This is a genomic window from Clostridia bacterium (assembly GCA_017410375.1).
In the GTDB taxonomy this organism is placed as follows: Bacteria; Bacillota; Clostridia; order RGIG6154; family RGIG6154; genus RGIG6154.
The window spans coordinates 1-47,275 of sequence record JAFQQW010000042.1; the positions used below are offsets into that span (position 1 = coordinate 1).

Consider the following 47,275-nt stretch of genomic DNA (forward strand, 5'->3'; position numbering starts at 1 on the left):
ATTATACTATATTTTAGCTGTGTAGTCCAGGAATTTCAGTACAAGCCATTGTAAAATTTAATATAATTTTTCATATCGAGTATTGCTCCTCTATGTATTTAAGGAATTTATTTTTCTTGATAAGTCGTTTGGATCCAATCCATAATACAAAATCGCAATCCTCGTTATCGGTGAGGTCGCGTAATTTCTGCTGTCCGATACTAAAATACGCTGCAGCTTCCTCTAAGGTTAAGTTCGCCTTTTCCCAAAAAGGAATTTCTTTCATATTACGCACCCACCTTTCCGATTCTTGCAAATCTCATGTGAGTTCTCCTTTCGATTTACTAAGTCATATATTTAATACTCAAATCACCGAAAGTTTGAGTTTCTCCTTTCTTTTAGATTTTTGACCGCCGTTCGTTAAAGATAATCGGTGAATGTGTAAGTATTATCAAGTTAAGTTTGTTTTACATCAAAATGGAAGCAGCACCTTCCCACAGGAGTTTCACCTCAGCCCATTCTGATGGCCTGCCGTCCAATTCAGTGACGAGTTCAAGACGGGAGTATCATTATCAGCAATAATGGTCTTCGCATAACGGTTTGCAAATCCGCCTTATTGCATGAAGTTTATCGCTCGCTTCTACGGAGTAGAGAAGGTCTTCGCGCCTTTGCAAAACTGCTCGCATTATTACTTGTGTGTTTTGATGTTGTTATTCAATTTTCAAGGTTCAACTTATATATTTTAGCTAGGATTTTCTTCTTGGGCTATCATTATAGCGCGTGAACCTAGGGGCCTGTCAAGGCCTTTTTGCTCGCGTCACGAAATTTTAACAAAAGTGCAGCAAACGCGCAATAATTAAAAAATCGGTAGACAATCTTTTACTTTTTGTAACCGCTATACATGTCGCACTTTCACCTATAAAAAGAGCAGGTGGGGTAATTACCCTACCTGCGATAGTTTTGTGCCACAAAGGGCTTATACAGCCGTCACATTCGCTCTTAAAATCGATTGTAGTTATCAGTCTTCATCGTATATGTCACTATCATTCTCGAAACATGCTATCACGAATCTTGCTCCGAGTTTGAATCCCTTAATAAATGTTTGACACTCTGTAGTCTGTATCATCTCATCATAGCAAGCCTTAAATTTGTCAAACACCTCTTTTTCTTGTTCGTTTAAGTTTTCAAGCAACTTTTCTTCATTCTTGACAAGCAACCTAAATGTCTTATCAAATTTCCTTTGCCTTTGAAATGGTCGCTCCATCGGGTTTATGTTTCCGTACCAGAATTCTTCAAGTATATGCATTATTTTCCCTCCTTATGCAAAGAGAGCGACTCAAGTTCCGGTATATCCGAAATCGAGTCACCCTCTTCAATCATTTTCTTTGCTGTTAGCAGTGCATGCTTGACATAAATCATATTTAGTTGTTTTCGTATTGTTTTGGCATCAACCTTTTGTTCAACCATTTTGAATACTTCTACAAACACGGCACTTTCAATCCCATATTTGTCGCCATACATAATTTCTTCCAATGTGTACTTTGCCATATGTGTCACCTCCTTGTGACACAAACAATACCATAGAAGGGGAGAGAAGTCAACGAAGATATGAAAACAAATCATTTCTTTATTTTCAATATTCTTATATTATGGAATTTTAACATAGTTACCAGCGGCATCTACAAAATCATCACCCCAATGTCTATATGCTCCGCTACTGTCCTTGTATGTATTACCCCAATGAATATAATTATCATCATAATCATAAAAGCCCGAACCCCAACTACAATAGTTCCCTTTGTGGTCTATAAATGTGTCACCCCATTTTCTATATGCACCCGAACAATCTACGAAAGAAAATTGTTTGATTTTCATTTCTCTTACATCTTGCTTGTATGATTTATATGTTGAGCTATTTGATTGAGAATTGGAATAATATGTATTATTTCTATTAGTGTTATTATTCGCACTATCGCCTGTGTTAGGTTCAAGAAGTCTTGTCCATTTTCCTTTTTTATTATTGTATTCATACCATTTATTAAGCATTTTTTTGATTCGGCATCACCGTTTTGAACAGCTTTGTAGAACCAATACCCAGCTTTTTCTTCGTCAAGACTTAACGGGGATATATTCCCATGAAAGAGAAGTCCCAAATTGTATTGTGAATCTACATCTCCGGCTTTTGCTGCTCTTGTCCACCAATATTCTACACGTTCAGGGTCATATCCGATACGCTTGCCTTTATAATACCAATTTCCAACCTCGACCATTGCTTTTACATTTCCATTTTCAGCAGCCTTTACTATCTTGTTAAAAAGTGCTTTTGTTTCTTCGTCCATATTTTCGGCCTTAGATGCAGTTCTTTTTATACGCAAACTTTCGCCCAACATTCCTGCTATATGATTAATAAAATCTCCAAATAAACCCATAGTATAAATTCTCCTTTGCTTTAATATGGTAATATATGAAATATATTCGCTTTCAATACACTAGTATTTAATAACTAATTAATTTTTGAAATAACTATACATAGCCACAAATTGCGAACTAACTGCTGCAATTTTAGAGTTATATTCAATTTGAGAAACCTGAGAATTCAGCTCCGTTAACTCCTTAGTCATATTTTCTGACAGATTATTCAAAGATGCATTTAAAGAATTTAAACTATTGTTAGTTTCTTGAATAGCATAATACAGTTCTCTTTGATTATCTCTTATATCTTCTAAAGTTTGTGATATATAGTCAAGTTTTTCTACAATTCTTGCATACTTTATATCATTCTCTAATAAATTATATGCACCATATGGTCCTGTAAGGCTATCACATCTATCTGATTCAAGGTATTCATATATAGAGCAAATATATACTAGGTTTCTATATTTAGGATATATTATATTTAAATCATAATATTTACCCAACAATTCCTCTGTATCTTTTATGTGTTTGCTTAATAGTTGATATTCTTCTGTTAAAACAGATAAAAATGATTCATTTTTTAATGCTATTTGCTTATTACTTTCGTTTTTTGTCCTAATTTGTTCGTTTTGTAAGTTAGTCTCTTTTATTATTTGCTCATTCTCTTTATCAGTAGTGTCAGGCACAAGACAACAAAAAATAAAGAACAAAAGCCCTATTATTGCACCTGCAATCCCTCCGCCTTTTGCAGCGGTATTGAACCCTTTAAATAGTCCTAGTAAAACACTGCATACAATTGCACCAATTATAGCTCCCACAAAGACAAAATACAAAAGCACCGAAACATTAGTAAAAAAGTCATTTGAAGGTTTTTCTTTTAGTTTTGCTTCTATGTATGGTATTTCCTCATATTGTGTATGTTTCTGGTAATGATTAATATTATTCTTTATCTGTGATATAGCTCTGTATTGTCCATACAAAGAAATTTCCATATCCTTTATACATTTTACATATTCGATTAATTTTTGTTTATTATCCAAAACAGACGCCCCCTTTATGTGTAATAGTATCTATATTTTAATCTTTTGAGAAAATATTATAAATAGACACATAGTATAAATTCTCTTTTGCTTTAATATTCAAAAATGTTATTTACGCATCTTACAGAAATAAGAATTGATTGCTCTTTTGTTGCAGTATCTAAAGGAGCAAAATGAGCACCGTCAACACCTTTTACAATTCCGTATTCTGCCATAAAGTAAACACTTTCTTTGGCATAATCGGATATTTCTGAATCATCATAAAATTTTCGCACATTATTCACATCAAAATCGTATATTTTATCATTTTCAGCAAGCTTGATAACTCTATACAGCATAGTGGCAAGCTGTTCTCTGCTTATATTATCGTAAGGTGAAAATGTTGTTTCGCTTGTACCTTTTGTTATTCCTAATTCGTATGCTATGGCAATATATGAAAGATACTCGCTTTCATAGTCGCAATCCGTAAAAGGCATATCGTCAATATCTACATAGGGAGCCTCGCCGACTATATTTTCATATAATGTTACTGCAATAGCTGCAAATTCTTCTCTTGTGATAGTGTCGTACAATGTATCTTCTAACATTTCATCGGGAATAAGACTATTTTGATATGCTTCGTAAACTTCTTCAGCAGCCCAATCTGATGTTGCAAATTCGATTTCGGTTTCCTCTGTATTTTCTTCTATATCATATATGAATTCATCACAATAAGGACATATTTCATATCCGTCTTCGTCATAGACAGCTTGGCTATCCTTAAAATTTTCTCCGCAATGTGGACACTCGATGTAGTATTGTTCTTCTTCGTCTTTTTCCTGAGTTAAATTTTCATCACAGTATGGACAAATTATATTACTGTTTTCATCATAAACATCGTCTGTAACATAAAATTTTTCGTCACAATATTGACATATCATTTCTTCTGTTTCTTCTTCGAGTTCCTGCAAATAATTATAGCAATCTTGACATATTAAATTATCATTTTCATCATAAAATTCATCGTTATCTTTAATCTCTGCTTCGCAGGAAAAACATATTATTGTTTCATTTTCTTGTGCTTTTTTCTTTTCCTCTTGAAGTTCATCATTGCAGATCTTGCATATTGTATTGCCTTCGTCATCATAAAATATGATATCATCCACTATTTCATCATCGCATATAAAACATATTTGTTTATGTATGATTTCCTCTTCTGTCAAACATATAACTTCCACATTGTCTAATACAGAATTACCAGAACCGATTGTTATGTTTTCCCATTGAGTTCTTGTTCCACCATAATATATAGTATTAAGCGAATTACAACCATAAAATGTTCTATTACCAATTTTTTCTACCGTGCTGGGAATATGTACTGTTGCAAGGCTTGAGCAATTTGTAAATGCACCTTGTCCAATGTCTTTCACCCCATCGCTTATCTCTATCTCTTTTAAATTCTTACACATTGCAAATGTAAAATGATATATGTTTTGTAAATAATCAGGTAGTTTTATAGAGACAAGATTTGTACAACCTTCAAATGCACTTGAACCAATTATTTTAACTTCACTAGGGATAGAAATTGATGCTAGTGAGGTACAATTTTTAAAAGCACTATAACCGATTTCTGTTACAGCGTCAGGAATTTGTACTTCTTCAATCTTTTCACACCCATAAAACACATAATTTCCTATATATGTTAATTCTTCTGGCATAATAATTTCTTTAATCAAAGGTGAAAATACATACCAGCCACCACCATTATCAAAGTTATACATATCTCCGGAACCAGAAATTGTTAACATTCCGTTATTGTCCAACTCCCAAGTTAAATTATTGCCACAAGAACCATTGGATAAAATGCTGGCATTTACACTTAAACTGAATGTCGAACATATAATTATAAAACATATAAGTAAACTTATTATTTTTTTCAAAAACATTCACTCCTTCTAACAAATTAGCGGAGGGCGATTCCCTCCGCTTAATAAGACTTAATTTACAGAAATATAACCACAGAAACTATATCCACTTTTATATCCTTTTGTTATTTTGCCATTAGCTGAATTTACAGTATATGTAATTTCTTTTACAATATCTGGGCCATAATATGATCCCGTGTTGCCTTCGATAATTGTTATAGTTTTTTTTGATTTATCTACTGATGTGACAATTCCCACATGGTCGGAATCGGACAAGTTTGATGTTTTTGCAAAGAATATAACATCGTTTTTCTTTAACGATTTTAAGGAGTTTTTATCCCATTTGTGATAACTATTACTTTTGCTTTCCATAGTATCACAATCTGCGGTTTTATAAATAACATTTGTTGAAATTCCTGCCTTGTTTGCACACCAACTTACAAAACTCGCACACCATTGTTGTCCGTTTGTTCCTGTAAATGCACCATACTTTGTATAATCACCCGTACCTTTTCCATTTTTGTTAGTACCTTGATAACCTATTTCTGCTTTTGCAACATCAGCTAAAGATTTTGTGTTTGAAGATGATGTGCTATCATCTTTAGATGTGGGTGTTTTTTTAGTCATTTTAGCATAGTCAGAGCCTTTAACCCAACCCATCTTATGTCCTTTAGAAACAGGATAGATTATTTGTACCCAATCACTTTTCTCATTTCCACTTAACAGATAGCATGTATCACCTTTTGCAACCGAACCGAATGTACTTGATTTTCCTTTCCATTTATATGTCGTTGCCTTTGTTTTTGCTGTAAATGATGAATCTGCTGCATCTTTTGCTAAATCACGCTTTGTAAATGCATCTCTTGAAAACCAAGCTGTCTTTGTTCCATTAGATACAGGATAAGTAACTTTTACTGCTTTTCCGCTTATTTCTATAATCTTACATTCATCAGTTGGGCAAGCAATATATCCGCCTGTCTTTGTTTTTAGATTAGATGCTGTATAGGCATATACTTTTCCTGATGAATTATATGTATATGTTGTTAATGGCTTGCTTTTTGATATTGTCGGCAAATTCGTTTTTGCTAATACATTAACACTAAAAATTGTTGATAGGATTAACACAAAAGTCAATACTGATGATAAAATTCTTTTTGATTTCATAATAAAAATCCTTTCTTTTCATAAATTTTTGTTATATTTTTTAAAATAGTTTACTTCTTAATTTCACTGTAATAGTAAATATCAAATCCCGTTTCGCTTTCTATCGGAATAATAATACTATTTTTTCCCTCGTGTATTACTTTTACTTCAGTTTTTTCTTCTTCCTTATTTACCATATAAACTTTCTCTTCATCTTCATTATATTCCAGGAGCCCGAAATCTATATATTTAACACCGTTTCTGCCTACGATACAAAGTTGATTATCTTCGTTAGTTAAACCAACACAATCATTTTCACCGCTTGGAGATAAACTATCAAAGTATCTTTCTTCATATAATGTATTTCCATCCCAATCTTCAAGCTTCATTGTTGAGTTCGAGCCATACAAGTTATATGGTTTTTTTGACTTATTTTCTTTTTTGTTTTCCGCTGTAATAGCAGAATATTTACTTAAGTATTCATTAAATGTAATAATATTACCCTTTGATTTAATATTTCCATCTGCATCTATAATAACTTCTTCAAGGTCTTTTTCTTCAGCGTTAGAAAGCAAATACATATTAAATAGATCACCGGATTTAACTTTATATCCAAGTCCTTTATCAAATCGATGCATTTCCTCGCCCTTGTAATTATAAACCACCATATCTGCAAAAGACCATTCTATGTAACATTTATTACTTAACCAAATAGTACCTCCTAATTTTACATGTCTATCAACTCCGCTTAGAAAGTCACCATTTTTATTATAGAATTTATATTTTTCTATTGTGTTTTTGTCAGAACTCATTATGCTTTCATAGAAAAACGGTGTGTTGTCATCAGCATCGTTATCCAATTCAAAACTCAAGTCATATAAATGACCTGTGCTTTTTAAAATCTCATTTCCCTTAACATCAAGAATCATTTCGAATTCTTCTCGTTCTGCCTTGAGATATAAGTTTTCATGTTCAGATGTGACATATTCATCCTTATTAACAAAATCTAAATCATCATAGTCAACTGGAAGGATTTCTTTTCCTTTATTATCCAATAGTCCATAGACTTTTCCATCAGTTTTGCTTACAATAATGGCATTTTCACAGTAGTCTTCAATGTCATATTCAGTAGTGAATAATTTGCCGGTTTTGCTACCAGTACAACCAGTACACACAGACAGAGTCATGAGCAATGCCAAACTTCTAGTAATTAGTTTGAACTTTGATTTAATCATATAAACTTCCTCCTTAGTTGTATCCTATACTTTGCTACATAATCTGTATTATGTGGTAATTGGACAAGTAAATAGTTATTTGCAAGCAGTCTATTAACTTATTATGCAACGATTTTTAGACCAATGTTAGTACATTTTGGGGCATTGGTCTAGTTGTCGTGGTTATTTATATTTTTTATAAATTTCAAACTTAAAAGTTTCGCAAATTATTGACTTTTTTCAGTATTGGTAGTATAATATTATCTATAATTATATGTATATCTAGCTTTTTCACCACATAATACAGATTATGTGGTTTTTTGTTTTCTAACAGAGTAGAAGTCCTAATTTTTGAATTTGCATTCTATGGATTTCACCTGACTCCATTGTATATATTCTCGTTGTGTTTACACTTGAATGTCCAAGAATATCAGCAAGTCGTACGACATCTTTTTGGATAGAGTAGTAGGTACGAGCAAACAAATGGCGCGGAGATTGTGAGGGAATACTTTATCTTTTGATATCCTTGCGCTTTCGCATAGTTTCTTCATATCAGACCATATGTTGCTTCTATCAAGCGGTTTTCCGTTTTTGCTAACGAATACGGAACCACTTTTTATATTGTTTTCTTTCATATATCCTTTTAGCATTTTGCAAAGTTGCTTAGGTAAGATAACTATTCTCATTTTACCTTTACAGTTGATTGTTGCTTGTCCAGATTTGACGGCAGAAACCGTTATAGCTTTAAGTTCTGATACACGGATACCTGTTGAACATATGGTTTGCATAATGTGATATAGCCTTTGATTTTTCTTTTGCTTTGCAGCAACTAACAACCTTTCATACTCAGCTTTTGTCAGTTCTTTATCCTTGTTTGCAAAAATCTGTCTTTGGATTTTTAGTGCCTTTACCTTCAGGTCATACCACTCATTATATGCAAAGAAACTGTTAAGTGAGGACGGTATAGAATTTACACTTGCTGGAGCATATTTTTCCACAATATCTTGCTTGTATTCAAGCACAACACTTTTGTTCAACTCTGATTCTTTGCACCAATCCATAAATACTGATATGTCACGGATATACTTTTCCAAGGTAGAGGAGGACTATTCCTCGTCAATTAAATATTCTTTAAACTTTTGTATTAGTTCATTTGTGATTTTTCTCATTTTGAATCAACTCCTTTGATTTTATTTTACCACCAACGATAAAATATATAAGAGCTGTCAATGATTTGCGTTATCTCCTTATTCAACCACAAACAATACCATAGAGAACATATGAAGTCTATAGGCCAATTGTAACAAAACATTTTAGTTATAGTAATTTTCAACGTTATCTTTAGATTGGTTATTCGTAAAGAATTTTAATACTTAAATCAAAAAACGATAAGATATAGCCTAAACATTTAGCTATATCTTATCGTTTAACACACTCTAAAAAAGATATTTGTGTGCACTATTTTTAATGTCATTTGGCAAATTAGCTATAGGAACCCTGAGCAATTCGCCTGGTTCAATCTTCTTTAATCCTCCGGCATAAATGCGAGAAAAGTTAGGCAGAATATTTTCTGCAGTATAATTCAAAGCTGAAAGCAATATATCATATAATGAGTTATCTCTTTTTAACATATCCATTAACCAACTTTTGGGATATAATAAAATATATGTGTTTAGTGCAATAGCATTAGATTTATTCCACAAAAAATAAATAGGTTGCTTATTTTTACTTCCTCTGCCCATGTAAGTCATCAAAAAAGGTGGTGGCAAACGTGTTTCTTGTTTATACCATGGTTCTCTAGATTTTACAAGAGTTCTATCAATTATCCTTTTTCCGTCGTTTTGCTTTATTTTAGCTAATTGCAGATATTCATAAAATTTTGGGAAAGTATTTTTTATATACTCTTCATCCATATCCGAATCTATTATTACAAGTTGTTGTTCTAATAATGGATATCCCTTATCATCAGAATCTATAATGTTAGACTCCAAAAACCTAGACTTAGGCAATATAGGTTTTAAGGCAACTTCAGGAATTTCATATTCTACAGCTTTTCCTCTATCTAATACAAAATAAGAATTTGCGCCTGTAGCAATTCCTCTTTTAATATCAAACAAATCTGCAAATGTAATTCTATTATTTTCATCAAATTGGTATAAACCCTCATGGCCATTTAAAATAATATTTCGCCAGTTTGTTTTTTCATTTTTTAATAATTGAGAATTTATTTTTGTTTTCATCTCTGGTTTTTCTGAAGAATAACCATATGAGACTTCGATATCATAATCATAGTCACATTTACACTTTTTAAAAGTTACTATACATGTAGAAACATTTGCTTTTTCAAATTGTCCCTCTTGCTCTTTATATATATGCAGTCTCATAAGTTGCACATTATTCAATAAATATTCTCGGATTGCCCTGCCATATTTAGTTTGAAGAAATAGGGAAGGAATCAGCCATGAAGCCACTCCTCCTTCTTTGAGCCATTTATCCATTATTAGTAAATGGTATACATATAAACTTGCATCTCCTGGAATATCTATTCCTGTCTGTAATTTTGCACACTCTTTTGCCACTTTCAAATAGCCTGTTGATATATCCTCATGTCTATTATATGGTGGATTTGCTAATATTAAATTCCGTTGGGGGGGTATTTTTATTGTGGTAGATATAGCATCTCCTAATATCACTTCTAGTCCACGAAGTTGATATCGTGTAGATGCATCTCTAACTGCATCCTCATTAATATCAATGCCAGTTGCCGTTTTAATCAAATAATCTTCATTAATATTTTGATTTAGTAAGGCTAAATAAAGTGCGCCATTTCCTATAGTAGGATCTCCAAAATGAATTTCTTTCTGCTCATCATAAAAAAATTCCATTGCACAAGAAACCATTTCTCGAGCATACTCTGGGGGAGTTACATAAATATTAGCCTTATCTTTATTAATAAAAATCTTATCTTCATAATATATTTCCCCGTTTGGAGATACTACAAAATTCTCTTGCCTTTTATTTTCTGTACTAGAGTTAGTTTGATTTAAATAAACTGATTTTGCAATTCCTTTTTTCTTGGCTTTTGATTTTTTTATATATATATTAAGCCCTTCAATAATTGATTTTATATAACTTATTTTATACTTTTGATTACTCAAATTATTATTAAAATCTTTAACCCTCTCGTAAGGTAGTAAGTCATTGACCAAATTTTCAATATTTTTTATCGAATTCCCTTCAGGCTGTCTTCCTATTGTGTTTAAAACGAGTTTTTGCGGATGACTAAATTTAAGTTTGTAATTCCAATCTATTTCCAAAAGCATATTATATAATTTAGTGGCAAAAGTATAATCTTTTCCTTCATATAATGTTAAATGGAGTCTGCTAAAAGGATAGTCAGGCTTATAATCAATTTTTTCCAGTTCCTCAGATTCACATCTTAAAAAGACTACATAATTTGTGCTTTCATTTAACATGTCAAGATTAAAAGCCCCAGGTTCTATGAGATTTAAATATGCAGGCATAATTTCTTCAATATACTCTGTTGCAAGCCCTTCATTTTTTAATGGTCTAAGTGTTATGTGGGGCAGTGATTTGCTGTTTGGGTTGCAAATATATTTTATCAATGTCAAACACTTTTCTATATATTGATTATTGTTTAAAAAAAGTGCATAATATTTCATACATATACCTCTCAAAATTAATACAAATCTAGCTTCTCCTTTAAAACACTATTTGTTTCAGATACTTTCTTCATTAGTTCATGTATAACAAGTTGGTGAAACTCATCGGCTTTTTTAAATGCCTCATTCTTATTTTTAATAGTCCACCAATTGATGTCATATTTTCTTAGATCCATATACCATTTGTATTCTGTTTTAATTCTCGATATAATTGAATTTATATCGGGGACAAAAGTTTCTAACTCATTTATTCTCTCAAATGGTGTTAACAACATATATTTTTTTACATCTTCAGGAGTAAGTTGAGGTTTGAATAAGCAAGCAATCATTGAATAGCATGTGATTAGCCTAGCAAATTTCAATTTTAATCTTTTCCAATTCTTTTTGTTTTCATCATCTAATGGATCTCTTCTGTACTCATAATTTAAAGCTAATGTGTACCAATAACGCAATATGTCATTAATTAGAAACAGAGGATAGAAGTTATCACTATGCTTTTCGTAATCCACAAAATATTTTTCAACTATGTTGTCTACAATTTTATTATATAATTCCTCATTATAAAGGGGTCTGCTCTCTAACATTAGAAGCATTCTAGCAGTAAAACTGTTATTAAAATCTTCATTTCTGCTACCAATGTCTAATAAATTTTCTTTTTTTATAAACTCCCAATACTCACCTTGTTTACTAGGTTCCGGAAATTGATTCTTTTTATTGATATCATACATTTTTGAAAAAAAGTTATACTTATCTAAATTGGAGACAGGCTTTGGTTCATTAGAATCAATGATGAAAAAAAGATCCAAATCTGAATTGTTAGACATCTCAAGCCTTCCCAGTGAGCCACATGTAAAAACACAAATTTTTTTATTAAATGAACTATCAAAAGAAAACGTACTTTGCATATTATCTTTTAATAACTTTATTTTATCTAATGATTGGGTTTTCAATTCAAAAAAATAGTTGTTCATGCTTATTTCTCCTGTATTAAATGTGTTTAATGGCTTTCTGCCAGTATTTAATATTCTTTTGTTGGAGATTGTCCAACTTGTTTTTATAAACATTTAAATTAGCTGAGTCCATTTTGTTTGAAATTGCATCAAACACAAAATTATCTCTCAAAATATTTAACTCAATATGAATTGTTATGTTTCTAACCCAATATTCCTCAAAATTAAAATATGCGGATATTGCAGTAAAGAAAGTAATTGCGGATGTCGCTGTAATTCCCAATATTTTATGAAAGGTAGAATTAATAACATCATTAATACCACATATAATTGTACTTAACATTGCCAACAATAAAATAAGTATTTTCAGTGTTCTAACAATCACTTTATATTTCTTGTCCTGGTTGCTGAAATAATTATGATATTTATCTATCATATCAAAAGTATATCGAGCCTCTGGGGTTAATTTTTCATACCATTCTTCGCTTTTCATACTACCGCTCCCTTCTTTTTACATATTATAACATAATTTATGTTTATTTGCAATATTAACCATGTAGATTTTTTATAAGCATATAATTTTATATATCAATTCAATTATATTAACAAAGGAAATAAACTAAATTCTATTATTTTATTGTTAATTAGGTTGAGCTATGTTTCATCTTATATTTGCCAGCTAAGGTGCGATATCACAATATGAGCGTTATAAGGTTTTTGTTTAAATGGTTTACATACATAAAAAGCATAGCCATCATTTATAACTATATTTTTGCTATACACTTAAGAATTCTTAAATCTTAATGTTATTTCGAAATATGTATCTCTACCACAAAAGGTCACAAATAAAATCATCTTACATCCCCAACTGAATATCATTGTCTTGAATTTCTTCGTATTCATCAATATCGACTTCGTCTATCTGGTTTGCTTTGAGAGATTCATCAGATGCTGTTGATCTAAGAGTTGCCCCCTGATTAATACCTTTTGTTAAGATAGCACCTATGAGCCCAGCTGCACCACCTAATGCAAACCCAAAGTTTGAACCGGCATCTTTGGCATCGAGTTTCTTTTTCTTCTCTTCGGGATCGTCATCTTGGTCGTTATCCATCAGCGAAGCCAAAGCTGTAAGAGTACCGACACCAGCGTCGAGAAGAATGTTGCTGCTCCTATCGTAATTTCCAGGAACTTCAACAGATGTTTCTTCAGCATATCTGTAGCTTCCTCCAATGCTTCTAAGTTGGTTCTCATTTCCGAGGAGAACTCTGAAATAAAATTCTCTCTCATCTTCCCATCCTGTTTCAAAGTATTCTCCACATCCTTCACTGTCTCCGTGTGTTTTCTCTGAATATAGTTGGTCATATCCGCCAGTTTCTGCAATAGCTGATTCATCAGGTCGATCTGATTCTCTTCTATCATATCGCTCGTCGCCAACTTCGAAATTACTTCGTACAGTTACGGCTGAAATTCTACCATATCCTTCATCAGTTGTATCTCGATTGACCTCTGTTCCTTTGGTATGGAACATATCTCCACTTGATAAGTCTGTTGTGCGAGTTCTTCCAAATTTGAAGAGTTCCTCTTGATTAATTCTTCCATCGAGAAGTTCTTTTGTGAGTTGTTCTCGTATCTTGAATTCATTCTCAATCATCTCCTTTAAAAATTTATCATCATGCAGTTTAATATCTCTGCACAGTTTTCCATTTGGACAAGTAAAAGTGATATTTTTTCTTTCATCTGTCCATCTCATTTGGTATCCTCGTTTTGCCATTTCTTTTGTAAATTGATTTCGATTACCGCTATATTTCATACTCTCTTGAATATCACTTATAAGCCTAAATTTCCAGCTCTGACCTTTTTCTGCGGCACGATATTCTCTTGTTGAAATACTTCTGCCGCCTTTTTCATAAGGAGGCAACACAGAGAAGCCTTGACTGATACAAATTTCATCACTAATATCTCTTAAAACCTTTAGGGAATTGGGAGTGAAATGTATCTTAGAACCGTTTTCAAAATTCACAGAATTAACAACAAAATTGGAATGTAAATGAGGCTCGTCCATATGTGTACAAACTAAAACCTCATGTCCCGGCCAAGCTCGTTTAGCAAACTCAATCCCAACCTCATGTACTTGCTCAGGCGTAATTTTTTCTTCAGGTGAAAACGATTGAGAAAAATGATAGAAATTCATACCGGTTTCTTTGTGATAAACTGCTTTTGTTGTCATAAATTCTGCATAGGCATTTTCGCCAAAACAATTAATTCCGGTGATTAATTTTCTTCCTGAATTCACATCAAACGTTTTCTCTTTCCTCAGACAATAATTGATGAGACCACGCATTGCACTTGGGCTTTGTTTTGCTTCAGGAATTACATTTACTGTTGCCATCAATCTCGCCTCGCAATCTCTCCAATGCGATCATTTAATTTATTAATCGCATTGATAAATTCTTCGAAATTATACGAGTAAAACACCTTTGCATTAACCTTTTGCGTGAGCTGATTAATGTTGTTACCTATGCGCTTAAGTTCTAATAAAAAAGGTTGCATATTTACGGGAATATAGATAGGCGTTTCGTTGGAAAGTCTGACCATATAATCTGAAACACTTAGATCTGCTTTGTCTGCACGTTTTTGAATATATTGTTTTTCTTTCTCCGTAACTCGTATTGTTAATGTCTTATCTCTTTTTCTTTTTGACATTTATATTACCTCCTTAATCAAAGTGGGTCCGGGCTTCTGCCCGAACAGTGTGCCGTCATGGTGGCACAACGCGTCAGGCGGACAGCCGGACGCTATGCTTGCCCCAGACCAAGTCTGGGAAAAATCTCAAATTCTCGTGCCCGATAATTTTCAGGGATATTGGAATAAAAAATAATTGATTTGCAAATCTCTATAAGAGTTGTCAATTAATTAAATCATCTTACTGTTTTTTGCTTATATTATTCTTTTCCAATAATCCTATGTTATTATTAACTTAGTATTATTTGCAGCCGTTTTTCACACCACCTAAGTCAAAAACCAACTACCATTTATTCAAGAACTTTGTTGGTCAACCTATAGAGATTAGATGTGGAACATCCATTACTCTTTTTGCGATTAACTTTGATTATGTAACCTAACTCAACCAACTTGGGTATCGCAATTTTAACAGTTGATAAACCAATACCAGTATCCTGATGTATAGTATCAAGAGAAGGGAAGCAGGCGTTGTCATTACCAGACCTCATACAAAGATAACATAGTATCTTAAATTCATTCCCAGTGATATTTTTATCAGTAATAATTTTATTGAGTATAGTTGTAAAATTCCCTTTCAGTTTTTGCATTTTTTAACCTCCTTTTTGCAAACAAAAAAGCCGTACCATTTCTGATACGACTTGATTAGTAGTGTGTCATGCGATTATAATAAGTGCAAATAATAAAATTAAAATACCATATGTAATAGGACTGGTGAGAATAGTTATAAATTTGCATTTTAAGGCAATGAATAATCTTTTTGCTTTTCGTGTTTTATAATTTGAATTTTGATATTGATGCTCTAATTCAGTATAGTAAAATTCTTGAACTTCTTTTTTATAAATTTTACCTTGTGATTCATATTTTACTCGATTCCATTCACTCTTCAAATAAATTTGAACTTTTTCTGTAAGTAAGTCAATGTCATTTTCAACAGATGTTCTATATTCCTTTGATTCTTTTGTTTCTATAAAAAAATCATTTTCATCTGTATCCATATTATGCATTTCATCAACATAATTACGAAAATTATCAAGAATATTTTCTGTAAGTGTAACAATTTCATTGTCTCGCTTATCGCAACAATTAAGTAGTAGTTTGATTTTTGAACATACCTTTTGACACTCGGCAAGATGCTGCCCACTTTTAACATAGTCATTTTTATAGTATACATTATTGTATATGTTTGTATGTGCTATAAAATCAGCTATACTGTCTCTTAATTTTTCTATCCATTCAACCCTATTTTTTGTAATAGAATTAACATAGTGAATAGCTTTGTTATTCTTGAATGTCATGTACACGGATAGTAGAGTGGTTGCAAAAGTCAAAATAATTCCTATAGCATATATAGAATCTTTATATAATTTTAACCATTCTATAATGTCTTGCATTTTATTTTTCCTCCTTAAAAGTATATTAATGAATCTTTTGAAAAACTCCTTGCAACAGTATCATTGCAAGGAGTTTAATAGTTAAGGTTCCTATTTAGTGCATAACCTTTTGCATATTATGGCGTAAGTTTGGCGTAAATTGGCGTATTTTTCAATTTTACTAATTTGTCAAACCCACTATTTTACTGCACTTTTTTAATTATTTGTTATCCAACGGCTTCATTGTAGGGAATAATAACACATCACGAATTGCAGGAGAGTCGGTCATGAGCATGCACAAACGGTCGATGCCGTAGCCGATACCACCCGTGGGGGGCATGCCAAGCTCTAATGCATACATAAAGTCTTCGTCGGTGGTGTTTGCTTCTTCGTCACCTAAAGCAAGGAGTGCTTCCTGTGCCTTAAAGCGTTCTCTCTGGTCGATGGGGTCGTTCAGCTCGGAGTATGCGTTTGCCATTTCCCAGCCGTTCATGAAGAATTCGAAACGTTCTACATAATTGGGATCTTCCGGTTTTTTCTTGGTGAGCGGAGAGATTTCAATGGGGTGGTCCATAACAAAGGTGGGCTGAATTAAGTGTTCTTCTGCAAATTCTTCAAAGAACAATGCTAAAATATCACCCTTCTTGTGATGGCCTTCATATTCTACATGATGCTCGTCCGCCACTTTCTTTGCAGCTTCGGTGTCTGCGATTTCGTTAAAGTCAACGCCTGCATATTTTTTAACTGCATCTACCATGGTGATGCGTTCAAAAGGCTTGCCTAAATCCATTTCCACACCGTTGTAGGTGATGGTGGTGGTGCCCAGTACTTCCTGTGCTACATGGCGGAACAGATTTTCAGTCAAATCCATCATGCCGTGGTAGTCGGTGTATGCCTGATAAAGTTCCATCAAAGTAAATTCGGGGTTATGACGAGTATCTAAGCCTTCGTTGCGGAATACTCTGCCGATTTCATAAACGCGTTCCAGACCGCCTACGATTAAGCGCTTTAAATACAATTCCAGAGAAATGCGGAGCTTGAAATCTTCGTCCAGCGCATTAAAATGGGTTTCAAAGGGACGTGCTGCCGCACCGCCTGCGTTTGCAACCAGCATAGGGGTTTCTACTTCCAAAAAGCCCTGGCTGTTCAAAAAGTTTCTGATGGTAGCGATAATCTTGGAACGTTTGATAAAGGTATCTTTCACATCAGCGTTCATGATTAAGTCCACATAGCGCTGACGGTAACGGGTATCGGTATCGGTCAGACCGTGGAATTTTTCGGGCAAAATCTGCAGGCTCTTGGAAAGGAGCACCAACTCTTCTGCGTGGATAGAAATTTCACCTGTCTTGGTTTTGAAAACGGTACCCTTGATACCGATGATATCACCGATATCCATTTTCTTAAAATCTTTATAAGCGTCTTCACCAATGCTGTCACGGGCAACATAGGACTGGATGCTTCCCTTTAAATCCTGTACATTACAGAAAGAAGCTTTACCCATTACGCGTTTGAACATCATACGGCCTGCGATGGTTACGGTTTTGCCTTCCATCTCGTCGTAGTTTTCTTTGATGTCGGTGCTGTGGGCATCCGGATTATACTTGGTAATCACAAAGGGATCTTTGCCTTCTGCCTGCAGCTCGTCCAGCTTGGTTCGTCTGATTTTTAAAAGTTCATTTAATTCCTGTACTTGTTCAGCCATTTAAATTCTCCTTAACATAAAATTACATATACTATATTATAATACAAAATTTCGAAAAAGTAAATACAAAATTTATACAAAACACTTGATTTTTTTTAATTTTTTTGGTAAAATATACAAAAAAGAACGGAACCGGAGGATGAAAATATGAAATGTCCCTTTTGCGGTCACGAAGAAAGTAAGGTTATAGACTCCCGTCCGACGGATGAGGGCACCATTATCAGACGTCGCAGAGAATGTATTTCCTGTGAAAAGCGTTTTACCACCTATGAAAAAGTGGAAAACATTTCGGTGATGGTTATTAAGAAAGATAAATCGCGTCAGCTGTTTGATGCGGGTAAATTGCTGGCAGGTATTTCGCATGCCTGCGAAAAGCGCCCCATTTCCAGAGCGCAGCTTGAGGATATTGTAAGCAAGATTGAAAATGCCATTTACAATACCGAGGATAAAGAACTCCCCACAACCACCATCGGTGAAATGGTTATGGAAGAGCTTCGGCAACTTGACCAGGTGGCATACATCCGATTCGTTTCGGTATACCGCGAGTTTGACGATATCGAAACCTTTATGAAGGAACTGAAAATCTTAAAAAAGAGCCAATAAAAAGAGAATCCGCAGACTTAAAAAGTCTGCGGATTTTTTATTTGTTCAACAAGTAGGTTTCAAACGCCTTGCCGACATTTTCGCCAAAGTGGTGCATTCTTGCAGGGGTATATTCGTTGCCGACTCTTCCGGTGTACGGAAATTCCAGAGTGGTGGCAAGGGGAGCACTCTTTTTCAGGAAGAAATAGCCTCTGGAGCAGGATGTAAAGTATGCATCGTCATAATCGGTGTTGCCGAGGTATTCAATTTTATCAGGCGTTGTGTCTTCTGCTATTGTCTGCAATAAAGCTTCTCTGAACGAAGCAAGAGGCGATTCGTCTTTGGTGGAATCATAATAGAAGTACGGGTCGGGTGTTTGCAGACCCGGGCAATGGAAGTCCATAAACGCCACAACATTTTTATCCTCTACAAACGAAACAAGGCTTTTTACGGAATTGTAAATCTGTTCGTCGTAGTCGCGGTTGTGGTCGTGCGGAATCCGGAGCTTGCCCTGATCGCCGTTTTCAACGCCGTCTACATCCATCATGGGCACAATGTAGAAGCAGTATTTGTCAAGCAAATCTGTACTTGCTTCGGTGGCAAGATAGTCTACAAGCCCTTCCAGCAGGAAAGAGGGGGTTGTTTCACAGCAATGGTGGCGCGAGGTCATCACAACACACTCTTCACTTTCGGTGTTGCCTAAGGTCAGCATGGGCACAACCCGTTCCTGTTCCGAAAGACAAAGGGTAGAAACGGTAACCGCTTGGCTGTAATCGGTTTCACAGGTGTCCAAAAATGCGGTTAAATCACTGTATACATAAGGAATCGCACACGCAAAGTGTACGGTTTCACCTGCTTTTAAATCAAAGGTGAATTCGGTTTTGTAAGCACTTTCCGAAAGGTAGTTCCAGGTTTCGTCATCATAGGAGTACGCCACGCCGGAAGCAGAAATAATATAGGGTGTGCCTTTGAATTTAAAGGTTACGGTGCGGTCGGTTTCGGAGGTTGCCTTGAAATTCCAGTAGAACCAGTCGGTGGAGGTGTCAGACAAATCGGGACGGACATATATCACATTTTGCTTCATGCCGTCCACAAGGATGTTACCGCCGCTGAAGTTTTCATCTATGGTTACGTCACGCATAAAGTCTGCTTCGGTAAATTGCGTGGGCAAATTCTGAACCTTGTTTGCGTAAGTGGTAAGTTCTTCGTAGCTTTCGGAAGGCACATGGCTTAAATCTTTTGTCAGAAGAATCGCATCTAAACGTGCATAATAGCAGGAACTGTCGATAACAGATAAGATGTTTTCCCCTTCATTTAAGGTTACGGTGCCGCCGTCTTCCCAAATGTAACCGTCTTCTACAACAGAGCCGAAGACAGCTTCGCTTTCTGTACCGTTTACGGCAACTTTAAAATGTCGTTTCCCGGCGGTGTCGGCGAAGTTTCTGCCACGCACCCAAAGCTTATAGGTTCCGGGTTCTGAACAGTTTAAAGTATAGGTTGCAGGACGGGTTTCTCCATCTGTGGTAAGTCCCGAGAGTACCGATGCAGAAAATGCGGAATCATCATTCGGTAATCCTAAACTCCAGGAGCCTATTTCCGTAAAGTCGGTTGCCAAAACCAGATAAGGCGAAACCGCGGAGTAGGGGTATACGAAGGAAGCTTCGGTCAGCGGATGCATACCCGACACAGAATCCCAGATCATGATTTTTAAGTAACTGTTATCGGTGATTTGTTTGATCGAAAGGTCTGTGCTTAAGGTTGCTTTCCCGTTCGTTAAAGGTGCACAGTCCGATGCAGAGATGTCTTTTAAGGTTTTGCCGTCAAAGAGGGCAACAAATAAGGTTGCGGTGCCACTTGGATTATCGGGATTTAAAACGTCGGCTTCAATGTTGAAATCGCCTGCTGAAAGACAGAACACCTGTTCACCGTTCATCAGGTTGTCGCTTAAGCGGATGATTGCGTGTTTTTTATTGGTTGCTTCTTCAAAATACAGCTTTCCGTTATTCAGATTTCCGTTAAACTGCATGGTGATAAATTCGTTTTCAGGTAGTACAAAGGTGCCAATTTTGTTTTTTTGTCCGTCTGATACAATACGGTTTACGGCAAGTTCTTCTTTGTTGCGAAGGATGCGCATGGTGCCGTTTGTGATACCGTCTGTATAGAAAGTGTATATACCGCCCGGGCTGTCGAGCTTTAAATTGCTCTGCAAAGCAACAGAGGTCTTGTCTGCAATCAGGGTATAGTCTGGTGTGTAGTTTTCCTGCAATTCAAATTTTACGTCAGCTACGCGGGCATAGCTTCCGCCTGTAGCGACGAGGGAAACATATTCGGTGTTGTCACCGTTAAAATAAAATGTGCCGATTTCGCTCCAGATACCGCCTCTGTCTTCCGATTCGGTATTTACGGGAAGCGGAAGATTCTGATGCAGGCGACCATCCGAATACACACTTGCATTCATTTTCATGGGGTTCTGGTTGGACTGATATTTGATGTTCCAGAAGCTTACTTTGTACCAGCCCGGTGTAAGCTTACTTGGTGTGTACATGGCATATTCTCCTTTAAGGGTTGTGTATAAACTGCTTTCCGTACCTGCCGAGTCGGGCATTTTTGCCGTTTCCCAGTTTCCGGATTTTGAAAAGCCTTTGTTTGCAAGGGCGATTCTTTCAAAGGTTTTTAATACTACGGGCGGTGCAGGGTAGCTTGGAAGCGAGAGTTTTTCGCTGTCATACATGTAAAACTCTGACATGGACCAGCCCGATACCGCGGCTTGCTGCGACGCATTGTGATTCTGCATCTCGAAACTTTTGATGGCGGAATCGGCGGTGACCTCAGATGCCTTCGGGGCAATGCCGGAAATGCTTTCTACAAGGTATTGATTGTCTAAATCGTATACCTTGATGTCGTAGGTTGCGCTGCCTGTATGGAACACAATCACGAAGCGGTAATTGGTACCGGGAATGAAATAGTAACCGCTGTCCGATACAGTAGCAGTGGATGAACCGTTATAGTATTGGAGCTGGATGCCGTCGGCGGTCTGATACAGCTCACTGTGCATGAAAAGCTTGTTTGCGTTTCCTGCGCGGACTAAAAACACCATTTTGTTGGACATCTGCGCAATGTTTGTGGTAAAGTCCAGTACAACATCTCCGGTAGCAGGTGTGTTTTTTAAAGCAGGGAAAGTAATATTTGACTGTGTGCTTCCGGTGTGGGTGAAGCTGAGACAACCGTTTGCTACAGACAGTTCACCCTGATTTGCGCTGATGTCTGAAAGTTCTGCGTCACTGTCAAAAGGAAGTGTTAAGTAATTGGTATCGGTGTTTCCAATGCGTACGAATTTAACGGCTGTTGCACGGGTGTATCCGTTTCGGGTCAATGTTATACCATCGCCCGGCTTTAGGTCAAAAACGGCATCAGCACCGCCGACGCGAATCCAGTTGCGTACCGCTGTGGCGGTGGTTGTATAACCGTAAGAAGAAGGTGTCAGGGTGTAGCTGTTACTGCCAATGCTTGCAGTGTAGCCGGAGGTTGTGTGGGTTAAATAGTAGTAAATCGCATACGAGCCTGCTGTTGCATTTTGGGGTAGTGGGAAAAAGGCGGTAGAATTTGCAGTTGAGGTCATGGAGCTTGTGGCGGTTGTTTCATCTGCATACTGGTTGGCGGTTGTCCACGTGCCGGTATAGGTTACAGAGCTGTCATTATACAAAACCTTATGGGTTTCTTTTGTCTGACCCATATATACAAATTTTACAGAGGTAGCTCTTGCATAACTTGCAGAGCTACCGGTCAAAACAACCTTGTCGGTGCCGTCGCCCTTCATGGTAAAGGTTGTGTCACCGCCTAAACGTATGTACTGGTTTACCGCACCTGTCGGATAGCCGTAAACAGTTGCGCTGAAATGCGTATTGATGTCATTTACCGTAACGGTCATGCCGGTTGTGGTGGTGTGGGCAAGAAAATAGTACACCGCATATTCCCCTGCAGGAGCGCCGCTCGGCAAAGGAAATGTTGCAGTGCCTGTTTTATTAGAGGTCATTTTACTGCTTGCGGTGGTGGCATCGCTGTATTGTGAGCTGGCTTGCCAGGTTCCGGTGTAGGTGACGGATGCATTGTCATAGCGTACAACGTATTCTGTTTGGGTTGCCTGTGCCTGCAAGCTTATAAAGCAAGGCAACAAAAGCAATATTGCCAGAAATAGTGAAAAAATTTTTTTCATATACATTCCTCCCTTTTTCTTCATTATAATATTTAAGGGAAGTGTGGGTCTATAATGATTCGGTTATCTTGTTTATATAATTTGGTTAACTATAGAAAGGCATTCATTGCCCGGGAAATAAAAGGGGAAAAAAGTAATAATACAGCAAGTAAAAAAAGGGCGGTAAAGCCCTTTTTTTGTTGTTTAAAGCAGTAAAGGGCAAAAGAGGCGGTGCGGAGGGCGGAAATGAGAGTTAAAATGTATAAAAGGGAAGGGAACAAGGTACAAAACTCCTTTTAATTGGTTTTGGTGTTTCGGAAATTGATATGCACCGAAAAGGCGGAAAAGGGATATTTTAGGCTCCATTTGTATTGCTTAAGCTTTTTTTCGGTGGCAAAGCAGGGGCGTGCATATTGCTCAAAAAACATCAGGTCGCAGTTGTCTTTTTTCGTTTTTTCCAGGAAAGCGGAAATGTCTTTTTTTAAGGTGTCTGTGATGTCCTGCACGGCTCTTTTGTTGTCTGAAAACAGGAAATCCTTGCCCGAAAGGGGTTCGCCTGTCAGGTCGAGCGAGACCGAGATTACGGGATTGCTTTCGGCGCGGATTGTGATTTGGGGCTTGGAACGCGCATCTATGCGGTACACGCCGTTTTCAGTTTCATACTTTAAATCCGAAAAGGTGCTTTTTAAGAGATTATAGAGTAAAATATCCTCTTTGAGATAGATTTTTAAAAGACTGTCCTCTTTTAAAACTGCCATGCCCGAAATTTCAAAGGGATTATTTTTTTGCAGAAAGGGGAGTGCCAGTGCGTGGTGCTTTTGCAGAAATACGGCAACCGTTTGCTTTAAACCGTAGCCCGAGGCAGGATTGGCGAAAAAATCTGTATAAAAACGGGTGGGAGAAAGCTCTAAAGGGGAAGAAACCGAATTTAATTTTTCTTCAGCCTTTCCCTCACAAATTGCCATACACGCATCATGGCGCAGGTCGGATACAGTTTTTATGTCCTCCCGGAGGTAATCCAAATCAGATTTGGCTGCTTCTTCACCAATCAGAATCACGCTTAAATGAGATAAATCGGTAATTTTGGCAATCTTGCTGTTGGCGGTATCCAACGCCAGATGCAGAGAGTCGGTGTCAAAGGTGAGGCTGTTTAGGGGTGCTTCTTCTCCCTTGCTTCCGTCAATACCGCTCGCAATGTTCAAAGGGACAGCATACTGAAAGGTGATGCGGAAGGTGTTGCTTTCGCTTTTGTCTATACCGACAGCAACCACATACGCAAGCTCGTCAATTTCAATGGCATCGTAACAGCCGGCACAGGGCAATAACAAAAATATCAGTATAAAGCAAAGCGTTTTTTTACACATGGGGTGTCTCCTTTTTCTTTTTGGGCAGCATCATAAGGATAAGCGGAATCAAAAACGGAATCAGCCATAGAAACAGCCCTGCGTGCTTTAAAAAGGCTTGTCCTTCAGGATTTAAAAACGTAATTTCGCTGAACGCAATACAAAGCAAGGCAAGCGGTGTGCATAGGGGCTTCCGGTGTGGCGTCAAAAATGCTTTTTGGAACATTCTTGTGGCAAAAAAGAGCATGGATGAAAGATACAGCAGTCCCGAAAGGGTGTACAAAATTAAAAACAAGCCGTCGCTTCTGCCAAACAAGCCTGTCTGCATAACGGTAAAAACGGCGGGCAAGGTGCGTGACGTGTCTGTAAGCAGGGTGGCACCGATGACAAACAGATACAAAAGGGCAGAAATGAACAAGGAAGGAAATGCAACGGCAGAAATGTTCCCGTTGTAATCCTCGGTCAGATAAAACAAAATCAGAATTTCAAACAGCGAGGAAAGCATAAAAATACCGCTTACAAATGTTTCGGACACGCCTTTCCCGAAAAAGGGAAACAGGTTGAAAAACGAAAATTTCTTAAGGTGCAGGGCAAGCAGAAACAAAAGTACACCGAACAGAATGGGTACAAAAAAGCCGTTGGTTTTGCCGATGCTTTGTATACCGCCCTTTGCGCAGACAATCATACCAAGCCCGAAGGGGATTGCCAGGAATAAAAAGGGGGAGCGGGGGAATGCCAGAAGCTTTAAAAAGTAGATGAGCAGGCTTAAGTTTACGGTACAGCAAAACAGGGTCAGAAGCAGAGCGGTAAAATGAAACAGGCGCTTTAAAAAAGAGGATGGCATCAGAGAAAAGAGATTGCTGTCTGTTCTTTTTTTAAAAAACAGAAAAAACAGAAGTGCGATTGCGTAAATCATCAGTACGGTTAAAAGCGAAGCACTGCCTGCGTTTTCAATGAAAAATGAGGGGGTTAATAAAAACAGCTTACAGCAAAGCAGATTTACGGTAAGAGAAACCGCCTCGAAACGGGATATTTTTTGCATTATTCCACCCACTTTCTGCTGATTTTTGCCTGCAATTCGGTTTGTTGTGCCTGCACATAGCTGTGTCGACTTTCTTTTTTCCAGGCAGGCGGTTGGAACAAAAAGGATAAAAGGCTTTTTTTGTCGTCACTTGCTAAGGTGGTAAAAAGAGAAACACCCAAGGATTTTACTTCGGAAAGGAGGGTTGCGTGCAAAAATAGCCCAGCAGTAATGCCCAAAAAGCCAAAGCTTGCGCCTAAAAGAATGTAGAGATAACGGGCAAAGCGGAAGGTAAAGTTTAAGGCGTAATTGGGCGTTGCAAACGAACCGATGCCCGTCAGCGAAACAATGATGATGGCAAGGGGACTCACTAAGTTTGCAGAAACTGCCGCCTGCCCCACAATCAGACCGCCGATGATACCGACGGTTGAGCCGATGGGAGAGGGAACACGCAGGCTGGCTTCGCGGATAATGTCAAAGGCGATTTCCATCAGCAAAATCTCAAAAAGAGCCGAAAACGGAACCGATTCCCGCGCGGATTCTATGGCAAACAGCAAGTCGGGCGGAATCATTTCATGGTGAAAATTTACAATGGCAATATAAATGCCCGACAATAAAAAGGAAGAAAGGATGCCCAAAAGGCGGATTCCTTTCATTAAGTTTGCAAAGGGAAAACGGACATTCTGATCCTCGGGGCTGGTTAAAAATTCGGTAAATGCCACCGGTGCGATCAGCGCAAAGGGACTGCCGTGCACAATGATGGCGACCTTTCCTTCCACCAGCGCGCTTGCAGTTTTGTCGGGACGTTCGGTGGTTAAAAACTGCGGAGAAAGGGCAAAGGAAGCATCTTCGATAAATTGCTCCACTTCGCCTGCCTGATACACAAAGTCGGCATCAATGCTTCTAAGCCTGCGTTTCATTTCTTTAACCAGAGACATATTGGTTACGTTTTTAATATAAAGCAATGCGCAGGGAGTCTTGCTTTGTTTTCCTAAAGAAAGGGTTTCGCATACTAAATTTTCGTTTCTTAAATTTTTGCGGATGAGTGCGGTGTTGACCTTGAAATTTTCGTTAAAGCCCTCGTGGGGACCGTAGATGACATGCTCGGTGATGGGAGAATCAATACCACGGCGTTCCCAACCTTTGACGTCTACCGAAAATGCCGAAGAAAAGCCTTCTACAAAAACCAGGCAGTTTCCCATGTTCACTTCGCTGAAAACGTCTGCAAAGGTTTGCTTTTGGGTGACTTGGTTGTTCAGGAGCAGTTGGTCGTTTAATTTGTCAGGGGTGATGTCTGATTGGGGCAGAAGCATTAAAGGCGCTAAAATGTGGTTGCCGATGCTGTCGTCCCGAACTAAGCCTTCCACAAACAGTAAAAAGGCTTTTTTGGATTGGCCGATTAAAAATTCGCGCACCTTTATATCGCTGTTTTGAGGCAGGGAATAAACCGCTCGGATAAAGGTCAGATTTTCGGCACAGCTTAAGAAAATATTTTGTGCTAAATCAGGCTCTTCAGGCGGTGCCTCAGGGGCTTTGGGAACAAAATCGGTTTTGGGTGTTTCAGGGGTGTAACGAAACAGTTTTTTAAAAAAATTAGATGTTTTCATGTCCTTAGTATTTGAAAAGGCGGTAATTTTATACATAAAAGAATCTCTTTGCGCATAGGATGGAACAGAAAACGAACGGAGGAGAGAGCATGGACATGAAAAAAGACGAAATTTTATATCAGGCGGTGGCGGGAAACGGGAAAACGGGTGTGTCGCAGGAGATGGACATGACGTTGACGGAAGCGGATACCGAGCTTGAAAAGGTTTTGCGGACAGAAGCAACCGTAACGGTAAACAGTACCGAAGTGCAAAAGGATAAGGTTATGGTACAGGGCATAGTGCATTGCTTTGTGCTTTGTCAAAATGCGGACGGAGATGTAAAACGGCTTTCGGGTGAGCAGGCGTTTACCGAGGCGGTGGATGTAAAGGGATGCGACACAGACTGCATTGCGATAACCGATACAGCGGTTCAAAAAGCAGATGCACGCATTGTAAATGGCAGAAAGGTAAGCGCAAGAGTGCACGCAGACATTGCGGTTTGCAGCTATAAAGAAGAAAGACAGGAGTTGGTTACCGAAATTGAAGAGCAGGGCATAGAACAAAAAAGGCAACCCCTTTCGTTTATGCAAAGCTGTGGAGCGCATCAGAAACGGTTTGAAATCCGCGAGCAGGTAGAAATTGCAAACGAAAATCCGTCGGTTTACGAAATTTTGAGGGTGGACGGTAAAATCAGCACCGACGGGTATAGAATCGTAAACAACAAGGTGGTGGTCAAAGCGGATTTGAACGTGGTTATTTTGTATGTAAATGACGAAAACTATCAGCTTTGCACCGCATCGCTTTGTATTCCGTTTACCGAAATTTTTGAGGTGGACGGCATCGAAGAGGATTGGCTGTTTCTGCAAAACATTGCAGTAGAAAGTATTCAGTTTGAATCGGAAGCCGATACAAAGGGCGAAATGCGCGTGCTGAATATAAATTGCATGGCAAACGCAACCGCTAAAATGTTTAAACCGCAAACGATAGCCGTACTCAACGACTGCTACGGGGTACGACAGAATGTGGAAAAGGTGACCGATCGCTTTTCGGTTTTCCGGCATGCGGGGGATTTAAGCGGTCAGACAGGCTTTAAAGGACAGATTGAACTCGGTGAGATGCCCAAGGTGGGGCAGGTGTTTTATTTAAGTGCCGAGCCTGAGGTGAAGCACACGACCGTTGAAAACGGCATGTGCGATATACAGGGAACGGTGAAAGTGCAGGTGCATTATATTACGGAGGATGCTAAGCTGCCCCTCGCGGTGCTGGAAAAGGAGATTCCTTTTGCCGAGCGGTTTTCCTGCAGTGCAGAAAACGCAAAACCGGAACTTTTGGTGCAGGCAAGCGGAATCAGTTATACCTTAAACGGAGATTATGTGATTGATATCCGCGGAAATTTGGTGTTTACGGGTGTGTTACTCTCGGAAGAACCTGTGCAGGCGGTGCGTGCGGTATCCGTAACCGAGGCGGAAAATAAAAAGGATTTACCCTCGGTTACCATATGCTTTGCAAAGGACGGAGAAGGATTATGGGACGTGGCAAAGCGGTATTCCACATCGGTGCAGTCCATTATGGATGCAAACGGTATTCATGAAAACACTTCTCTTTCGGGCAGGCAGTTGATTGTACCCAAATATAAATAAGAACAAGGCGTGAAAGCAAAGCTTTTCACGCCTTTAATTTTATCCGAATTTAAAGATTGTGTATCTGAATTTATATATACTTTTAGATTTAAAGTTTTTATAATAAAGATAAGAAAATAAAAAAAGGAGAGAGAAATATGAAAACAATAGCAGTTATCGGTTGCGGTAGAATTGCGGATGCTGCACATTTTCCGGCGTTTGAAAAAATTGATGGCGTGCGCATCAAATATGCCTGTGACCTGATTTTGGAAAAAGCAGAAGCAGCAAAAGCAAAATACACCAAAATTGAACAGTGTATTACAGATTATAACATTGCCTTGGCAGACGAGGAAGTGGAAGCGGTTTATGTACTTACCCCGAACTATGCGCACTACACCATAACCATGGATGCGTTAAAGGCGGGCAAGCATGTATTCTGTGAAAAGCCCATTACCGTAAACTATGATTTGTCCTGCGAAATGGCAGAAGCGGCAAACAAAGCAGGCAAGCTTTTAAATATTGGTGTTTGTAACCGTTATCATAAGTCGGTTGAAATGCTGGAAGAAATGAACAGACAGGGTAAATTCGGTAACATTTATCATGTTTACTGCTCTTTCCGCGCACATCGCTCCATTCCGGGACTCGGTGGTGCGTTCACCACAAAAGCGGAGTCGGGCGGTGGCGTTCTGATTGATTGGGGTGTGCATTACATGGACTTGATTTTGTACATCTTAGGCGGTCCGAAGCTGGAAACTCTTACCTGTAACGCGTATAACGAAATGGCAAAGGATATGAAGAACTACAAATATACCAGCATGTGGGCAGAAAATACCGCTGATGTTGAAAACGGTACCAATGATGTAGACGATTTTATTACCGGCTTTATCCGTACCGATAAGGCGTCCATTTCCTTTAACGGTGCATGGGCACAGAATATTTTCAAAGGTGATACCTTTATTGATTTTATGGGTGATAAGGGCGGTGCGCGTCTGACTTACGGCGGTAAGTTTGAATTCTATGACGGTGAAACCCTGTCTACCATTATTCCCGAATACAATATTCCGAATATGTACGAAGAAGAAAATAAAGCATTCTTAAAAGCAATCGATACCGGCGAAAAGACTAAAACCCATATCGATAACATTTTAGAAAGTGCAAAGCTTCTTGACAGACTGTACAAGTCGGCAGACCTTAAAAAAGAAATCGAAGCCTAAAAAAACAACCCCGAGCAAACATGCTCGGGGTTACATTTTTATTTTGCGTAGTCGATTGCGCGGGTTTCGCGGATAACATTGACTTTAATCTGACCGGGATATTCCAGTTCGCTTTCAATGCGCTTAACAATATCTCGTGCCAAAATGATTGAAGAATCATCGTCAATCTTTTCAGGCTTAACCATGATGCGGATTTCACGACCTGCCTGGATTGCAAAGGAGTGGTCAACACCCTCAAAGGAGCATGCGATTTCTTCCAGTTTTTCCAGACGCTTGATGTAGGTTTCAATATTTTCTCTTCTTGCACCGGGACGGGCTGCGGAAATGGTATCTGCTGCCTGCACGATGAATGCAAGGGGAGTGGTGGGTTCAATGTCACCGTGGTGCGCATGAACCGCGTTGATGATTTCGGGGTTTTCCTTGTGCTTACGCAGGATATCCACACCGATTTCCACGTGTGAGCCTTCGATTTCATGGTCAACGGCTTTACCGATGTCATGAAGCAGACCTGCGCGCTTTGCGGTGGTGGTATCTAAACCAAGCTCATCTGCTAAGATACCCGAAAGGTGTGCGACTTCCATAGAATGCTTTAACACATTCTGACCGTAGCTGGTTCTGAATTTCAGTTTACCTAAAAGCTTAACAATATCGGGATGCAGACCGTGTACACCGGTTTCAAAGGTTGCTTTTTCGCCCTCTTCTTTAATGGTATTGTCTACGTCGCGTTTTGCACGCTCTACGGTTTCTTCGATTCTTGCGGGATGGATTCGACCGTCACCAATCAGCTTTTCAAGGGCAACACGTGCCACTTCTCTGCGGATGGGGTCAAAGCCGGAAAGAACAACTGCTTCGGGGGTATCGTCGATAATCAAATCAACGCCGGTGAGCTGTTCAAGTGTACGGATGTTACGGCCTTCACGACCGATGATTCTGCCCTTCATTTCATCAGACGGCAGGTTTACAACCGATACAACACTTTCTGCCACATGATCGGCAGAGCATTTCTGAATTGCGGCACTTAAAATGTTGCGTGCGCGTTTTTCAGATTCGTCCTTGATGTTTCGTTCCACATCTTTAATCAGCATGGCTGCCTCATGTCTGATTTCACTTTCCATGTTTTTCAGCAGATATTCCTTCGCTTCTGCGGCGGATAATCCAGACAACTTTTCTAAAATTTCAATTTCCTTTTTGAGTGTTTGTGCAACTTCTTCTTTAACTTCTTCCGCTTCTTTGATTTTTTTGTTTAAAGTTTCATCTTTCTTTTCGAGTGCATCTACCTTACGGTCAAGCGACTCTTCTTTTTGCTGAATTCTGCGTTCCTGACGCTGAATTTCACTTCTTCTTTCTTTGAGTTCTTTTTCCAGTTCTGCTTTCAATGCATGAGATTCTTCTTTTGCTTCTACCAGAATTTCACGCTTTTTGTTTTCTGCGGCTTTCACAGCATCATTTACTAAGTTTTTAGCCTGTTCTTCAGCACTGCCGATCTCAGCTTCGGCAATCTTTTTTCTGTATACAACGCCTAAAACGAAAGCGATAATACTGCATACCACAGCAGCAACAACCGGGATAATCCAATCTAACATTATGTAGAACACCTCCCTGTTGTGTATTCATTAAAATGGTTTTATGGTCAATCAAAGAATTATTACACAAAACTACTATTTTAGTATACTATTTTTTTAAAACTATGTCAAGGTTTTTCTTCAATATTTATTGATTTTTTTTTAAGAGTATGTTATACTATAAACTAATAAAATATGTTCGTGTAAAAAGGAGTGTGTGGTAAATGAAAACTGATATCGAAATTGCGCAGAGCGCGAAAATGCTTCCGATTGGTGAAATTGCTAAAAAACTTGGTGTTTCGGAGGATGACCTGGAATACTACGGCAGATACAAAGCCAAAATCACCAATGATGTGCTTAAAAAACTGGAAAATAAAAAGGACGGTAAGCTGGTTTTGGTTACCGCCATCAACCCTACCCCTGCAGGGGAAGGAAAAACCACCATTACGGTAGGGTTGGGGCAGGCAATGGAAAAAATCGGCAAAAAAGCAGTTATTGCATTGCGTGAGCCTTCCCTCGGACCTGTTATGGGTGTAAAGGGCGGTGCGGCAGGCGGCGGTTATTCGCAGGTTGTGCCGATGGAAGATATCAATCTCCATTTCACCGGTGATTTTCATGCCATTACTGCGGCGAACAATCTGCTGTCTGCGGCAATTGACAACCACATTCATCAGGGCAACGCGTTAAACATTGACGTGCGCAGAATTGTATTTAAGAGAGTTTTAGACTGCAATGACAGAGCGCTTCGCAGTGTGGTTGTAGGTCTTGGCGGTAAAGTCAACGGCATTCCGCGTGAGGATGGCTTTATGATTACCGTAGCTTCCGAAATTATGGCGATTTTGTGTCTGGCAACCGACCTTATGGATTTGAAGGCAAGACTTGGCAGAATCGTAATCGGCTATACATACGATGATAAGCCGGTAACCTGTGAACAAATCGGTGTTGCAGGTGCGATGACCATGCTTTTGAAGGACGCGGTTAAGCCCAATCTGGTACAGACGTTGGAAAACACACCCTGCATTATTCATGGCGGTCCTTTTGCGAACATTGCCCATGGCTGTAACAGTATTTTGGCAACCAAAACCGCATTAAAGCTTGCGGACTACTGCATTACCGAAGCAGGCTTCGGGGCAGACTTAGGTGCCGAAAAATTCTTGAACATCAAATGCCGTTACGGCAACTTAAAGCCGGATGCGGTTGTGCTTGTGGCAACTATCCGCGCACTTAAATACAATGGCGGTGTGAAGAAAGAGGATTTAAAAGAACCCAATGTTGAGGCTTTGAAAAAAGGCGTATGTAACCTGGAAAAGCATATTGAAAACATCCAGAAATACGGCTTGCCGCTGATTGTCGCCATCAATGCGTTTGATACCGACAGCGCGGAAGAAAATCAGGTGATTTATGATACCTGTGCAAAGCATGGCGTTAAATGCGTTTTAGCATCCGTTTTTGCAAACGGCGGCGAGGGTGGCAAGGAGTTGGCAACCGCACTTTGCGATTTGTTGGACAACGAGCCTTCCAATTTCAGATTCCTGTATGACGAAAAGGAATCTATCCCTACAAAGATTGAGACCATTGCAAAAGAAATTTACGGCGCAAGCGGTGTACAGTTTACCGCAGAAGCAAAGAAAATGCTGAAAACCTTAGAGGATATGGGAATGGACAAGCTTCCCGTTTGTATGGCAAAAACACAGTATTCTCTTTCGGATGACCAGACAAAACTGGGCAGACCCGAAAACTTTGATATTACGGTGCGTGAGCTTCGTCTTTCTGCAGGGGCAGGCTTTATCGTAGCCCTTACCGGCAGTATCATGGTTATGCCCGGGCTTCCGAAAGTGCCTGCCGCAAACAAAATCGATATTGACGCGGACGGCAATATTACAGGATTATTCTAAGATGATGGAATTTTACAGCAAAAGCGATATGGAAACCCGCTCCATAGCAGAGGGGTTTGCGAAAAACTTAAAAGCAGGAGATGTGGTTTGCCTCACCGGAGATTTAGGTGCAGGCAAAACCACTTTTACCAAAGGGATTGCAACGGCTTTGCAGGTGCCTTATGAGCCCACAAGTCCCACCTTCAACATTGTAAACGTGTATGAGGGAAATACAGACTTGTATCATTTTGACCTGTATCGCTTGCAGGAAACAGAGGATTTGTACAGCATTGATTTTGACAGCTATCTGTTCGGGGATGGCATTTTGGTGATTGAGTGGCCGGAGATTGCATACCCCTTGCTGGATAAATATTACAGTGTACACTTGACCTATGACGGGGAAAACCGCAAAATTGAAATCACGGAGGTGTGAGCATGAAGGTTCTTGCAATGGATACCGCGACCAAAGCGGCAACAGTAGCTGTGACCGAGGACGGAAAGCTTTTGGGAGAAGTTACTTTAAATTTGAATAAACCCCATTCCCAAAAGGTGATGCCTTTGATTGAAGGCTTACTTTCGGAATTAGAACTTAAGGCTTCTGATATCGACCTTTTTGCCTGCGCCAACGGACCCGGGTCCTTTACGGGGCTCAGAATCGGTGTTGCGGCGGTGCAGGGACTTGCGACCTCGGTGAATAAGCAGTGCGCAGGCGTTTCTACGTTAGAGGCAATGGCATATAATTACACTAAAATTACCGATATGTGCGTGTGTCCCGTGCTGGATGCAAAGCGCGAACAGCTGTATTACGCGCTGTATAAGGGCGATAAGGTGATTATTGCACCCTCGTTGGAAACGGTGGACAATGTGCTCGGACAGCTGGCGTGCCTTGGGAAGCCCGTGCTTTTTGTTGGGGATGCGGTTTCGGTATATGCGGAGAAAATCCAAAAGGCTTTGCCTGATGCAAAGCTTGCACCTGAGGTGTTTAACGTAAATTATGCATATCATGTGGCAACCCTTGCACAAAGCAAGGTGGATGCGGGTGTAGAAGCAAAAGCAAATCCGGAATATCTGATGAAATCATATGTAGATAAGGAGTAAAGAATTATGGCAATTGCAATCGGTAGTGATCATGGCGGTTTTGAATTAAAAAACGAAATTAAAAAACATCTGGAGGATTTAGGTCTTGCGGTGCAGGATTTCGGCACATACACAAAAGACTCGGTGGATTATCCGGATATTGCAGAAGCAGTTTGCGTGCCCGTTGCGGCAGGCGCATTTGAATTTGGTGTGTTGGTTTGCGGAACCGGTATCGGTATTTCCATTGCGGCAAACAAAGTAAACGGCATCCGTGCAGCGCATTGTACAGATGCATACAGCGCGGCAAAGGCAAAGGAACACAACAATGCCAATGTAATCTGCCTGGGTGGCAGAATCACAGGTGTGGATTTAGCACTTACCATTGTGGATGCATATCTGAATGCTGAATTTGAAGGTGGCAGACACCAGAACCGTGTAGACAAAATTATGGCTCTGGAAAAATAAAAATATAGGAGAAAAAAGATGGGAAGAACAGATAAAATCAATTACTATCTGGACATCGCGGAAACCGTTCTGGAGCGTGGCACATGCCTGCGACGGAATTTTGGCGCAATTATTGTAAAAAACGATGAAATTATTTCGACCGGCTACACAGGCGCACCCCGTGGCAGAAAAAACTGCATGGATATGGGTGTTTGTACCCGTGAAAAATTAAAGATTCCGAGAGGTACACGTTATGAAATGTGTCGCTCGGTACACGCGGAAGCAAACTGTATCATCAGCGCATCCCGCAGGGACATGATTGGAGCAGACCTGTATCTGGTGGGAATCGAAAAATCAACCGGTGAATATGTAGCCAACACGTCCTCTTGCGCCATGTGCAAACGGCAGGTGATAAATGCCGGCATTGAACGGGTGATTATTCGCGACGACAAAACCAATTACAGAATCATTCCGGTTTCGGAATGGATTGAATTTGATGACAGTTTAGACTTTATTGAAGGCTATTGATGATGAAAACAGAACTTGTAACAAACATAACAGAATCTATAATAGAGCAAGCCGCCGAAACTTTAAAAAACGGCGGTTTGGTTGCGTTTCCGACGGAAACGGTTTACGGGCTTGGTGCAGACGGATTAAACGGTGAAGCGGTAAAAAAAATCTATGAAGCAAAGGGCAGACCTTCTGACAATCCGTTGATTTTGCATATTGCAGATACGTCCATGTTAGAGGGGATTGTGCAGTCTGTAAACGATACCGCAAAAGTGTTGATGGACGCATTTTGGCCGGGACCGTTAACATTGGTTTTCCCGAAAACCGATCAGGTGCCCAAAGAAACCTCGGGCGGTTTAAACACAGTTGCGGTGCGTTTTCCGGCACATCCGCTGGCACAAAAGCTGATTTTAAAAAGCGGTACACCCGTTGCGGCACCCTCTGCCAACTCCTCCGGCAAGCCGTCTCCTACAAGGGCAGAGCATGTTTACGAGGATTTGAACGGCAAAATTCCGTGGATTTTAGACGGCGGTGCCTGCGAAATCGGGGTAGAGTCGACGGTTGTGGATGTTACGGGAGAAAAACCGGTGATTTTGCGTCCCGGTAAAATTACAATCGAACAAATTTCGGCACTTTTCGAGGGTACAACCTACGACAGACATCTCATTGCAGAGGCAGGCGAGGTGGTTGCTCCAAAAAGTCCCGGCATGAAATACAAGCATTATGCGCCCAAGGGCAAAATTGAAATTTTGTCCGGCAGTTTAGAGGCGATGCAGACATATATTGACAAAAACAGCGGAGAACACACCGCTGTATTAACCTTTGACCAGTTTGAAATCAAGCATCAAAACATTTATTCCCTGGGAAATATTTTAAATCCGGAAGAGGGGTGTGCCCGTCTGTTTGACGATTTCAGAACCTTTGATGCGTTGGGCATCGAACAGATTTTTGCGGTGATGCCTGAGAAAAACGGTGTGGGCTTTGCCCTTTATAACCGTTTGCTGAAAGCCGCCGGCGGAAAGGTAATCTTACTATGAGAATTGTGAAGCTGGAAGAGAGACATTTAGACGCGCTTTCGGAAATTGACGCGGTTTCTCATGCCCCCTGGAGTAAAGAAAGCTTTAAATCCGAGTTGGATAACGCGGTGGCATTTTACCATGTGGCAGAATCGGACGAGGGTGTTGTTTTAGGATATATCGGCTACTGGTGGTCGTTTTTTGAGGTGCAGATTACGTTTTTGGCGGTACATCCTGATTACCGAAGACAAGGTATTGCGGAAAAACTGATTGCACATATTTATGAGGAACTGGCAGAAATGGATGTGGAAACCATTCAGCTGGAGGTACGGGCAGGGAACGAGCCTGCCATCCGCCTTTATAAAAAGTGTGGATTTGTGGAGGTTGGACGGCGTCCCCGTTATTACGGCGGAAAAGAGGATGCCATACTTATGGATTTGACCATTGAAAGGAACGCAGAAGCATGATTAGAATTTTAGCCATTGAAAGCTCTTGTGACGAAACAGCCGCGGCTGTGGTGCAGGACGGTGAAAAAGTACTTTCCAATATCATATTTTCCCAGGCAGACCTGCACAGTAAATACGGCGGGGTTGTACCGGAGGTGGCTTCGCGCCTGCATATTGAATGTATTGACACGGTTGTAAAGGAAGCCCTCAAGGAGGCAGACATGACTTTAGAGGAAGTGGATGCGGTGGCAGTCACCTTTGCACCGGGACTGATCGGCTCTGTGCTGGTGGGTTTGTCTTATGCAAAGTCCCTTGCCTTTGGGGCAGGTAAACCGCTCATTGGTGTACATCATATCGAAGGGCATATCTGTGCAAACTATCTGCACGGCTTAAAACCGCCTTTTGTATGTTTGGTGGCTTCCGGCGGACACAGCCATATCATTGAGGTTCAGGACTACAGAAAGTATAATATTTTAGGTAAAACCCGTGACGATGCGGCAGGAGAAGCCTTTGACAAGGTGGCGCGCGTGTTAGGGCTCGGGTATCCGGGCGGCCCGAATATTGATAAGGCGGCAAAACAGGGCGAAAACAATATTCCGTTTACCAAGCCCAAGTTTCAGGACGGCACACTGGATTTTTCGTTCAGCGGCATTAAAACGGCTGTGATTAATTATGTGCATAACATCGAGCAAAAAGGCGGCACCTATAGCAAGGCCGATCTTGCGGCAAGCTTCCAGACTACGGTGGTGGAAATGCTGACCGATAACACCTTTGAGGCGGCAAAACGCGCAGGGGTTAAAAAAGTAGCACTTGCAGGCGGTGTTGCAGCAAACACGGCACTTCGGGAAGCATTCTGCCGAAGAGCAGAGCAGGCAGGGATGGAATTTGTTTGTCCGGATTTCGTGTATTGTACCGATAATGCGGCAATGATTGGTGCCGCGGCATATCACTATTTTGTGCGGAATGAATTTTCGGGCATGGACTTAAATGCCAAGGCATATCTGCCCATCAACTTTAAGGACGGAGAGTAAGAGAAATGGCAAAAGAAGCAAAAACAAACGCCATGCGTATGTTAGAGCGGGCAAAGGTGAACTACAAGGCTTTGACCTATCCGACCGACGATGGCGGTATTGACGGCATTTCCATTGCCACGAAAATGGGAGAGCCTTTTGAATTGGTTTACAAAACATTGGTGACCAAAGGACACAGCGGAAATCATTTTGTGTTTGTGGTGCCGGTGGCAAAGGAGCTGGATTTAAAAAAAGCCGCCAAGGCGGTGGGCGAAAAGAATGTGGAAATGATTCCTGTTGCGGATTTGTTAAAAACCACAGGCTATATCCGTGGCGGTTGTTCCCCAGTGGGCATGAAAAAGCAGTTTGTGACGGTGATTGATGCGTCGGCAGAGACACTTTCCGAAATGTATGTTTCGGGCGGAAGAATCGGGTTGCAGATTTGCGCAAATCCCAAGGAACTGGCGAACGCTGTCGGTGCAAAATTTGAATTTATCACACATGAATAAAAATAAAAGCTGACTTGTTTTCAAGTCAGCTTTTTGTAATCAGAATATGGCAAGCAACAGATGAATGACGGTTATAAAGACAATTAGAATCAAAAGCGTACCAATAATTATAATAGATGGAAAGAGAATCCCGAAATGCGGTTTTTTTGTTTTATTGTCATCCTGCAACAATTGCTCAATCAACTGTTGCTCCCGTTCTTTTGCGAGTCGTTTGCTTTCGGGCAACGTTTTTAAGTTTTCCTCTATAATTCTTTCCTGTTCTTCTTTAATGCTCTGTGCATCGAAATCAGTCATTCTTTTACCCCTTTATCTTCGCAATCGTTTTCAATCCCCGGCATTAGCATGTATGGGGAGTTTACAAATGTGTTGTTTTCGTCGGTAAGGTTGCTTCCTAAGGCTGCCCAGATGCTTCCGCGCTCGGGATTGTTGTAGTTGCGCGGTACATTATTTATAAATGTATTGTTTTTCAGGTGTACACCATCAAAGGACGTTAAAATCATGGCACGACGGGGATACTCTTCAATGGTGTTGTTTTCAAAGGTAATGTTTTTGAACATGGGATATGCGGTTCTGAAATCTGCACCTGAATCGCCGACTGTTGTGGTGGGATTGGGATGCTTGGTGTTCTGAATCGGGATACCTGCAGGCAGGAAGGTACTCATGTAGATGACACCCTTGTCCCAGTCGTTGATGTCGCACTCTTTGATTTTGTTGTTGCGTATCATCAGGTTTTCAACGCCCATCCCTTCTGACCAGAGCGGACTGGCACCCGTTTCAATCTGAATGGCGGCACCCTGAATCCGATAAAATGTGCAGTTTTCAATGATGCCGTTGTCTGCCTGGGCTAAAATGCCCCGGGCACGGGTTTCATGGAAATAGCAGTTGCGGATTTCATAATGTCCCGAATCGTACGAGCGGTTGAAGATAACCGAGTCGGGTTTTATGGAATCGGGAATTTCTTTGTCTAAGGTGAGTACAGACCAGCCGTCCTGCTGTTTGATATTTAAAATGGTAGCGAAAAAGCCGGTAGGGGATAAATCTCCGTTTCTGAATTCCAACAGCTCGCCTTGTTTGTCTGCGGAGTATTTGGTGTTTTTGTATCTGAAAGTGTCGGCAGATAGCTTTTCTACGCCCATTTCCACCCAGGTATGAATGTTGATGCAGTCATCTCCCTGATAACCTAAATCGCATTCTTCAAACAGCATGTAACCATCACTTCGGGTTACATGTACGCCGTCAACCGTTGCGGTGATATAGCGTTTTTCAAAGTCAGGCAGGGTGATTTTAAAGCGGTGGAACAGCAAATGATGGCTGTGTCCGCTTACATGCAGACCAAAGCCCGGAATGGAGTAAATGGTCACATCGGTAAGCGAAATATGTTCGCAATTTTTTAAGGTAAAGCATCCGCCGTTATATACAAAGTGGCGCACCAGATAGAAAGTGCCCTCCTTAAAATAGCGGTCATTTAAAGTGGTCGGGTCTAAGTGACAGCGATACACCTTTTCCGAAATTTTTTCCCGTTTTGTAAAAGGCTCTTCCGAAAAACGCTTGGGACCTATGTATTCGGTGCCATCCTCCACACCGGGAGTAAAGGTTTCGGGGTTGACCTGGTTTAAGGTGATAAAAAGCGAAGTGTCGGGAAGCGGTCTTTCTTCCATGTATTCAAGATCCACAAATTCGGGTGTGCGTTTTACCACTTTTACAAGGCTGGCTAAGGGTGCAGTTTCCCAGTCCCAGTCGATATTTAAGTTGCAGATTTGTGTATTTGAACAATTTTCCAGCTTGAAATACATCATGGTCTGCAGATGGTTGATGGGGCTGTAAAATATAAACCGCGCACCGTTGCCGTTGAGTTCAAAATTGTGCATATCAAAAATTTCAAGGGGCTTTTGGATGGTAATGCGGTATATGCCGGGGTCAACAGTCAGACGGTCAATGCCATTTTCCTTACAATGGTTAATGGCATTTTGTAAAAGCGATGCGTCAAAGGCTTTGTCTGTGGTAATGCCAAAAGCATTTGCGTTGATTTCGGTTTTTATAATCGGTTTGTTAAAATCTGAAATATGCATAGATTCTCATCCTCTCTTTCTAAAAAGTATAGCAGAGAAAGAATGAAATTGCAATCCTTTTTTTCACCGGGAAGGGATGAATTTTTTTGCAAAATTCTTTCTGTTTATAGTCATTGACAGCTACCTTAAAATGTGGTATACTATTCTTTGTGCTTAAGAAAAGAGGTGCTGTTGTTTGGAAACACAAAGAGAGAATAAAATGGGCGTTATGCCCATCAACAAGCTGTTAATCACCATGTCACTTCCCATGATTGTTTCCATGATGGTGCAGGCACTTTACAACGTGGTAGACAGTATATTTGTAGCACAAATCAGTGAAAATGCGTTAACTGCCGTTTCACTGGCTTTCCCGGTACAAAACTTAATGATTGCAGTGGCAACCGGTACGGGTGTGGGTGTCAATTCTTTGGTTGCAAAGAATTTAGGTGCCAAAAAGCCGGAAGAAGCAAACCGTATTGCAACCAATGGCGTTATTCTGGCATTTGTCAGCTATCTGGTGTTTTTGCTGATTGGTCTTACCTGTTCAAAGGTGTTTTTTACGGCACAGACCGATGTAAAAGAAATTGTGGACAACGGCTTTTGGTATATGCTGATTTGTTGTGTGGCATCTTTTGGTGTGTTTGGACAGATTATATTTGAACGATTACTGCAGGCAACAGGCAAAACGGTGCTTTCTATGTGTACCCAGGGCTTAGGCGCGGTGGTGAACCTGGTTTTAGACCCGATTTTGATTTTCGGCTGGTTGGGACTGCCTGCCATGGGCGTTGCGGGTGCGGCACTTGCAACGGTTATCGGGCAGATTGCGGCGTTTTTCTTCGGCATGTTTTTAAATCGCAGATGCAACAAGGAAATCCATGTTTCTTTACGGAAATACAAGCCGGATGCAAAGAGCATCAAGCAGATTTACGGCATCGGATATCCGTCCATAATCATGCAGTCTATCGGATCTGTCATGACCTTTGGCTTTAACAAAATTTTGATTGCCTTTACCGAAACAGCGGCAACCGTGTTTGGTGTATACTTTAAACTGCAAAGCTTTATCTTTATGCCGGTGTTTGGGGTAAACAATGGTTTGGTGCCTGTGTTCAGCTTTAACTACGGCGCGCAAAACCGCAAACGTATGATGCAGGCATTAAAGGTGGCAACCCTTTATGCCATGGGTTTTATGGTGTTTGGTATTTTTATGTTCCAGGTTTTCCCAACGCAACTTCTTGGTATGTTCAACGCATCGGAGGAAATGCTTAAAATCGGTGTGCCGGCAATGCGGATTATCTGCTTGAGCTATGTGTTTGCAGGCTTTTGCATCACGGTGGGTTCTGCATTTCAGGCGTTGGGCAAGGGACTGTATTCCATGCTGGTATCGGTGGCAAGACAGCTTATCGTATTGCTTCCGGCTGCATATTTGTTGTCACTTACGGGAAATGTCAATATGGTATGGTGGTCGTATCCGATTGCCGAACTTGCCTCCCTTGGCATGACCGTTTGGTATTTGGTAAAAATTTATAAGGCGGTTATTTCCAAAATACCGCTTGAATCTAAATAAGAAAGGATGTTTTAAAATGAGTGAATGTACACATAACTGCGAAACTTGCACCGCAAACTGCGGCAGTGCAGGTGAAAAACCGGCTCCCGAAAGCTTTTTGGAAAAGCCCAACGAGCTGAGCAGCATCAAAAAGGTTATCGGTGTTGTAAGCGGTAAGGGGGGCGTTGGTAAATCTTTGGTTACTTCGCTTCTTGCCATTGCAATGCAGAGAAAAGGCTTTAAGTGCGGTATCATGGATGCCGACATCACAGGTCCTTCCATTCCGAAGGCTTTTGGTATTACTGAAAAGGCGCAGGGAACTGAAAATGCTCTTTTGCCCGTAACCAGTAAAACCGGTATTGACATTATGTCCTTAAACCTTTTGTTGCAGGATGAAACCCAGCCGGTGGTATGGCGCGGTCCCGTTATCGGCGGTGTAGTAAAGCAGTTCTGGACAGATGTTATCTGGAACGATGTGGACTTTTTGTTTGTGGATATGCCTCCCGGAACAGGTGACGTTCCGCTGACCGTGTTCCAGTCCATTCCGGTAGACGGTATTGTAGTTGTAACCTCGCCCCAGGAACTGGTAACCATGGTTGTGGCAAAGGCTGTAAACATGGCAAAGATGATGAATATCCCGATTTTAGGTCTTGTGGAAAACATGTCTTATTTCGAATGCCCCGACTGCGGTAAAAAGCATTCTATCTATGGTGAAAGCCATTTAGAAGAGGTTGCCGAGAAGTTTGGCATTGCAGATGTTGCAAGAATTCCGATTGACCCGAAGGTTGCGGCAGCTGTGGATCAGGGCATGATTGAACTGACCAACGGCGAATGGGTATATGAATTATCCGACAAGATTGAAGCAAAGATGAAATAATTGTAAAAAGCCTTGCGTTGCAGGGCTTTTTCTTTTAAAATGCTTGAATTTTGTTTTTCAGTATGATATACTGATTTAGAAGGCAGGTAATTTATGACATGGGGTGAAAAAATGACAAAACAGGAGTTGTTAAAGCATGTCGGCTCGGTGGAGCAGATTGGCGGTATAACGGATTATACCTTAAATGACGGCAAAGGAAAAGGCGTCAGAGTGATTGAAATCAACACCGGTACGGTGCGGGTTTCGGTTTTGCCTGACCGCTGTATGGACATCGCGAATGCGTTTTACAAGGCGCACGCGGTAAGTTGGATTTCCAAAACCGGCATTACGGCACCTGCTTTTTATGAAAAGGACGGCTTAAGCTGGCTTCGGGGCTTTTACGGTGGGCTTTTAACCACCTGCGGTCTGAAAAATCTGGGAAAACCGACGGAAAATTGCGGATTACATGGCAGAATGGCAAATACCCCTGCCGAAAAGGTGAGTGTGTTTGCAGACTGGGTCGGCGATGAATATGTGATGTCCGTTTCGGGACAAATGCGCGAAAGCGTAGTATTCGGCGAAAATCTGGTTTTAAAACGTACCATCAGTACAAAACTGTTTTTGGATGAAATTACGGTGGAAGATACCATTGTGAATTTGGGCTTTGAAACCGAAGATGTTGCCATTTGCTATCATTGTAATTTCGGCTATCCGCTGGTACGCGAGGGCGCAAAAATGGTTAATGTTCAGCCTGAAATTGCAAATATTCCGGCTCCTATTCACGGCAAAGAGGAAGAATGTCATGCGGTAATGCACACGGGTGAAGTGGCAACTGCCGGCATTGAAAACGGTGAGATTGGTGCATATATTACTTATGAACGCAACACACTTCCCGAATTTTTAGTATGGAAAATGCCGGGTGAGAGTGAGTATGTGGTCGGCTTAGAGCCGCGCACCACAAATCTTGGCGGTGACAGCATTGCAGAACAGAATGCGTTTGTAAAGGTTAACCCCTTTGAAGAATACAAAACCAAGCTGACCTTCAGTTTTAAGACATTATGAAAGGACGAAAGAATATGAAAATTTTAATGATTGGTGCGCATCAGGATGACAACGAATTTGAAAGAGGCGGTTTAGCTTCCAAGCTTTTGAAAAAAGGACATGACGTTCGCTTTTTAAGTATGTGTAACGGCTGTGGCGGGCATCATATTTTAAGTCCTGAAGAGACTACGGCAACCCGTGCAAAGGAATCTGCGGCAGTGGCAAAGTTTTTGGGGATTACCTATGATGTTTGGGATGTGGATGACTGTAATTTAGTTGCGGATTTGCCCACCAGAAAACGTACCATCCGTTATATCCGCGAATACAATCCCGATTTGATTATTTCACACCGTCCCAATGACTACATGGCAGACCACAGAGCGGTGGCACAGCTGGTGCAGGATGCGTCTTATCTTCTGACTGTCCCGCACGAATGTGCAGATGTACCTGCAATGCGATTTATGCCGGTTATTATGTACAGCGAAGACAAGTTTTCAAATCCCGTATTCCGCCCCGATGTGTTGGTGGATGTGGACGATGAAATTGATATTAAATTACAGATTGCAAACTTAAATGTTTGTCAGGTTTACGAATGGTTGCCCTATACCTACGGCGAAGAAGTGCCTGAAGGTGCAGAGGCACGTTTTGAATGGCTTAAGGGTATGGAAGTGACTGCAGATACTACCGACGAAGAGGTTATGGCAGCACCCCGCGGTTATATGCCCAGATACGCCAAAACTGCGGCACGTTTCAGAAAAGAACTGATTGAACAGTTTGGTGAAGAAAAGGGGTCTAAAATCCGTTTTGCGGAAGCTTATGAGGTTTGTGAATACGGCAAGCCCTTAAGTGAAGAAATGAAAAAGGAGCTGTTCCGTTAAAAATGAACGAAGCTTTGCTAAAAAGAATTGATGAAAAAATTGAGCAGACGAAAAATGCTTTGATAAAGGATATTACAACTCTGGTGCGCATTCCGAGTGTACAGGGTGAAGCAGAACCGGGCGCGCCTTTCGGAAAAGCACCGAAAGAGGTGCTGGATACCGTTTTAAAAATGGGAAGCGAGGAAGGCTTTTACGGTATGGATTATCATGTAGGCGTTGTATCGGTTGCCATGAAAGAAGGACAGCCCGATCTGGGCATTTGGGCACACGGCGACGTGGTGCCTGCAGGAGACGGCTGGAATTTTGAGCCTTTTGATGTAACGGAGCATAACGGTTGTATCATAGGTCGCGGTGTAACCGATAACAAGGGTCAGCTTGCGGCAGTATTTCATGTGTTCAAAATTTTTAAAGAGCTTGGCATCAAGCTTAAATTCAATCCTGCGATTTATGTGGGAAGTAATGAAGAAAACGGTATGGCGGACATGACGGGCGTGAGCGGAAATTCTGATGCAAAAGGATTTATGAATGTGTGTACGCCACCTGCAATGTCCCTTGTGCCCGATTCTTCTTTTCCGGTAGGCTATGGCGGAAAGAGTGCTATGAACATCACTTTAAAAAGTGAAAAGTCTTTAAAAAGCTGTGCGTTTGAAGCGGCGCAGGATGCTTCTCCCGGCAGTGCAACGGCTGTTTTTTCAGACGCAAATCTGCCTGAAAAATTACCGCTTTGCACCATTGAAAACGGCAAGGTTACAGCATTTACTCCGCCGAGACACGGATCAAATCCCGATCCTGACGGCAACATGATTACCAACATCTGTGGTGCGTTGCTGGACGCAAATCTGGTTTCGGAAGAAGAAAGGCCAATTCTTGAATTTTTTAAACGCGTTTCATTGGATATTCACGGCAAAACCCTGAATGTGGAAACCGAGCATCCCGTTTTAGGGAAGCTTACGGTGTTTACAAAACGTATTGATTATGCGAAAGGATTTCCGGAATTTACTTTAAACATCCGCTATCCCTTAGGAATTACAGCGGAGGAAATTGCAAAGAATATATCAGAAAAAGCAACAGAGGCAGGGTTTACGGTTACCGATATGAAGTCGATGATTCTTCCGTATATGCAGGACCCGGAATCAAAAATGGTACAGCTGTTGTATAAGGTGGCTGAAAGCATTACGGGAGAAGGAAACAAACCGTATACACTAAGCGGCGGTACATATGCGCACCGTTTGCCCAATGCCTATGTGTTTGGCACAGACTGTTGTGTTCCGCCTGCGGATTTCCCGAAGGGCAGAGGCAACGAGCATGGCGTGGACGAAGCGGCGTCGATTGAAAGACTGCTCCGTGCCATGCGGATTTATGCAAGAGTTTTACTTGCACTTAACGAAACGGAATGGTAGAAAAGATGCGAAAAATTTTAAAGCATTTTATTTTAATACTTTTGATTGCACATTGTGCGCTGATATTTGGATTTTCGGCACAAAACAAAAAACAGTCATCGGTAGGCAGTGAAGGCATTACCCAGAGAATTGTAAAGCAGTTAGACAGTGAAAGCACATCAAAGGGGATGCACCTGAAACGGATGCGTGTGGTGGAAAAAGTTGTACGAAAATCCGCACATGTGTTTTTGTACGCGATTTTAGGTGTGCTTGCGTATTTGAATGCCAGAAAGTATTCGAGAAACAGACATTTGATTTTGGCGATGCTTTTCTGCCTGTTGTATGCGGTATCGGATGAATTGCATCAGGCTTTTGTGCCGGGCAGGGCGGGGCTGATTTCGGATGTTCTGATTGATTTTGCCGGCAGCATGCTCGGAATGGGAATTGTGTGTTTGATAATAAAACTAAAACGGAGGAAAAAAGCATGAAAGGGATTATTTTAGCGGCAGGATACGCAACACGTTTGTATCCGCTTACAAAAGATCGACCGAAGGCTTTGCTGGATGTGGCGGGCAAACCGATTATTGATTATATTGTGGAGGAGTTTGAAAAAATTCCCGAAATCAATGAAGTGATTATTGTGTCTAACCATAAATTTGCCTCACATTTTGAAAAATGGGCGGAAAACTACAAAACACAGTTAAAACTTACGGTTTTAGACGATAACACCACCGATGATTCCAATAAACTGGGTGCGGTAGGTGATATCGGCTTTGTGGTAGACACGCTGGATATCAGAGAAGATTTGTTTGTCATTGCAGGGGATAATATTTTTACGTTCAACCTCAAGGATTATTACGATTTCTATAAAGAAAAGAATGCAGACAGCATTTTAGTCAAAGAACTTTCGCGTAAAGAAGATTTGCGGAGAATGGCAAATGTTTTAACCGATGAAACCGGAAAAGTAACTTTCATGGTGGAAAAACCGCAGGAACCGAAAAGCAACCTTGCGGCATTTGCGGCATACATTTATAAAAAAGAAACTGTGCCTATGATTAAGCAGTATCTGGAAGAGGGAAATAATCCCGATGCGCCCGGCTTTTTCCCGTCCTGGCTGTATAAAAAACAGCCCGTCTATGCATACACCTTTGACGGAGAGTGCTACGACATCGGCACCCACGAGTCCTATGCAGAGGTGCAGGAAATATTCAGTAAATAAAAACAAAGGACTGTCAATCGGACAGTCCTTTCAGCGTGTCGATAAACCTATCGACACGCTGTAGACTTAAGAAAAAGGAAGTTATATTTTGTCAATTTGAATTCGTCGGCGTACAGAGGTACGGTAGAGTTCAAATTGACAAAAAGCAAGCAATGGAGCGGAAT

43 protein-coding genes and 1 pseudogene are annotated in these 47,275 nt (G+C 40.3%); 19 read left to right on the forward strand and 25 right to left on the reverse strand.

Translation table 11 applies throughout. From position 1 onward, the window contains the following. Window positions 1-70 precede the first annotated feature (70 nt). The 18 genes and pseudogenes from IJE10_05905 to lysS form a co-directional block, all read right to left on the reverse strand. The gene (locus IJE10_05905; GenBank protein ID MBQ2967635.1) at window positions 71-265 is read right to left on the reverse strand and encodes a helix-turn-helix domain-containing protein; all 195 of its coding nucleotides are present in this window, start codon (window positions 263-265) and stop codon (window positions 71-73) included. A 732-nt stretch (window positions 266-997) separates the two neighbouring features. Further along, the gene (locus tag IJE10_05910) at window positions 998-1,285 is read right to left on the reverse strand and encodes a hypothetical protein (GenBank protein MBQ2967636.1); all 288 of its coding nucleotides are present in this window, start codon (window positions 1,283-1,285) and stop codon (window positions 998-1,000) included. After that, window positions 1,285-1,527, reverse strand: coding sequence for a hypothetical protein (locus tag IJE10_05915; GenBank protein MBQ2967637.1), 243 nt, complete (start codon window positions 1,525-1,527; stop codon window positions 1,285-1,287). The genes IJE10_05910 and IJE10_05915 overlap by 1 nt, the downstream gene beginning before the upstream one ends. 99 nt (window positions 1,528-1,626) lie before the next feature. Beyond that, entirely contained in the window at window positions 1,627-1,854 is a 228-nt protein-coding gene (locus IJE10_05920) for a hypothetical protein (protein ID MBQ2967638.1), read from the reverse strand. 5 nt (window positions 1,855-1,859) lie between these two features. Next, window positions 1,860-2,408, reverse strand: coding sequence for a sel1 repeat family protein (locus IJE10_05925; protein MBQ2967639.1), 549 nt, complete (start codon window positions 2,406-2,408; stop codon window positions 1,860-1,862). Window positions 2,409-2,486: 78 nt separating this feature from the next. Then, a complete protein-coding gene (locus IJE10_05930; protein ID MBQ2967640.1) occupies window positions 2,487-3,434 on the reverse strand; it encodes a hypothetical protein in 948 nt (315 codons plus the stop codon). A 92-nt stretch (window positions 3,435-3,526) separates the two neighbouring features. Further along, window positions 3,527-5,353, reverse strand: a complete 1,827-nt coding sequence (locus IJE10_05935; protein ID MBQ2967641.1) for a leucine-rich repeat protein — start codon at window positions 5,351-5,353, stop codon at window positions 3,527-3,529. A 57-nt stretch (window positions 5,354-5,410) separates the two neighbouring features. Then, window positions 5,411-6,502: a CHAP domain-containing protein gene (locus IJE10_05940; GenBank protein MBQ2967642.1), complete on the reverse strand. Its 1,092-nt coding sequence runs from the start codon at window positions 6,500-6,502 to the stop codon at window positions 5,411-5,413. Window positions 6,503-6,552: 50 nt separating this feature from the next. Further along, complete coding sequence (locus tag IJE10_05945; GenBank protein ID MBQ2967643.1) at window positions 6,553-7,716, reverse strand: hypothetical protein; 1,164 nt, start codon at window positions 7,714-7,716, stop codon at window positions 6,553-6,555. Between the two features lie 306 nt (window positions 7,717-8,022). Beyond that, window positions 8,023-8,864, reverse strand: a pseudogene (locus IJE10_05950) (tyrosine-type recombinase/integrase). Window positions 8,865-9,131: 267 nt separating this feature from the next. Then, on the reverse strand, window positions 9,132-11,378 hold the full coding sequence (locus IJE10_05955; protein ID MBQ2967644.1) for an Eco57I restriction-modification methylase domain-containing protein: 2,247 nt from the start codon (window positions 11,376-11,378) through the stop codon (window positions 9,132-9,134). Between the two features lie 17 nt (window positions 11,379-11,395). Beyond that, window positions 11,396-12,349, reverse strand: a complete 954-nt coding sequence (locus tag IJE10_05960) for a hypothetical protein (protein MBQ2967645.1) — start codon at window positions 12,347-12,349, stop codon at window positions 11,396-11,398. A gap of 16 nt (window positions 12,350-12,365) precedes the next feature. Beyond that, a complete protein-coding gene (locus IJE10_05965) occupies window positions 12,366-12,821 on the reverse strand; it encodes an SLATT domain-containing protein (protein MBQ2967646.1) in 456 nt (151 codons plus the stop codon). A 363-nt stretch (window positions 12,822-13,184) separates the two neighbouring features. Then, window positions 13,185-14,717 (reverse strand): relaxase/mobilization nuclease domain-containing protein, encoded by a 1,533-nt coding sequence (locus IJE10_05970; GenBank protein ID MBQ2967647.1) that lies wholly within the window; start codon window positions 14,715-14,717, stop codon window positions 13,185-13,187. Then, complete coding sequence (mobC, locus tag IJE10_05975; GenBank protein ID MBQ2967648.1) at window positions 14,717-15,031, reverse strand: plasmid mobilization relaxosome protein MobC; 315 nt, start codon at window positions 15,029-15,031, stop codon at window positions 14,717-14,719. Before mobC ends, IJE10_05970 begins: the two co-directional genes overlap by 1 nt. A gap of 329 nt (window positions 15,032-15,360) precedes the next feature. Continuing rightward, window positions 15,361-15,657, reverse strand: a complete 297-nt coding sequence (locus IJE10_05980; GenBank protein ID MBQ2967649.1) for a helix-turn-helix domain-containing protein — start codon at window positions 15,655-15,657, stop codon at window positions 15,361-15,363. Window positions 15,658-15,723: 66 nt separating this feature from the next. Beyond that, entirely contained in the window at window positions 15,724-16,461 is a 738-nt protein-coding gene (locus IJE10_05985; protein ID MBQ2967650.1) for a hypothetical protein, read from the reverse strand. A gap of 199 nt (window positions 16,462-16,660) precedes the next feature. After that, window positions 16,661-18,142 carry a lysine--tRNA ligase gene (gene lysS, locus IJE10_05990; protein MBQ2967651.1) on the reverse strand — a complete coding sequence of 494 codons (1,482 nt, stop codon included), beginning with the start codon at window positions 18,140-18,142 and terminating at the stop codon, window positions 16,661-16,663. A 147-nt stretch (window positions 18,143-18,289) separates the two neighbouring features. On the opposite strand from lysS, the gene nrdR reads away from it, so the two are divergent. Continuing rightward, window positions 18,290-18,745 (forward strand): transcriptional repressor NrdR, encoded by a 456-nt coding sequence (gene nrdR, locus IJE10_05995; protein MBQ2967652.1) that lies wholly within the window; start codon window positions 18,290-18,292, stop codon window positions 18,743-18,745. A gap of 37 nt (window positions 18,746-18,782) precedes the next feature. Here the strand turns inward: nrdR and IJE10_06000 are convergent, their stop codons facing one another. The 4 genes from IJE10_06000 to IJE10_06015 all read right to left on the reverse strand — a co-directional run bounded on the left by IJE10_06000 (window position 18,783) and on the right by IJE10_06015 (window position 26,923). After that, window positions 18,783-22,937, reverse strand: a complete 4,155-nt coding sequence (locus IJE10_06000) for a hypothetical protein (GenBank protein ID MBQ2967653.1) — start codon at window positions 22,935-22,937, stop codon at window positions 18,783-18,785. A gap of 275 nt (window positions 22,938-23,212) precedes the next feature. Then, on the reverse strand, window positions 23,213-24,280 hold the full coding sequence (locus IJE10_06005; GenBank protein ID MBQ2967654.1) for a hypothetical protein: 1,068 nt from the start codon (window positions 24,278-24,280) through the stop codon (window positions 23,213-23,215). Then, entirely contained in the window at window positions 24,273-25,301 is a 1,029-nt protein-coding gene (locus IJE10_06010) for a GerAB/ArcD/ProY family transporter (GenBank protein ID MBQ2967655.1), read from the reverse strand. The genes IJE10_06005 and IJE10_06010 overlap by 8 nt, the downstream gene beginning before the upstream one ends. Next, a complete protein-coding gene (locus IJE10_06015; GenBank protein ID MBQ2967656.1) occupies window positions 25,301-26,923 on the reverse strand; it encodes a spore germination protein in 1,623 nt (540 codons plus the stop codon). Before IJE10_06015 ends, IJE10_06010 begins: the two co-directional genes overlap by 1 nt. Before the next feature lie 53 nt (window positions 26,924-26,976). Between IJE10_06015 and IJE10_06020 the strand changes: the two genes are divergently transcribed. Both IJE10_06020 and IJE10_06025 read left to right on the forward strand, forming a co-directional pair. Further along, the gene (locus IJE10_06020; GenBank protein ID MBQ2967657.1) at window positions 26,977-28,506 is read left to right on the forward strand and encodes a DUF3794 domain-containing protein; all 1,530 of its coding nucleotides are present in this window, start codon (window positions 26,977-26,979) and stop codon (window positions 28,504-28,506) included. A 137-nt stretch (window positions 28,507-28,643) separates the two neighbouring features. After that, window positions 28,644-29,699 carry a Gfo/Idh/MocA family oxidoreductase gene (locus tag IJE10_06025; protein ID MBQ2967658.1) on the forward strand — a complete coding sequence of 352 codons (1,056 nt, stop codon included), beginning with the start codon at window positions 28,644-28,646 and terminating at the stop codon, window positions 29,697-29,699. Window positions 29,700-29,737: 38 nt separating this feature from the next. Here IJE10_06025 and rny read toward each other — a convergent pair whose 3' ends face one another. Then, window positions 29,738-31,282 (reverse strand): ribonuclease Y, encoded by a 1,545-nt coding sequence (gene rny, locus IJE10_06030; protein MBQ2967659.1) that lies wholly within the window; start codon window positions 31,280-31,282, stop codon window positions 29,738-29,740. A 203-nt stretch (window positions 31,283-31,485) separates the two neighbouring features. On the opposite strand from rny, the gene IJE10_06035 reads away from it, so the two are divergent. From IJE10_06035 to ybaK, 9 genes are read left to right on the forward strand one after another with little or no spacing between them, the layout of a single operon-like run. Beyond that, a complete protein-coding gene (locus tag IJE10_06035; GenBank protein ID MBQ2967660.1) occupies window positions 31,486-33,156 on the forward strand; it encodes a formate--tetrahydrofolate ligase in 1,671 nt (556 codons plus the stop codon). Between the two features lies 1 nt (window position 33,157). Beyond that, the gene (tsaE, locus tag IJE10_06040) at window positions 33,158-33,568 is read left to right on the forward strand and encodes a tRNA (adenosine(37)-N6)-threonylcarbamoyltransferase complex ATPase subunit type 1 TsaE (protein MBQ2967661.1); all 411 of its coding nucleotides are present in this window, start codon (window positions 33,158-33,160) and stop codon (window positions 33,566-33,568) included. Window positions 33,569-33,570: 2 nt separating this feature from the next. Next, the gene (tsaB, locus tag IJE10_06045; GenBank protein MBQ2967662.1) at window positions 33,571-34,233 is read left to right on the forward strand and encodes a tRNA (adenosine(37)-N6)-threonylcarbamoyltransferase complex dimerization subunit type 1 TsaB; all 663 of its coding nucleotides are present in this window, start codon (window positions 33,571-33,573) and stop codon (window positions 34,231-34,233) included. A 6-nt stretch (window positions 34,234-34,239) separates the two neighbouring features. Next, window positions 34,240-34,677 (forward strand): ribose 5-phosphate isomerase B, encoded by a 438-nt coding sequence (rpiB, locus tag IJE10_06050; protein ID MBQ2967663.1) that lies wholly within the window; start codon window positions 34,240-34,242, stop codon window positions 34,675-34,677. 18 nt (window positions 34,678-34,695) lie between these two features. Continuing rightward, window positions 34,696-35,184, forward strand: a complete 489-nt coding sequence (locus IJE10_06055; GenBank protein MBQ2967664.1) for a cytidine deaminase — start codon at window positions 34,696-34,698, stop codon at window positions 35,182-35,184. 2 nt (window positions 35,185-35,186) lie between these two features. After that, window positions 35,187-36,203, forward strand: a complete 1,017-nt coding sequence (locus tag IJE10_06060) for a threonylcarbamoyl-AMP synthase (GenBank protein ID MBQ2967665.1) — start codon at window positions 35,187-35,189, stop codon at window positions 36,201-36,203. Beyond that, window positions 36,200-36,649 (forward strand): ribosomal protein S18-alanine N-acetyltransferase, encoded by a 450-nt coding sequence (gene rimI / locus IJE10_06065; GenBank protein MBQ2967666.1) that lies wholly within the window; start codon window positions 36,200-36,202, stop codon window positions 36,647-36,649. Before IJE10_06060 ends, rimI begins: the two co-directional genes overlap by 4 nt. Continuing rightward, window positions 36,646-37,659: a tRNA (adenosine(37)-N6)-threonylcarbamoyltransferase complex transferase subunit TsaD gene (gene tsaD / locus IJE10_06070; protein ID MBQ2967667.1), complete on the forward strand. Its 1,014-nt coding sequence runs from the start codon at window positions 36,646-36,648 to the stop codon at window positions 37,657-37,659. The genes rimI and tsaD overlap by 4 nt, the downstream gene beginning before the upstream one ends. Window positions 37,660-37,664: 5 nt before the next feature. After that, window positions 37,665-38,147, forward strand: coding sequence for a Cys-tRNA(Pro) deacylase (gene ybaK, locus IJE10_06075; GenBank protein ID MBQ2967668.1), 483 nt, complete (start codon window positions 37,665-37,667; stop codon window positions 38,145-38,147). Between the two features lie 39 nt (window positions 38,148-38,186). On the opposite strand, the gene IJE10_06080 is transcribed toward ybaK, so the two are convergent. Next, on the reverse strand, window positions 38,187-38,441 hold the full coding sequence (locus IJE10_06080; protein MBQ2967669.1) for a hypothetical protein: 255 nt from the start codon (window positions 38,439-38,441) through the stop codon (window positions 38,187-38,189). Continuing rightward, window positions 38,438-40,216, reverse strand: coding sequence for a right-handed parallel beta-helix repeat-containing protein (locus IJE10_06085; GenBank protein MBQ2967670.1), 1,779 nt, complete (start codon window positions 40,214-40,216; stop codon window positions 38,438-38,440). The genes IJE10_06080 and IJE10_06085 overlap by 4 nt, the downstream gene beginning before the upstream one ends. A 199-nt stretch (window positions 40,217-40,415) precedes the next feature. On the opposite strand from IJE10_06085, the gene IJE10_06090 reads away from it, so the two are divergent. The 7 genes from IJE10_06090 (at window position 40,416) to IJE10_06120 (ending at window position 47,111) form a co-directional block, all read left to right on the forward strand. Further along, a complete protein-coding gene (locus IJE10_06090) occupies window positions 40,416-41,759 on the forward strand; it encodes an MATE family efflux transporter (protein MBQ2967671.1) in 1,344 nt (447 codons plus the stop codon). A 16-nt stretch (window positions 41,760-41,775) separates the two neighbouring features. Continuing rightward, window positions 41,776-42,615, forward strand: coding sequence for an Mrp/NBP35 family ATP-binding protein (locus tag IJE10_06095; GenBank protein ID MBQ2967672.1), 840 nt, complete (start codon window positions 41,776-41,778; stop codon window positions 42,613-42,615). Between the two features lie 111 nt (window positions 42,616-42,726). Continuing rightward, entirely contained in the window at window positions 42,727-43,656 is a 930-nt protein-coding gene (locus tag IJE10_06100) for a DUF4432 family protein (protein ID MBQ2967673.1), read from the forward strand. Between the two features lie 14 nt (window positions 43,657-43,670). Beyond that, a complete protein-coding gene (locus IJE10_06105; GenBank protein MBQ2967674.1) occupies window positions 43,671-44,513 on the forward strand; it encodes a PIG-L family deacetylase in 843 nt (280 codons plus the stop codon). 2 nt (window positions 44,514-44,515) lie between these two features. Continuing rightward, complete coding sequence (locus IJE10_06110; protein ID MBQ2967675.1) at window positions 44,516-45,913, forward strand: Sapep family Mn(2+)-dependent dipeptidase; 1,398 nt, start codon at window positions 44,516-44,518, stop codon at window positions 45,911-45,913. A 5-nt stretch (window positions 45,914-45,918) separates the two neighbouring features. Beyond that, window positions 45,919-46,380, forward strand: coding sequence for a VanZ family protein (locus tag IJE10_06115; GenBank protein ID MBQ2967676.1), 462 nt, complete (start codon window positions 45,919-45,921; stop codon window positions 46,378-46,380). Beyond that, a complete protein-coding gene (locus tag IJE10_06120) occupies window positions 46,377-47,111 on the forward strand; it encodes a nucleotidyltransferase family protein (protein MBQ2967677.1) in 735 nt (244 codons plus the stop codon). Before IJE10_06115 ends, IJE10_06120 begins: the two co-directional genes overlap by 4 nt. The last annotated feature ends 164 nt before the right edge of the window (window positions 47,112-47,275 follow it).

Bases quoted from the DNA above. Each gene is read 5' to 3' on its own strand.
- IJE10_05905 (MBQ2967635.1), bottom strand. From the start codon at position 265: ATGAAAGAAATTCCTTTTTGGGAAAAGGCGAACTTAACCTTAGAGGAA.
- IJE10_05910 (MBQ2967636.1), bottom strand. From the start codon at position 1,285: ATGCATATACTTGAAGAATTCTGGTACGGAAACATAAACCCGATGGAG.
- IJE10_05915 (MBQ2967637.1), bottom strand. From the start codon at position 1,527: ATGGCAAAGTACACATTGGAAGAAATTATGTATGGCGACAAATATGGG.
- IJE10_05920 (MBQ2967638.1), bottom strand. From the start codon at position 1,854: ATGAAAATCAAACAATTTTCTTTCGTAGATTGTTCGGGTGCATATAGA.
- IJE10_05925 (MBQ2967639.1), bottom strand. From the start codon at position 2,408: ATGGGTTTATTTGGAGATTTTATTAATCATATAGCAGGAATGTTGGGC.
- IJE10_05940 (MBQ2967642.1), bottom strand. From the start codon at position 6,502: ATGAAATCAAAAAGAATTTTATCATCAGTATTGACTTTTGTGTTAATC.
- IJE10_05945 (MBQ2967643.1), bottom strand. From the start codon at position 7,716: ATGATTAAATCAAAGTTCAAACTAATTACTAGAAGTTTGGCATTGCTC.
- IJE10_05955 (MBQ2967644.1), bottom strand. From the start codon at position 11,378: ATGAAATATTATGCACTTTTTTTAAACAATAATCAATATATAGAAAAG.
- IJE10_05960 (MBQ2967645.1), bottom strand. From the start codon at position 12,349: ATGAACAACTATTTTTTTGAATTGAAAACCCAATCATTAGATAAAATA.
- IJE10_05965 (MBQ2967646.1), bottom strand. From the start codon at position 12,821: ATGAAAAGCGAAGAATGGTATGAAAAATTAACCCCAGAGGCTCGATAT.
- IJE10_05970 (MBQ2967647.1), bottom strand. From the start codon at position 14,717: ATGGCAACAGTAAATGTAATTCCTGAAGCAAAACAAAGCCCAAGTGCA.
- mobC (MBQ2967648.1), bottom strand. From the start codon at position 15,031: ATGTCAAAAAGAAAAAGAGATAAGACATTAACAATACGAGTTACGGAG.
- IJE10_05980 (MBQ2967649.1), bottom strand. From the start codon at position 15,657: ATGCAAAAACTGAAAGGGAATTTTACAACTATACTCAATAAAATTATT.
- IJE10_05985 (MBQ2967650.1), bottom strand. From the start codon at position 16,461: ATGCAAGACATTATAGAATGGTTAAAATTATATAAAGATTCTATATAT.
- lysS (MBQ2967651.1), bottom strand. From the start codon at position 18,142: ATGGCTGAACAAGTACAGGAATTAAATGAACTTTTAAAAATCAGACGA.
- nrdR (MBQ2967652.1), top strand. From the start codon at position 18,290: ATGAAATGTCCCTTTTGCGGTCACGAAGAAAGTAAGGTTATAGACTCC.
- IJE10_06000 (MBQ2967653.1), bottom strand. From the start codon at position 22,937: ATGAAAAAAATTTTTTCACTATTTCTGGCAATATTGCTTTTGTTGCCT.
- IJE10_06005 (MBQ2967654.1), bottom strand. From the start codon at position 24,280: ATGTGTAAAAAAACGCTTTGCTTTATACTGATATTTTTGTTATTGCCC.
- IJE10_06010 (MBQ2967655.1), bottom strand. From the start codon at position 25,301: ATGCAAAAAATATCCCGTTTCGAGGCGGTTTCTCTTACCGTAAATCTG.
- IJE10_06015 (MBQ2967656.1), bottom strand. From the start codon at position 26,923: ATGTATAAAATTACCGCCTTTTCAAATACTAAGGACATGAAAACATCT.
- IJE10_06020 (MBQ2967657.1), top strand. From the start codon at position 26,977: ATGGACATGAAAAAAGACGAAATTTTATATCAGGCGGTGGCGGGAAAC.
- IJE10_06025 (MBQ2967658.1), top strand. From the start codon at position 28,644: ATGAAAACAATAGCAGTTATCGGTTGCGGTAGAATTGCGGATGCTGCA.
- rny (MBQ2967659.1), bottom strand. From the start codon at position 31,282: ATGTTAGATTGGATTATCCCGGTTGTTGCTGCTGTGGTATGCAGTATT.
- IJE10_06035 (MBQ2967660.1), top strand. From the start codon at position 31,486: ATGAAAACTGATATCGAAATTGCGCAGAGCGCGAAAATGCTTCCGATT.
- tsaE (MBQ2967661.1), top strand. From the start codon at position 33,158: ATGATGGAATTTTACAGCAAAAGCGATATGGAAACCCGCTCCATAGCA.
- tsaB (MBQ2967662.1), top strand. From the start codon at position 33,571: ATGAAGGTTCTTGCAATGGATACCGCGACCAAAGCGGCAACAGTAGCT.
- rpiB (MBQ2967663.1), top strand. From the start codon at position 34,240: ATGGCAATTGCAATCGGTAGTGATCATGGCGGTTTTGAATTAAAAAAC.
- IJE10_06055 (MBQ2967664.1), top strand. From the start codon at position 34,696: ATGGGAAGAACAGATAAAATCAATTACTATCTGGACATCGCGGAAACC.
- IJE10_06060 (MBQ2967665.1), top strand. From the start codon at position 35,187: ATGAAAACAGAACTTGTAACAAACATAACAGAATCTATAATAGAGCAA.
- rimI (MBQ2967666.1), top strand. From the start codon at position 36,200: ATGAGAATTGTGAAGCTGGAAGAGAGACATTTAGACGCGCTTTCGGAA.
- tsaD (MBQ2967667.1), top strand. From the start codon at position 36,646: ATGATTAGAATTTTAGCCATTGAAAGCTCTTGTGACGAAACAGCCGCG.
- ybaK (MBQ2967668.1), top strand. From the start codon at position 37,665: ATGGCAAAAGAAGCAAAAACAAACGCCATGCGTATGTTAGAGCGGGCA.
- IJE10_06080 (MBQ2967669.1), bottom strand. From the start codon at position 38,441: ATGACTGATTTCGATGCACAGAGCATTAAAGAAGAACAGGAAAGAATT.
- IJE10_06085 (MBQ2967670.1), bottom strand. From the start codon at position 40,216: ATGCATATTTCAGATTTTAACAAACCGATTATAAAAACCGAAATCAAC.
- IJE10_06090 (MBQ2967671.1), top strand. From the start codon at position 40,416: ATGGGCGTTATGCCCATCAACAAGCTGTTAATCACCATGTCACTTCCC.
- IJE10_06095 (MBQ2967672.1), top strand. From the start codon at position 41,776: ATGAGTGAATGTACACATAACTGCGAAACTTGCACCGCAAACTGCGGC.
- IJE10_06100 (MBQ2967673.1), top strand. From the start codon at position 42,727: ATGACAAAACAGGAGTTGTTAAAGCATGTCGGCTCGGTGGAGCAGATT.
- IJE10_06105 (MBQ2967674.1), top strand. From the start codon at position 43,671: ATGAAAATTTTAATGATTGGTGCGCATCAGGATGACAACGAATTTGAA.
- IJE10_06110 (MBQ2967675.1), top strand. From the start codon at position 44,516: ATGAACGAAGCTTTGCTAAAAAGAATTGATGAAAAAATTGAGCAGACG.
- IJE10_06115 (MBQ2967676.1), top strand. From the start codon at position 45,919: ATGCGAAAAATTTTAAAGCATTTTATTTTAATACTTTTGATTGCACAT.
- IJE10_06120 (MBQ2967677.1), top strand. From the start codon at position 46,377: ATGAAAGGGATTATTTTAGCGGCAGGATACGCAACACGTTTGTATCCG.